This is a genomic window from Burkholderiales bacterium (assembly GCA_036262035.1).
GTDB lineage: Bacteria > Pseudomonadota > Gammaproteobacteria > Burkholderiales > SG8-41 > JAQGMV01.
Window position 1 is genome coordinate 1,081,404 of the sequence record DATAJS010000010.1, and the last position, 55,269, is coordinate 1,136,672.

General features: G+C 67.8%; 58 protein-coding genes, 1 pseudogene and 1 riboswitch (2 of these 60 running past the window's edge). Of the genes and pseudogenes, 36 read left to right on the forward strand and 23 right to left on the reverse strand.

Going from position 1 to position 55,269, the window contains the following annotated elements; genetic code table 11:
* A protein-coding gene (locus VHP37_13050) for a MacB family efflux pump subunit (GenBank protein HEX2827269.1) crosses the window boundary here: on the reverse strand, positions 1-599 show its beginning. 1,405 nt of this gene lie to the left of the window's left edge; only the first 599 of its 2,004 coding nucleotides appear in the window; it begins with the start codon at positions 597-599; the stop codon falls past the left edge of the window.
* A gap of 8 nt (positions 600-607) precedes the next feature.
* Positions 608-1,990 carry an efflux RND transporter periplasmic adaptor subunit gene (locus tag VHP37_13055; protein HEX2827270.1) on the reverse strand — a complete coding sequence of 461 codons (1,383 nt, stop codon included), beginning with the start codon at positions 1,988-1,990 and terminating at the stop codon, positions 608-610.
* A gap of 238 nt (positions 1,991-2,228) precedes the next feature.
* Between VHP37_13055 and VHP37_13060 the strand changes: the two genes are divergently transcribed.
* The 5 genes from VHP37_13060 to VHP37_13080 all read left to right on the forward strand — a co-directional run bounded on the left by VHP37_13060 (position 2,229) and on the right by VHP37_13080 (position 7,887).
* Positions 2,229-3,635 carry an ATP-binding protein gene (locus tag VHP37_13060; protein ID HEX2827271.1) on the forward strand — a complete coding sequence of 469 codons (1,407 nt, stop codon included), beginning with the start codon at positions 2,229-2,231 and terminating at the stop codon, positions 3,633-3,635.
* Between the two features lie 72 nt (positions 3,636-3,707).
* Positions 3,708-4,382: a response regulator gene (locus VHP37_13065; protein ID HEX2827272.1), complete on the forward strand. Its 675-nt coding sequence runs from the start codon at positions 3,708-3,710 to the stop codon at positions 4,380-4,382.
* 1 nt (position 4,383) lies between these two features.
* The gene (locus tag VHP37_13070; GenBank protein ID HEX2827273.1) at positions 4,384-5,046 is read left to right on the forward strand and encodes a response regulator transcription factor; all 663 of its coding nucleotides are present in this window, start codon (positions 4,384-4,386) and stop codon (positions 5,044-5,046) included.
* Positions 5,043-6,359, forward strand: a complete 1,317-nt coding sequence (locus VHP37_13075; protein HEX2827274.1) for an ATP-binding protein — start codon at positions 5,043-5,045, stop codon at positions 6,357-6,359. The genes VHP37_13070 and VHP37_13075 overlap by 4 nt, the downstream gene beginning before the upstream one ends.
* 67 nt (positions 6,360-6,426) lie before the next feature.
* A complete protein-coding gene (locus VHP37_13080) occupies positions 6,427-7,887 on the forward strand; it encodes a DegQ family serine endoprotease (GenBank protein HEX2827275.1) in 1,461 nt (486 codons plus the stop codon).
* Here the strand turns inward: VHP37_13080 and VHP37_13085 are convergent.
* The 4 genes from VHP37_13085 to VHP37_13100 form a co-directional block, all read right to left on the reverse strand.
* Positions 7,863-10,331: a protein kinase gene (locus tag VHP37_13085; protein HEX2827276.1), complete on the reverse strand. Its 2,469-nt coding sequence runs from the start codon at positions 10,329-10,331 to the stop codon at positions 7,863-7,865. The two genes, VHP37_13080 and VHP37_13085, sit on opposite strands and share 25 nt — an antisense overlap.
* Positions 10,319-10,978 (reverse strand): 4Fe-4S single cluster domain-containing protein, encoded by a 660-nt coding sequence (locus VHP37_13090; protein HEX2827277.1) that lies wholly within the window; start codon positions 10,976-10,978, stop codon positions 10,319-10,321. The genes VHP37_13085 and VHP37_13090 overlap by 13 nt, the downstream gene beginning before the upstream one ends.
* Before the next feature lie 97 nt (positions 10,979-11,075).
* Complete coding sequence (locus VHP37_13095) at positions 11,076-12,977, reverse strand: AAA family ATPase (protein HEX2827278.1); 1,902 nt, start codon at positions 12,975-12,977, stop codon at positions 11,076-11,078.
* Positions 12,978-14,279, reverse strand: coding sequence for a hypothetical protein (locus VHP37_13100; GenBank protein ID HEX2827279.1), 1,302 nt, complete (start codon positions 14,277-14,279; stop codon positions 12,978-12,980).
* Between the two features lie 52 nt (positions 14,280-14,331).
* Between VHP37_13100 and VHP37_13105 the strand changes: the two genes are divergently transcribed.
* From VHP37_13105 to VHP37_13120, 4 genes are all read left to right on the forward strand, one after another.
* Positions 14,332-15,129, forward strand: a complete 798-nt coding sequence (locus tag VHP37_13105; GenBank protein ID HEX2827280.1) for a hypothetical protein — start codon at positions 14,332-14,334, stop codon at positions 15,127-15,129.
* A 65-nt stretch (positions 15,130-15,194) separates the two neighbouring features.
* Positions 15,195-15,497 (forward strand): hypothetical protein, encoded by a 303-nt coding sequence (locus VHP37_13110; protein HEX2827281.1) that lies wholly within the window; start codon positions 15,195-15,197, stop codon positions 15,495-15,497.
* A gap of 30 nt (positions 15,498-15,527) precedes the next feature.
* Positions 15,528-15,974 carry an SRPBCC family protein gene (locus VHP37_13115; protein ID HEX2827282.1) on the forward strand — a complete coding sequence of 149 codons (447 nt, stop codon included), beginning with the start codon at positions 15,528-15,530 and terminating at the stop codon, positions 15,972-15,974.
* A 30-nt stretch (positions 15,975-16,004) separates the two neighbouring features.
* The gene (locus VHP37_13120) at positions 16,005-16,337 is read left to right on the forward strand and encodes a YnfA family protein (protein ID HEX2827283.1); all 333 of its coding nucleotides are present in this window, start codon (positions 16,005-16,007) and stop codon (positions 16,335-16,337) included.
* A gap of 19 nt (positions 16,338-16,356) precedes the next feature.
* Here the strand turns inward: VHP37_13120 and VHP37_13125 are convergent, their stop codons facing one another.
* Entirely contained in the window at positions 16,357-17,340 is a 984-nt protein-coding gene (locus VHP37_13125; protein ID HEX2827284.1) for a tripartite tricarboxylate transporter substrate binding protein, read from the reverse strand.
* Between the two features lie 152 nt (positions 17,341-17,492).
* Here VHP37_13125 and VHP37_13130 point away from each other — a divergent pair, with 152 nt between their 5' ends.
* The gene (locus VHP37_13130) at positions 17,493-18,515 is read left to right on the forward strand and encodes an LLM class flavin-dependent oxidoreductase (protein HEX2827285.1); all 1,023 of its coding nucleotides are present in this window, start codon (positions 17,493-17,495) and stop codon (positions 18,513-18,515) included.
* 48 nt (positions 18,516-18,563) lie between these two features.
* Here the strand turns inward: VHP37_13130 and VHP37_13135 are convergent, their stop codons facing one another.
* The 5 genes from VHP37_13135 to VHP37_13155 all read right to left on the reverse strand — a co-directional run bounded on the left by VHP37_13135 (position 18,564) and on the right by VHP37_13155 (position 24,069).
* The gene (locus tag VHP37_13135; GenBank protein HEX2827286.1) at positions 18,564-19,334 is read right to left on the reverse strand and encodes a MipA/OmpV family protein; all 771 of its coding nucleotides are present in this window, start codon (positions 19,332-19,334) and stop codon (positions 18,564-18,566) included.
* Between the two features lie 77 nt (positions 19,335-19,411).
* On the reverse strand, positions 19,412-20,548 hold the full coding sequence (locus tag VHP37_13140) for a class I SAM-dependent methyltransferase (GenBank protein HEX2827287.1): 1,137 nt from the start codon (positions 20,546-20,548) through the stop codon (positions 19,412-19,414).
* A complete protein-coding gene (locus VHP37_13145; protein HEX2827288.1) occupies positions 20,535-21,485 on the reverse strand; it encodes a DUF4157 domain-containing protein in 951 nt (316 codons plus the stop codon). The genes VHP37_13140 and VHP37_13145 overlap by 14 nt, the downstream gene beginning before the upstream one ends.
* The gene (locus VHP37_13150) at positions 21,482-22,858 is read right to left on the reverse strand and encodes a haloacid dehalogenase type II (protein ID HEX2827289.1); all 1,377 of its coding nucleotides are present in this window, start codon (positions 22,856-22,858) and stop codon (positions 21,482-21,484) included. The genes VHP37_13145 and VHP37_13150 overlap by 4 nt, the downstream gene beginning before the upstream one ends.
* Complete coding sequence (locus tag VHP37_13155) at positions 22,855-24,069, reverse strand: FAD binding domain-containing protein (protein HEX2827290.1); 1,215 nt, start codon at positions 24,067-24,069, stop codon at positions 22,855-22,857. Before VHP37_13155 ends, VHP37_13150 begins: the two co-directional genes overlap by 4 nt.
* 115 nt (positions 24,070-24,184) lie before the next feature.
* Here VHP37_13155 and VHP37_13160 point away from each other — a divergent pair, with 115 nt between their 5' ends.
* The gene (locus tag VHP37_13160) at positions 24,185-24,364 is read left to right on the forward strand and encodes a hypothetical protein (protein HEX2827291.1); all 180 of its coding nucleotides are present in this window, start codon (positions 24,185-24,187) and stop codon (positions 24,362-24,364) included.
* A 13-nt stretch (positions 24,365-24,377) separates the two neighbouring features.
* Positions 24,378-24,977: pseudogene (locus VHP37_13165) on the forward strand (FAD-dependent oxidoreductase).
* A 197-nt stretch (positions 24,978-25,174) separates the two neighbouring features.
* Here VHP37_13165 and VHP37_13170 read toward each other — a convergent pair.
* The gene (locus VHP37_13170; protein HEX2827292.1) at positions 25,175-25,741 is read right to left on the reverse strand and encodes a TMEM165/GDT1 family protein; all 567 of its coding nucleotides are present in this window, start codon (positions 25,739-25,741) and stop codon (positions 25,175-25,177) included.
* 4 nt (positions 25,742-25,745) lie between these two features.
* Positions 25,746-25,939: riboswitch (yybP-ykoY riboswitch) on the reverse strand.
* Between the two features lie 47 nt (positions 25,940-25,986).
* Here VHP37_13170 and VHP37_13175 point away from each other — a divergent pair.
* The 5 genes from VHP37_13175 (at position 25,987) to VHP37_13195 (ending at position 29,910) form a co-directional block, all read left to right on the forward strand.
* Positions 25,987-26,961: a tripartite tricarboxylate transporter substrate binding protein gene (locus VHP37_13175; protein HEX2827293.1), complete on the forward strand. Its 975-nt coding sequence runs from the start codon at positions 25,987-25,989 to the stop codon at positions 26,959-26,961.
* Between the two features lie 127 nt (positions 26,962-27,088).
* Positions 27,089-28,048: a tripartite tricarboxylate transporter substrate binding protein gene (locus VHP37_13180; protein HEX2827294.1), complete on the forward strand. Its 960-nt coding sequence runs from the start codon at positions 27,089-27,091 to the stop codon at positions 28,046-28,048.
* Between the two features lie 253 nt (positions 28,049-28,301).
* Complete coding sequence (locus VHP37_13185; GenBank protein HEX2827295.1) at positions 28,302-28,862, forward strand: hypothetical protein; 561 nt, start codon at positions 28,302-28,304, stop codon at positions 28,860-28,862.
* Positions 28,852-29,385, forward strand: a complete 534-nt coding sequence (locus VHP37_13190) for a cupin domain-containing protein (GenBank protein ID HEX2827296.1) — start codon at positions 28,852-28,854, stop codon at positions 29,383-29,385. Before VHP37_13185 ends, VHP37_13190 begins: the two co-directional genes overlap by 11 nt.
* 96 nt (positions 29,386-29,481) lie before the next feature.
* Positions 29,482-29,910: a CHRD domain-containing protein gene (locus VHP37_13195; protein ID HEX2827297.1), complete on the forward strand. Its 429-nt coding sequence runs from the start codon at positions 29,482-29,484 to the stop codon at positions 29,908-29,910.
* Between the two features lie 9 nt (positions 29,911-29,919).
* Here the strand turns inward: VHP37_13195 and VHP37_13200 are convergent, their stop codons facing one another.
* Together VHP37_13200 and VHP37_13205 are read right to left on the reverse strand one after the other, a co-directional pair.
* A complete protein-coding gene (locus VHP37_13200) occupies positions 29,920-30,879 on the reverse strand; it encodes a tripartite tricarboxylate transporter substrate binding protein (GenBank protein HEX2827298.1) in 960 nt (319 codons plus the stop codon).
* 4 nt (positions 30,880-30,883) lie between these two features.
* On the reverse strand, positions 30,884-32,302 hold the full coding sequence (locus tag VHP37_13205) for a hypothetical protein (protein HEX2827299.1): 1,419 nt from the start codon (positions 32,300-32,302) through the stop codon (positions 30,884-30,886).
* A gap of 98 nt (positions 32,303-32,400) precedes the next feature.
* On the opposite strand from VHP37_13205, the gene VHP37_13210 reads away from it, so the two are divergent.
* Entirely contained in the window at positions 32,401-33,891 is a 1,491-nt protein-coding gene (locus VHP37_13210; protein ID HEX2827300.1) for a hypothetical protein, read from the forward strand.
* A gap of 119 nt (positions 33,892-34,010) precedes the next feature.
* Here VHP37_13210 and VHP37_13215 read toward each other — a convergent pair whose 3' ends face one another.
* Positions 34,011-35,147, reverse strand: coding sequence for an MFS transporter (locus tag VHP37_13215; GenBank protein ID HEX2827301.1), 1,137 nt, complete (start codon positions 35,145-35,147; stop codon positions 34,011-34,013).
* Between the two features lie 239 nt (positions 35,148-35,386).
* On the opposite strand from VHP37_13215, the gene VHP37_13220 reads away from it, so the two are divergent.
* From VHP37_13220 to VHP37_13230, 3 genes are all read left to right on the forward strand, one after another.
* Positions 35,387-35,815: a hypothetical protein gene (locus tag VHP37_13220; protein HEX2827302.1), complete on the forward strand. Its 429-nt coding sequence runs from the start codon at positions 35,387-35,389 to the stop codon at positions 35,813-35,815.
* 434 nt (positions 35,816-36,249) lie between these two features.
* Complete coding sequence (locus VHP37_13225) at positions 36,250-36,696, forward strand: FecR family protein (protein ID HEX2827303.1); 447 nt, start codon at positions 36,250-36,252, stop codon at positions 36,694-36,696.
* Positions 36,686-37,318 (forward strand): OmpA family protein, encoded by a 633-nt coding sequence (locus tag VHP37_13230; GenBank protein HEX2827304.1) that lies wholly within the window; start codon positions 36,686-36,688, stop codon positions 37,316-37,318. The genes VHP37_13225 and VHP37_13230 overlap by 11 nt, the downstream gene beginning before the upstream one ends.
* Positions 37,319-37,461: 143 nt before the next feature.
* On the opposite strand, the gene VHP37_13235 is transcribed toward VHP37_13230, so the two are convergent.
* Positions 37,462-38,226 (reverse strand): CAP domain-containing protein, encoded by a 765-nt coding sequence (locus VHP37_13235; protein HEX2827305.1) that lies wholly within the window; start codon positions 38,224-38,226, stop codon positions 37,462-37,464.
* A 69-nt stretch (positions 38,227-38,295) separates the two neighbouring features.
* On the opposite strand from VHP37_13235, the gene VHP37_13240 reads away from it, so the two are divergent.
* From VHP37_13240 to VHP37_13255, 4 genes are all read left to right on the forward strand, one after another.
* Positions 38,296-39,201: a DUF1932 domain-containing protein gene (locus tag VHP37_13240; GenBank protein HEX2827306.1), complete on the forward strand. Its 906-nt coding sequence runs from the start codon at positions 38,296-38,298 to the stop codon at positions 39,199-39,201.
* A complete protein-coding gene (locus VHP37_13245) occupies positions 39,194-40,381 on the forward strand; it encodes an MFS transporter (protein HEX2827307.1) in 1,188 nt (395 codons plus the stop codon). Before VHP37_13240 ends, VHP37_13245 begins: the two co-directional genes overlap by 8 nt.
* Before the next feature lie 57 nt (positions 40,382-40,438).
* Positions 40,439-41,419: a tripartite tricarboxylate transporter substrate binding protein gene (locus VHP37_13250; GenBank protein ID HEX2827308.1), complete on the forward strand. Its 981-nt coding sequence runs from the start codon at positions 40,439-40,441 to the stop codon at positions 41,417-41,419.
* A gap of 248 nt (positions 41,420-41,667) precedes the next feature.
* Positions 41,668-42,114, forward strand: a complete 447-nt coding sequence (locus VHP37_13255) for a hypothetical protein (GenBank protein HEX2827309.1) — start codon at positions 41,668-41,670, stop codon at positions 42,112-42,114.
* A gap of 70 nt (positions 42,115-42,184) precedes the next feature.
* Here the strand turns inward: VHP37_13255 and VHP37_13260 are convergent, their stop codons facing one another.
* The 3 genes from VHP37_13260 to VHP37_13270 form a co-directional block, all read right to left on the reverse strand.
* On the reverse strand, positions 42,185-42,340 hold the full coding sequence (locus VHP37_13260; protein HEX2827310.1) for a hypothetical protein: 156 nt from the start codon (positions 42,338-42,340) through the stop codon (positions 42,185-42,187).
* Positions 42,337-42,528, reverse strand: coding sequence for a CsbD family protein (locus VHP37_13265; GenBank protein HEX2827311.1), 192 nt, complete (start codon positions 42,526-42,528; stop codon positions 42,337-42,339). The genes VHP37_13260 and VHP37_13265 overlap by 4 nt, the downstream gene beginning before the upstream one ends.
* Before the next feature lie 66 nt (positions 42,529-42,594).
* Positions 42,595-42,783, reverse strand: coding sequence for a hypothetical protein (locus VHP37_13270; protein HEX2827312.1), 189 nt, complete (start codon positions 42,781-42,783; stop codon positions 42,595-42,597).
* Between the two features lie 365 nt (positions 42,784-43,148).
* Between VHP37_13270 and VHP37_13275 the strand changes: the two genes are divergently transcribed.
* Both VHP37_13275 and VHP37_13280 read left to right on the forward strand, forming a co-directional pair.
* Positions 43,149-43,550: a response regulator gene (locus tag VHP37_13275; GenBank protein ID HEX2827313.1), complete on the forward strand. Its 402-nt coding sequence runs from the start codon at positions 43,149-43,151 to the stop codon at positions 43,548-43,550.
* Positions 43,551-43,825: 275 nt separating this feature from the next.
* Positions 43,826-44,581, forward strand: coding sequence for a hypothetical protein (locus tag VHP37_13280; protein ID HEX2827314.1), 756 nt, complete (start codon positions 43,826-43,828; stop codon positions 44,579-44,581).
* Positions 44,582-44,687: 106 nt separating this feature from the next.
* On the opposite strand, the gene VHP37_13285 is transcribed toward VHP37_13280, so the two are convergent.
* Positions 44,688-45,665 carry a tripartite tricarboxylate transporter substrate binding protein gene (locus VHP37_13285; GenBank protein HEX2827315.1) on the reverse strand — a complete coding sequence of 326 codons (978 nt, stop codon included), beginning with the start codon at positions 45,663-45,665 and terminating at the stop codon, positions 44,688-44,690.
* Positions 45,666-45,817: 152 nt separating this feature from the next.
* Here VHP37_13285 and VHP37_13290 point away from each other — a divergent pair, with 152 nt between their 5' ends.
* The gene (locus VHP37_13290) at positions 45,818-46,105 is read left to right on the forward strand and encodes a hypothetical protein (GenBank protein ID HEX2827316.1); all 288 of its coding nucleotides are present in this window, start codon (positions 45,818-45,820) and stop codon (positions 46,103-46,105) included.
* A 12-nt stretch (positions 46,106-46,117) separates the two neighbouring features.
* Positions 46,118-46,384 carry a hypothetical protein gene (locus VHP37_13295; GenBank protein ID HEX2827317.1) on the forward strand — a complete coding sequence of 89 codons (267 nt, stop codon included), beginning with the start codon at positions 46,118-46,120 and terminating at the stop codon, positions 46,382-46,384.
* A gap of 3 nt (positions 46,385-46,387) precedes the next feature.
* On the opposite strand, the gene VHP37_13300 is transcribed toward VHP37_13295, so the two are convergent.
* A complete protein-coding gene (locus tag VHP37_13300) occupies positions 46,388-47,179 on the reverse strand; it encodes an MOSC domain-containing protein (protein ID HEX2827318.1) in 792 nt (263 codons plus the stop codon).
* A 75-nt stretch (positions 47,180-47,254) separates the two neighbouring features.
* Between VHP37_13300 and VHP37_13305 the strand changes: the two genes are divergently transcribed.
* Positions 47,255-47,989, forward strand: coding sequence for a Crp/Fnr family transcriptional regulator (locus VHP37_13305; GenBank protein ID HEX2827319.1), 735 nt, complete (start codon positions 47,255-47,257; stop codon positions 47,987-47,989).
* Here VHP37_13305 and VHP37_13310 read toward each other — a convergent pair.
* Positions 47,986-48,405 (reverse strand): response regulator transcription factor, encoded by a 420-nt coding sequence (locus tag VHP37_13310; GenBank protein ID HEX2827320.1) that lies wholly within the window; start codon positions 48,403-48,405, stop codon positions 47,986-47,988. The genes VHP37_13305 and VHP37_13310 overlap by 4 nt on opposite strands.
* A gap of 247 nt (positions 48,406-48,652) precedes the next feature.
* Here VHP37_13310 and VHP37_13315 point away from each other — a divergent pair, with 247 nt between their 5' ends.
* From VHP37_13315 to VHP37_13340, 6 genes are all read left to right on the forward strand, one after another.
* Positions 48,653-48,862: a hypothetical protein gene (locus VHP37_13315; protein ID HEX2827321.1), complete on the forward strand. Its 210-nt coding sequence runs from the start codon at positions 48,653-48,655 to the stop codon at positions 48,860-48,862.
* Positions 48,863-49,109: 247 nt separating this feature from the next.
* Entirely contained in the window at positions 49,110-50,495 is a 1,386-nt protein-coding gene (locus tag VHP37_13320; GenBank protein HEX2827322.1) for an outer membrane protein transport protein, read from the forward strand.
* Positions 50,496-50,646: 151 nt separating this feature from the next.
* Positions 50,647-52,818: an FAD-dependent oxidoreductase gene (locus tag VHP37_13325; protein ID HEX2827323.1), complete on the forward strand. Its 2,172-nt coding sequence runs from the start codon at positions 50,647-50,649 to the stop codon at positions 52,816-52,818.
* Complete coding sequence (locus VHP37_13330; GenBank protein HEX2827324.1) at positions 52,815-53,618, forward strand: hypothetical protein; 804 nt, start codon at positions 52,815-52,817, stop codon at positions 53,616-53,618. The genes VHP37_13325 and VHP37_13330 overlap by 4 nt, the downstream gene beginning before the upstream one ends.
* A 3-nt stretch (positions 53,619-53,621) precedes the next feature.
* Complete coding sequence (locus VHP37_13335; protein HEX2827325.1) at positions 53,622-54,680, forward strand: polyprenyl synthetase family protein; 1,059 nt, start codon at positions 53,622-53,624, stop codon at positions 54,678-54,680.
* 19 nt (positions 54,681-54,699) lie between these two features.
* A protein-coding gene (locus tag VHP37_13340) for a saccharopine dehydrogenase NADP-binding domain-containing protein (protein HEX2827326.1) crosses the window boundary here: on the forward strand, positions 54,700-55,269 show its 5' portion. It continues 603 nt past the right edge of the window; only the first 570 of its 1,173 coding nucleotides appear in the window; the start codon lies at positions 54,700-54,702; its stop codon lies off the right edge, out of view.

The window sequence follows — 55,269 nt, forward strand, 5'->3', positions numbered from 1 at the left end:
ATCACCTCGACGCCGCTCTTGCTGTCGAGCGCGCCGGTCGGCTCGTCGGCGAGGATGATCTGCCCGCCGTTCATCAGCGCGCGCGCGATCGACACGCGCTGCTGCTGGCCGCCCGAGAGCTGGTTCGGCTTATGATCGAGGCGATCGGAGAGACCGAGCGCCGAGAGCAGCTCTTCGGCGCGCGCGTGGCGCTCGGCCGGCGACATGCCCGCGTAGGTCGCGGGAATCTCGACGTTCTGGGTCGCGGTCGCGCCGGCGATCAGGTTGTACTGCTGGAATACGAAACCGAACGCGACGCGGCGCAGCCGCGCGAGCTCGTCGCGGCCGAAGCCCGACACGTCCTCGCCCATGAAGCGATACGTGCCGCTGGTCGGACGGTCGAGACAGCCGAGGATGTTCATCAGCGTCGACTTGCCCGATCCCGACTGGCCGACGATCGCGACGAACTCGCCGGGATGGATGGCGAGGTCGATGCCGTGCAGCACCTCGACCGCAAGCTCGCCGGTGCGGTAGGTCTTGGTGACGCCGGATAGCTGAATAAGCGGAACATCGACCCGCGCCCCCTCAGGGGGAGGGTTGGGGTGGGGGTGGGTTTTCACGATCGTGCTCATATCCGCGGCTGCATCCTGCGTGCGTTGTTGTTACCCGTCTGGGCCGTGCCGTTCGCCGGCCGCGGCGTCGCCGAGCCGCTGACGACCTGCTCGCCGGGCTCGAGGCCTGCGACGATCTGCGCCGAGATGCGGCTCATCACGCCGACCTGCACTTCGCGCTCTTCGATCTGCCCGTCGGCTTTCACGACGCGCACCATCGCGCGGCCGTTCGCGAAGCGCGTGCGCGGATCGACGTCGCTGCCGCGCGAGTCGCCCGCGCCGCGGCCCTGGCCGCCGCCTTTCGTGGCCGCGCCCGAGACCGCCGACGCGCCTTCGGGCGCCTTGCGGTTTTCCCCCGAGGCCTGGGCCCTGCGGACCGGCCGCAGCGCCGACACCGGCACGAACACCGCGTCTTTCGCCTGGGCGGTGACGAAGAAGACCTGCGCGGTCATCTGCGTCATCAGCGCGCGGTCGGGGTTCTCGACGTCGAACAGCGCGTTGTAGAGCACCACGTTGTTGACGGTGACCGGCGTCGGCTCGATCTGGCGCAGCTTTCCGTACCAGCGCTTGGTCTGGCTGCCGAGCGTGGTGAAGTACACCTCCATGCCGACCTTGAGCTTGGAGACGTCGGCTTCGGACACCTGCGACTGCACCGTCATCGTCGAGAGGTCGGCGATGCGCAGCACGATCGGCGCCTGCTGGTTGGCGTTGAGGGTCTGGCCCTGCTTGGCGGCCTGCGAGACGACCGTGCCCGACATCGGCGCGTAGATCTTGGTGTAGTTCAGGTTCGCTTCGTCGCCGCGCAGCGTCGAGCGGGTCTGCTCGGCCTGCGCCTTCAGCACGTCGATCTGCGCTTTCGCCGAGCGCAGCGCCGCGGCGGCGGTGTCCACCGCATCCTGGGTGGTGGCGTTCTCCTTCTGGAGGTTCATCTGGCGCTGGTACTGCTGCTCGGCGAGCGCGAGCTGCGACTGCTTGTCGGCGAGCTGCGCTTCCTGCGTGCGAAGCTGCGCACGGTCGGCGTCGACGCGCGTGGTGTACACCGTGGGATCGATCTCGGCCAGGAGCTGACCTTCCTTGACCACGGCGCCGACCTCGACGTGCAGCTTCTTGATCTGGCCCGACACCTGCGTGCCGACGTCGACGTAGTCGCGCGGCTGGAGTATGCCGGTCGCGGTGACGCTGTCCTCGAGGTCGCCGCGCTGCACGACCGCCGTCGTGTACCGGGCGGCGCTTTCCGCCGACGCGGTCCACGCGGTGTAGCCGTAATAGGCCCCGCCGCCGAGCGCGAGCGCCACCGCGAGCGCGATGGCGCTGCGCGCGATGCGGCTGCGGCGCTTGAAGCGCGCCCTGATCGACGTCTTGCCCGCGGGTGCGAGGAGCTTTTCGTTCGTGCGGTCCATGGTCAGTGCATCCGGTTGGTTGCCATGGTTCGCAGTCTCGCGCTTCAGCGAGGATGAAATGTGGAGGGAATGTGGACATTGCGTAAAACAAGGTGACGGGTGAAGCGGTGACGGGTCACGGCGGCGCGAACGCTTTTCGTCACCGCTTTATCCGTCACCGCACTATCCGTCACCGTTCTACCCGTCACTTTTTCCACCTCCACATTTCCTCCCCAATCCCCCCGTATCCTGCGAACCCATGGACAAGGCGACGTTCGACAAGCTCCGCACCAAGCTCTTCCTCGCCATCGCCGGGGCGATCGCGGCGCTGACGCTGGCGGCGTGGTTCGTGTTCAGCACGACGTTCGAGCAGGGGTTCGTGCAGTACCTCAACCGTGCGGACGAGCTGCGGCTGGAGGCGCTGGCGGACGATCTCGGACAAGGCTATGCGCGCGAAGGCAGCTGGGCGTGGGTGGCGAACGACCGCGATCGCTGGATCGAGATGACGCGCGAAGCGCTCGGCCTGCCGCGGCCGGCGGCCGACGGCGCGCGGCCTCAGAGCCCGCGGCGCGACACGCCGCTGACCATCGATCCGCGCCTGCATCTGTTCGATGCGCAGAAAAATCTGCTGATCGGGCGGTCGGAAGCGCGCTCCGGGGCGTTGCTCAAACCGATCACGGTGCAGAACGCGACGGTCGGCTATCTCGGCTACGTCCCGCGCCCCGAGGTGATCGCCTCGATCGAGCGCGCCTATCTCACGCGCCAGCGCCTGGCGTTCGGCACGGTCGCGATCGGCATGCTCGTCGCCGCGCTGCTCCTCGGCGCGGGGCTCGCGTACTGGCTTACCCGCCGCATCACCGTGCTGGCTCGCGGCACGCACGCCCTCATCCAGGGCGATTACGAAGCGCGCGTCGCCGCCCGCGGCCACGACGAGCTCGCGCAGCTCGCACGCGACTTCAACACGCTCGCGGCGACGCTGCAGGCGACGCGCGAAGCGCGTCGGCAGTGGGTCGCCGACATCGCGCACGAGCTGCGCACGCCGCTCGCGCTGCTGCGCGCCGAGATCGAGTCGATGCAGGACGGCGTGCGCCCGCTCGACCAGGCGTCGCTCGCTTCGCTGGCAGCGGAAGCCGCGCGCCTCGGGCGGCTCGTCGAGGACCTGCACACCCTGTCGATGTCCGACGTCGGCGCGCTCACGTATCACAAGGAGCCGGTCGATCTCGCCGAAGTCGTCGAAGACGCGCTCGACCTCCAGCGCCATGCGCTGGGCGATAAAGGATTGAGCGTCGACACCCGGCTCGACGACGGCGTGCGCGTGCTCGCCGACGAGACGCGCCTCGCGCAGGTGCTCGCCAACCTCGCGCAGAACAACCTGCGCTATACGCAGGCGCCCGGGCGGGTCGCGGTCACCCTGCGGCGCGAGGGCGAGCGCGCGGTGCTGGCGTGGGAAGACAGCGGCCCGGGCGTCCCCGATGCCGACTTGCAGCGCCTGACCGACCGCCTCTATCGTGTCGAAGCGTCGCGCAATCGCGCGAGCGGCGGCGCAGGACTCGGGCTTGCTATCGCGAAGGCGATCGTCGAAGGCCACGGCGGCACGCTGAGCGCGCGCCGCAGCGACCTCGGCGGACTCGCGATCGTTATGGAGTTACCGGTGTTCCCATCGTAGGGTGCGCGCGAGCGCACCGATAAAGACGCGGTGCGTTAGCACGCACCCTACGCAAAACCGAGCGTTGAAAAGATGAACGAACGCATTCTCATCGTCGAAGACGAAGAAAAGCTCGCAGGCCTCCTGCGCGACTACCTCGCGCAGGAAGGCTTCGAGGTCTCGATGCTCCACCGCGGCGACCAGGTCGAGGACTGGGTGCGCGCGAACGGTACCGACCTCGTGCTGCTCGACCTCATGCTGCCGGGCAAGAACGGCCTCGATGTGTGCAAAGCGTTGCGCGCGTCGGCGTCGGATGTCTCGATCATCATGGTCACCGCGCGCGTCGACGAGATCGACCGCCTGCTCGGCCTCGAGCTCGGCGCCGACGATTACATCTGCAAACCGTTCAGCCCGCGCGAGGTCGTGGCGCGCGTCAAAGCGGTGCTGCGCCGTGCGAAGAAAGGCGAAGCGCCGGCCGACGGCGGCCTCGCGCTCGACGAAGCGGGCTACAGGGCGACGCTCGCCGGCAGGGACCTCGGCCTCACCGCGGTCGAGTTCGAGCTTCTCAAGGTGCTCGTGTCGCAGCCCGGCCGCATCTACACTCGCGAGCAGCTCATGGACCTCATGTATCGCGACCAGCGCGTCGTCTCCGACCGCACCGTCGACAGCCACGTGAAGAAGATCCGCAGGAAGATCGCTGCGGTCATGCCCGAGCGCGAGATCGTGCATTCGGTCTACGGCGTGGGCTACAAGTACGAGTGGTCCTGACATGCGCGTGCTGCTGGTCGAAGACGACGCGATGATCGGCGAGAGCGTGCGCACCGGGCTGCGCCAGGACGGCTTCACCGTCGACTGGGTGCGCGACGGCGCGGGCGCCGAATCGGCGCTCGCCACTCACGGCTACGACGCGGTCCTGCTCGACCTCGGCCTGCCGAAGAAGAGCGGCGTCGAGGTGCTCAAGTCGATACGCCGCGGCGGCGACGACGTGCCGGTGCTGATCACCACCGCGCGCGACGCGGTGAGCGATCGCGTCGCCGGGCTCGACAACGGCGCCGACGACTACATCGTCAAGCCGTTCGACCTCGACGAGCTCGCCGCGCGCATCCGCGCGGTGGCGCGGCGCAGGGCGGGGCGCACCGATCCCCTGATCCAAGTAGGCGACGTGACGCTCGATCCCGCGTCTCACCGCGTGACGCTCAAAGGCAAGGACGTGGCGCTGTCCGCGCGCGAGCTGGCGCTGCTCGAAGCGCTGCTCGACCGCCGCGGCGCGATCCTGTCGCGCGCCCAGCTCGAAGAGCGCATCTACGGCTGGGGCGAGGAAGTCGAGAGCAACGCGGTCGAAGTCCACGTGCACTCGCTGCGCCGCAAGCTCGGCGCCGAGCTCGTGAAGACCGTGCGCGGTGTCGGCTACACCGTTCCCGCCGATCGATGAGGTCGATCCGCCGGCAGCTCCTCGTCGCGCTGCTCGCGTCGGTGCTCGTCGCCGGCAGCATCGCGGCCGCTGCGGTGTACCAGCGCGCGCTGGAGGAATCGGGCGCGATCCTCGATTACCAGCTGCGCCAGATGGCGCTGTCGCTGCGCGACAGCGCCATCCGCGGCGGCGGAATTCAGGGGCCGAGCTACGACACCGATTTCGATTTCGCGATCGACATCCGCGCCGCAGACGGCTCGCGGCTGCATTACTCGCGCTCGCGCGTCGAGCTGCCGGAAGCGAGCCCCGCCGGCTATTCGAGCGTAGCGACCGAAGCGGGCCAGTGGCGTCTCTACACGCTGCTGCAGCCCGGCTTCGCGGTGCGCGTCGCGCAGCCGATGCACCTGCGCAACGCGATCGCCGCGAAGGCGGCGCTGCGCACCATGACGCCTTTCGTGCTGCTCGTCCCTTTGCTGCTCGTGCTGATCTGGATCTTCGTCGCGCGCGGGCTGAAACCGCTCGAAGCGATCGCCGCCGCGGTGAAGGCGCGCAGCGCTTCGTCGCTGCAGCCGCTCGAAGAGCAGCGCGTGCCGCAGGAGATCGCGCCGGTGGTGGTCTCGCTCAACGACCTGCTCGCGCGGCTGCGCCGCGCGCTCGAGCATCAGCGCGCGTTCGTCGCCGACGCCGCGCACGCGCTGCGCACGCCGCTCGCCGCGCTGAACCTCCAGATCCAGCTAGCCGAGCGCGCGCAAACGCCGGAAGCGCGCAGCGCGGCGTTCGCGACGGTGAAGGACGGCATCACGCGCACCACCCATCTCGTCGAGCAGTTGCTGACGCTGGCGCGCACCGATCCCGAAGCGGCCGATCGCGCCATGGCGCCGGTCGACCTCGGAGAGCTCGCGAGCGAAGTCGTCGCGGCATACTCGACGATCGCCGAAGCGCACGGCATCGATCTCGGGCTCAAGCGCCGCGACGCAGGCGTCGCCGTGACGGGCCAGCGCGACGCGCTCAAGACGCTGCTCTCGAACCTCGTCGACAACGCGCTGCGCTACACGCCGCGCGGCGGCCGGGTCGACGCCGCGGCGCTGCGCGAGAACGGCGACGCGGTGCTCGAAGTGACCGACACCGGCCCCGGCATCCCCGCCGACGAGCGCGAGCGCGTGTTCGACCGCTTCTATCGCGTCGGCGGGAACGACGTGCCGGGGAGCGGGCTGGGGCTGGCGATCGTCCGCAGCATCGCCGACCGGCACGGCGCCCGCGTCACGCTCTCGGACGCGCCGGACGGCGCCGGCCTGCGGGTGCGGGCGGCCTTCCGGGCCTTAAGCAGCCCTTAAGAATCCGCCTCCATCATGCGTTCCATCGCGCGCAAAGGCGCGCTCGAGCCTACAGGTGGAGAAACGCATGAAACAGAAGCTCCTCGTGAAAAGCCTCGCCGCGGCCGGTCTGGTGACCGTGCTCGGCATCGGAGGGATCCAGCATTACGGCCCTAACGCCGCGCATGCGGTGACGACGCAGCCGCAGCCGGTCGCGACCGCGGCGCCGTCGGCCGCGCTCCCCGATTTCGCGCAGCTCGTCCAGACCGCCGGACCGGCCGTGGTCAACATCAGCGTCACCGGCACCATGAAGACGAGCGCGAACGGCGCGGATCTCGGCATCAGCCCCGACGACCCCATGTACGAGTTCTTCAAGCGCTTCATGGGGCCGCAGGCGCGCATCCAGCCGCAACAGCAGCAGCCGCTGCACGGCATCGGCTCGGGCTTCATCGTGAGCCCTGACGGCATCGTGCTGACCAACGCCCACGTGGTGCAGGGCGCGTCCGAAGTGATGGTGAAGCTCACCGACCGCCGCGAGTTCAAGGCCAAGGTGGTCGGGGTCGACCCGCAGACCGACGTCGCGGTGCTCAAGATCGACGCGAAGGACCTGCCGACGGTGAAGCTCGGGCACGCCGAGGACGTGCGCGTCGGCGAGTGGGTGGTCGCGATCGGCTCGCCGTTCGGCTTCGAGAACACGGTGACCTCGGGCATCGTCAGCGCGAAGTCGCGCGCGCTGCCGGACGGCTCGTACGTGCCGTTCCTGCAGACCGACGTCGCGGTCAACCCCGGCAACTCGGGCGGGCCGCTCTTCAACATGAAAGGCGAGGTGATCGGCATCAACTCGCAGATCTACAGCCGCAGCGGCGGCTACCAGGGCCTGTCGTTCGCGATCCCGATCGATACCGCGGTGAACGTCGAGCAGCAGCTCGTGAAGAACGGCAAGGTCCAGCGCGGACGCCTGGGCGTCGCGATCCAGGAAGTGAACCAGTCGCTCGCCGGCTCGTTCGGCCTGCCCAGAGCGGCCGGCGCGCTGATCGCGAACGTCGAGAAAGGCAGCCCCGCCGAGCAGGCGGGACTGAAGACCGGCGATGTCGTGCTGAAGATCGACGGCAAGGACATCGTGAGCTCGCTCGATCTGTCGAGCCGCATCGGCGCGATGAAGCCGGGGTCGAGCACGACGCTCGAGGTGTGGCGCAACGGCAAGCCGCAGAACGTCGCGGTGAAGGTCGGCGAAGCGCCGACGGAAAAAGTCGCGGCGGCATCGAACGGCCCCGCCGATCTCTCGGGGTCGCGCCTCGGCGTGGCGGTGCGCGAGCTCACGCCGCAGGAGCGCCAGCAGGCCGACGTCGGCAGCGGCGTGCTCGTCGAGCAGGTCGCGGGGGCCGCCGCCCGCGCGGGCATCCAGCCCGGCGACCTGATCCTCGCGGTCAACGGCAAGCCGTTGAAGTCGGTCGGCGAGCTCAAGTCCGCGCTCGAGGGCGCGAAGACCGTCGCGCTGCTGGTGAAGCGCGAGGACGCGAGCATCTACGTGCCGGTCGAGCTCGGCTGAGCCGCACGCAGGAAAGCGTTGCCGTAGCTGCGCAGCGCGCGCCACGCGCTGCGCAGCTTCCTGCGCGCGCGCGAGGTCCTGCGCACGCGATACCACGCGAAGATCAGGAACGCGACGAAGAAGAGCGCGGCGAAGAGCCGCGTGCGCACCCACAGGATCAGGGTGAACACGCCGGGGATCGCGAGGCGGTCGGGCTTGAGGAAGATGGCGTTGACGTTCTCGGCGTGCTCGAGCCCGGCCAGCGCTTCGCGCACCGCGTCGGCCGCGGACGCGATGCGGTCGGCGCTCGCGCCGAGCTCGTCGGCGTCGGCATGCGGCAGGCCGAGCGCTGCGGCGCGCCCGCACGCGCGCAGCAGCGGTTCCATTGCGTCGTACAGCTCGGTGCGCGTGCGCCGGTCGAGATCGTCTTCGTCGTCATCGGCGGTCATCGCCGGCAGCGCGCGCAGCGCGTCGCAGATGTCCTGGCGCGCTTCGGCGATGATGCGTGCCCGCGCGCTCTCCGACGCGCCGAGGCGGTCTTTCTCCTTGTTCGCATCGTCGCGCGCGTGCCGCAGCAGGCGCTGCAACACGACGAGCCCCGCGGGATCGTCGGCGGCGTCGCGATACAGCGCTTCGTACCACGAGCAATAGCCCGTCACGTCCGCCAGCCCCGCGGCGGCTTCGGTGCGCGCGGCGTCGGCGAACGCCGCATCGGTCTCGGCGAGGATCAGCGCCGCGTTGACGTCGCGCCGCGCCGGCGGCGACAGCCGCTGCGCCGCGCCGTACATCACGTCGTCGTAGCTCACCACTTCGGCGCGTGCGGCGCCCGCCACCGCGCGCGGCTGCTTGCGCCAGGCGAGCTCGTGCGCGCGCGCGCGCTCCCACAGCGTTTCGAAGCGCGACCAGCTCGCGTTCCAGCGCTCGTGCAGGCGCGCGAGCTCTTGAACCGGCCCGAACTCGTTCAGCACGTCTTCGAGCGCGATGCTGGAAAGCCACGCTTCGGCTTGCCGGTCGCCGCTCTCCGCGCGGCGCGCGGCATCGACGATCTCGCGCTCGCCCAGCGGCACCCCGCGCCACACCGGCGGCAGGTCGGGCGCCGCCTCGCGCGCGAAGCGCAGCAGGCGCATGTCGTCGGACATCTCGCGGTGCTCGCGGATGTCGTGCAGCCTGCGCGCGAGGTTGTGGTCGTGCAGGTCGTGCTCGATCCAGTTCGTGAACTGACCCCGAGCGAGGTCCTTGCGGGCCGCTTCCCAGTTCTTCACCGCGGCGAGCGCGAGCTCCGCGGCAGTGGTGCACTCGGTCGCGCCCATGCGATAGGGCCTGACCGCGCTCGCGCCCGCGTCATCGGGGACTTCGAGCGTCGGATCGTCGGCGAGCCAGCGCGCGACCTCCTCCGCGCCCCAGCGCCGCCTGGGATCGCGCAGCAACAGTCCGCGGCAGAGAAGGCGCAGGCGATCGTCGTACACGCCGCGCACATCGATCGGGCGCGTCGCGAGATGGTGGTTCATGATGTGTTCGGTGAGCCCGTCGAACGGATGGCGGCCGGTCGCGGCTTCGAGCGCGATCATGCCGAGCGACCACCAGTCCGATTTCTCGTCGATGACGCCCGTCAGCGCTTCGGGTGCTGCGTACCGGGTGGTGCGTGCCGCGCTGGTGAAGCGCTGCGTCGCCTCCGAGAGCGAGGCGATGCCGAAATCGGTCAGCGCGAGCTCGAGCGGCGACTTCGAGCGCAGCAGCACGTTGTCGGGCTTCAGATCGCGATGCAGGATGCGGTGCGCGTGGATGCCGTTGAGCGCTTCAGCGATCTCGGCGACGATGCGCCGCACGTCCTCGGGCGGCAGCGCGCCGTTTTCGAGCAGATCTGCGAGCGTGCCGTGCGGCACGTATTCGAGGCGCTCGTAGGCGACGCCGTCGGAGACGCCGTGCTCGAGCACGCGCACCACCGAATCGCCGACGGTGCGCGAGAGGATGTCGAGCAAGCGGAAGTCGGGCTCCAGTCCGTGACGGTACAGCTTGACCACGCTGCGATCAAAGCTCGCGGCGTCGGCGACCAGCATGAGATCGGCTTCGCTGCCGCTCACCGGGAAGAGATCGACGACGCGATAGCGCTCGCGCAGCGCCGCGGGCAGCGGGCGGGCGCCGGCGACCGCGGCCGGCGGCGGCGCTGCGGCGATCGACAGCGGACGGTTGCAGTACACGCAGCGCGTCTGTCCCGGCGGGTTGGGCTGCGCGCAGTCGGCGTGGGGGCAGACGATCGCCGGCTCGGGCGGCGCGACAGGTTCTTCGATAGCCGGGACCGCGACCGGTGTTTCGACGGGCGGAGGTACGGCCTCCTCGACCGCTGCGCGCCTGATCGAGAAATCGATCGCCGCGAGCGACGTCCCGCACTTGCAGCGCGCGGCAGACGGCGGGTTTTCGGTGTCGCAGACGGGACAGACGCGGACGTATTCGGTCACCGCCGCCACGACACCTCTTTGAGGTCGAGCCCGCGGCTCGCGCACAACCGTTCCAGTCGAGCCATGTCGCCGCGCTCCGGGATGCCGATCATCCACACGCGGCCGCCTTCGACCGCGACCTGCATGTGCTTGCCCGCGGCATCGGCGGGCGCGTCGACGAGCTTCGAATAGCGCGCCCGGCCGCGCGCCGACAGCGGCACCAGCGGCTGGTTGCGCGAGCCGCGCCAGACGTTGCCCAGCGGCAGCGCGTCCACGTAAGGCTCGGGCACGATCGCGTCGAGCCGGTCGAGGATGGCCGCGTGATCGCGCTCCAGCGTCTTCAGCGGATAGCCGCTGTAGCAGAGGACGTCGAAATCGAGCGACGCGCGCCGGCGCCAGCGCCTGAGCGCGTCGAGCAGCGCCGCGAGACCTTCGGGCTGGTCGAAAGGCTCGCCGCCGCTGATGGTCACGCCGTCGAGCCTGCCGTCGCTCGCGCGCTTGCACCACGCGAGGAGCTCGGCGACTTCGATCGCTTTAGTCGGGTCCGCCGGCCATGTGTCCTGGGAGACGCAGCCCTTGCAGCGGATCGAGCAGCCTTGAAGCCACAGTCCGATGCGTTTGCCCGGGCCGAGGACGGTGACCGGCCAGTGGGCTTTGTTGAGCTGGAGGGTGGTCATATTCAAACCCACCCCCACCCTAACCCTCCCCCGAGGGGGAGGGGATGCTTTTCTCCTTCCCCCTCAGGGGCAAGGCCGGGATGGGGGTGGGTTCCATCTAAGCCAAACCCACCGTCACGACCCCGCAGGCTTCTTCGAGGCTCGTTACCCTCACGCTCGCACGCCCGCCGAGATCGAACGAGAACAGCGCCCGCGACAGCGGGTTCACGAACATCGATTCGAGCTGGTTGCCGATGCCGCGGCCGCCGTTGGAGAGGTCGCGCGTGCACGCGTCGCGGAGCTTTTCAGCAACGTCCGGTGCGATCTCGAGCGCGATCTTGTGCTCCTCGCGCACGCGGTTGATCACATTTCCGAGCATGCTTTCGAAGATCTGCACGCCGACCTCCGGCGTGATGAAGCCGAACACCACGATGTTGTCGCCGATGCGGTTGAGAATCTCGGGCCGCGAGAGCTGGAACTTGAAGTAATCCTGGATCGCGCCGCGCACGCGCTGCTCCACCAGGCCGTGATCGTCGCCGGGCTTCACGTTCTGCACGCGCCGGCCGTGCTCGTCGGACACGGTGATGCCGAGGTTGGAGGTGAAGACCAGGATCGCCTCGGAGAAATACGCGGTCTCGCCGCGGCCGTCGGTGAGGCGGCCGTCCTCGAGGATCTGCAGGAACTTGTCGAGGATGCGCGGGTGCGCTTTCTCGATCTCGTCGAACAGCACGACCGAGAACGGCTTGTCGCGCACCGCGTTGGTGAGCTCGCCGCCCGCGTCATAGCCGATGTAGCCCGGCGGCGCGCCGAGGAGCCTCGCCCCGGTGTGCTCTTCCGCGAACTCGCTCATGTCGAAGCGGATGTAGGCGCGCTCGTCGCCGAACACGAGCTGCGTCAGCGTCTTCGCGAGCTCGGTCTTGCCCACACCCGTCGGGCCCGCGAAGAAGAGCACCCCGCGCGGGCGGTTGCCGGTGGACCGCGCGTGCGCGCCGGTGAGCCCCATGACCGAGCGCATCAGGATGTCGATCGTCTTGGTCACCGCGGCGCGCTGGCCTTTGACGCGGTCCTCGATGAACGGCAGCGCGCCCGCGATGCGGCTCTTCACGTAAGCCTTCTTCCACGGGTTCTCGGTGACGCCGACCTTGTAGCACTGCACCGCGTCGTCGACGTCGCGAAAGCCGATGCCGAGCCGGTCCGCGAGCTGGGCCGCGTCGGCGAGCGCGATGAGCGGCAGCCCGTCGGTGAGACGCGCGAAGTCTGAAGCGAATCTCTTCTGCTCGGCCGCGTCGCCGCTGTCGTAGTCGTGAAAGAGTCCCGCGAGATGACGCGCGGCTTCCAGCCGCGTCTCGAAGTCGGGCAGGCCGATCGACAGCACCGACACGCGCGTCGAATCGAGCGTGAGCCACGACGGCAGGTCCTGCGGCCGGTTGACGAGCCACAACACCGGGTTGAAGCGCGGCTTGCCCGCGCCGGTCCCGACGCTGTCGGTGCCGGCGCTCCCAGGCCCGGCGGTGCTGACGTCCGAGCCCTTGGGCACGATCGGATGCGCGGCGAGCGAAAGCCGTTCCGCCGCGACGAAGAAGCGATGCTCGCCCGGATCGAGGTGATCGGGCTGGCGCGCGATGCGCGACGCGAAATCGACGACCAGCGCGCAACGCGCTTCGCGCTGCCCCGCGACCTTCTTCATGATCTCGACCAGCTTCTCGAGGCTCACCGCCATCGCCCCGTCGGCGAGCTTCAGGTCGAAGAGCCTGGTCGCGAGCTCGACGGTCTGCGGCTCGTTGGGATACGGCCGCAGGCCTTCGACCGGGTCGTAGACCAGCACGAAACGGTAGCCGAGCTGCGAGAGATAGACCCACAGGCAGCGCAGCAGCGGCGCGAGCGTCGTGGCGCCTTCGAGCGGCGTGAGAAAGCTGTCGCGGATGTTGCCGGCGACGACGAAGTGCGAGCGGATGCTCGTGAGCCGCGTGAGATCGCGGATCCAGCGCGGCGTCAGGTCCGCGTTGAAGGTCAGATCCATTTAAGGGGCGCGGCGCGCGAACGGCGAGCGCCGCGGGCGCGACTCGTCCGTTTCGGCGTGCAGCGGCGGCAGCGTCGCGCCGTCGACGATCTGCACCGGCACCTGGCCGGCTTCGAGCCTGCGCGTGACGTCGAGGGTGAGCCCCCGCGCATGCAGGGTCTCCATGAGCCGCGGGAACTCGGCACACCATCGATCTTCGGCGAGCGCATCGAGCCGCCGCCGTTCCGCCGTGTCTTCGGCGCCGCGCGCGCGCACGACGTTGAAGTTGACGGTGCGCTCGCGCGTATCGACGCGCAGGCGCACGTAATAGTCGTCCCAGCCGGGACGGCGGAAATGCGCGATGCCGCCGCCGACGAAGAGCGTGGCGTCGATGTCCTCGACCTCGTAACCGAGGTCGCGCAGCGACTCTTCGAGCACGTACGCGGCGGCGCGCTGCTCGGCGTCGGCGCGGTCGGCTGCGGCGGTGTCGAGCACGTCGTGCGCGCTCCTGCGCAAGCTTGCGTCCAGGCGCTCCACGCCCGCGGCGACGCGCTCGATCGCGCGCAGCAGCGGGACGGGGGCGTCTTCGGGCATCTCGGCGAGCAACCTTTGCGCTTCCTCGCGCTCCGCACGCTGTGCGACGCGCGCATCGCGGTGCCGCTGGACCGCGAGCCGCAATTCGGAAGCGAGCGCTTCGGCACGCTCGACCGTCGGCGCGAGCACGATCTCGCGCGCGAGCGCTTCGAGCGCGACCGGCACCGCCGCGCCTTCTTCCAGATCGAGGCGGCCGAGCACGCGCGCGGCGGTGTCGCGAAAGCGCACCGAGTCTTCCTCGCCGAGCTTCGCGTTCGCCCGACGTTGCAGCGCGTAGGCGGCGAGCACCCGATCGATGTCGCGCGCGCCGCTGTCGGCGGACAGCGCCGCACGCAGCCGTTCGGCGGCATCGCCGCTGATTTGCGCGAGGCCCTTCTGCAGCGCGTCAGCCTCGCGCTCCAGCGACCGGAGGTAGTTGCTCCATGCGGCATCGTCGTCTTCCGCCGGCGCGGCGGCGATCGCCGGTGCGGCGCCGTCTCCGGCGAGCGCGCGCAGGCGCTCGATGCGCGCGTGCTGCCGATCGGCTTCGCGGCGCAGGAGATGCAGGCGCTCGACGCGTGCCGCCTGTTGCGCGGCGCGGTTCTGCGCGATCTCTTCCTCACGCGCGCGCAGCTGCGCGACCACGTCGCCGTACTCGCGCTTCATGGCATGCGCCTCGCGGATCGCGTGCTGGGCGAGGATGACGCTGCCGTAGACGATGGCGTAGCCGGCGGTGATGGGTCCGCTCATTGCTGTTTTGTCGAATGGACTTGTGCCGAGTCTACGCTTTCGCTCCTACACCGTGAAATCGTTCCCCGTCCTGCTCGCGCTGATTTGCGGGCTCGCCTCGGCGGCCGAGCCGCAGGAGGGACCCGTGCTCGCGCCGGTGCAGGTCACCGCGCAGCGCGATCCGGTCGAGAAGTCGTATCGCAAGATCGTGCGCGGCATGGACCTCTTCGAGCAGCGCCGCGCGAGTCTCGCGCCCAATGCCGCGCTGCGCTTCAAGCTGCTCCCGCGCAATCGCGAGACCCGCCTGCAGGGTGTGGCGCTGTCGATCGTCGGCGACACGGTCGACATCCCGGTGCCGCTCGCGCCGGACAACACCTTCACGCTCGAACGATCGCAGAAAGCGCTGCAGGAAGACGCGGTGGTCACGCCGAACCGCAAGCAGCACAGCATGAGCTGGCGCACCGACGTGCGCACGCCCGGGCTCGCGCCGAACACGCGCAGGCTCGGCGACCTGCGGCTCGAATGCCTCGTCGGCATGGAAGCCGAGCTGGTCTCGGGCTCGGGCTCCATCGTCGAGTCGATCGCGCGCGCGATCTCCGACGCCGGCTACTGCAACCAGCGCGTGCCCGAATACTTCTTCTTCGCCGAGCGAGCGCTGTGGAGCGTGACGCTCGTCTCCGGAGGGCGCCGGGAACTTCTTTCGATCGATTACATGTACGCCGGCATGAGCCGCGAGTACATGACCGCGGGCGACCTGCGTTACTGCGATTGCGCGACGCTGCTCGATCGCACGTATTACGCGCCTCTGGGCGATCGAAGCTGGCCCGACGATACGCTGCTGGTGTTCGAGTACATGGACGAGCGCCGATGACACCGACTACACACACTCCCTCCCCCTCAGGGGGAGGGTCGGGGTGGGGGTGGCGTTCTCGCATCTTGCTCGCGGTCGCGTGCGCCGCGTGCCTGACCGCCTGCGAAGCGCCGTCGCCGACGATGCCGAGCGCGATCGTCACGCCGATGCGGCCTGCGCAGGTATCGCCCGGCCGCGCGCAAAACGCCGTCGTCCCCGGCAAGAGCACCCGCGCCGAGGTCGCCGCCGCGCTGGGCGACACGCTCGCCATCACGTTCGACAACGGCTACGAGGTCTGGGTGTACCGGCTGGGCAGCGCGCGGGCAGGGGAATTCGTCGTGTTGTTCGAGCCGTCGGGCATCGTCGCGAAGACGCGCCAGCGGCCGTAAACTCGGGCTTCCATCAAAAGGCCTGGGATCATCATGTCCGGCACCGTCCGCCTGCACCGCGTGCTCCGTGCTCCGCCGGAGCGCATCTATCGCGCATTCCTCGACGCCGACGCGCTGTCGAAATGGCTGCCTCCGCACGGCTTTACCGGCAAGGTCCACCATCTCGACGCGAAGGTCGGCGGCACGTACAGGATGTCGTTCACCAACTTCTCGGGCGGCAACAGCCATTCGTTCGGCGGCGAGTATCTGGAGCTCAGGCCCTTTGATCGCATCGTCCACACCGACAAATTCGACGATCCCAACCTGCCCGGGGAGATGAAGACGACGATCGAGCTGAAGAAGGTCTCGGTCGGGACCGAAGTGTGCATCGTCCAGGACGGCATCCCCGCCGTCATTCCGACCGAGGCCTGCTACCTCGGCTGGCAGGAGTCGCTCACGCTGCTCGCGCGGCTCGTCGAGCCCGAAATCCCCGCCTGACCAAAATCCGGGTCAGAGTCACATTATTCGATGTTCGTCTTGAAGACGTTCGGCCTCTTCGCCGTCACGGCGATCGCGGAGATCGTCGGCTGCTATCTGCCTTATCTGTGGCTGAACCAACGCGCGCCGGCGTGGGTGCTGCTGCCGGCCGCGGCGTCGCTCGCGCTCTTCGCGTGGCTGCTGACGCTGCATCCCACCGCGGCCGGTCGCGTGTACGCCGCGTACGGCGGCGTCTACGTGGCGACCGCGATCGTGTGGCTGTGGATCGTCGACGGCACGCGCCCGACGCCGTGGGACCTCGCCGGCGCGCTCGTCGCGATCGCCGGCATGGCGATCATCATGTTCCAGCCGCGGGGCGGGTGACCGTCGGCCGACGATCCGGCTAGATCGGATCGATTCCGGCCGCGCGCGCGAGGTCGCCCCAGCGCGTCAAATCGTCGCGGAAATTCTTTTTGAACACCGCAGGCGGATCCGCGGTGGGTTCGTAACCGCCGGCCTGCAGGAACTCGCGCACCGAAGCCACCTGCAGCGACTTCTGAATCGCATCGTGCAGCCGGTCGACGATGTGCTCGGGCATCTTTGCCGGGCCGAACACCGCGTGCCAGCCGCTGTCCTGGGCGAAGCCCGTGAGGCCCGCCTCCGCGAGGGTCGGCACGTCCGGGATCACCGGCAGCCGCTTTGCGCCGCTGTAGCCGAGCGGCCGAAGCCTGCCGCTCTTGATGTGCGGCACGGCGACGACGGGCGGCACCACCATCGCCTGCACTTCACCCGCCATGAGCGCTGTCATCGCCGGCCCCGCGCCTTTGTACGGCACGTGCAGCATCTCGATGCCTGCTCGCTGCATGAATCCGGACATGATGAGGTGCAGCACGTTTCCGACCCCGGGCGAGCCGAAGCTCAATTTGCGCTTCTTCGCGAGCGCGATCAGCTCGGGGACCGACTTCGCCGGCACCGATGGATTGAGCGCCAGTAGCGAGCCCTGGCCGACGATCGGATTGGTGATCGGCGTGAAGTCGCGCACCGTATCGAAAGGCAGCTTCTTGTGCGTGCTGGGATTGATTGCGAACGCGACCGAGATGTACATGATCGTGTAGCCGTCCGCCGCGGCCTTCGCGACGATGTCGCAGCCGATGATGGAGTTCGCGCCGGCGCGGTTATCGAAGACGAGCGGCTGGCCGAGCACCGGTTCCATCTCTTTCGCGATCACGCGCGCGTTGGTGTCCGTCGCGCCGCCTGGAGGGAAAGGCAGCACGAGGCGAATCGGCCGCGTCGGCCAGACTTGCGTTTGACCGTGCGCATCGCGCGCGGATGACACGGCAGCGCTCGTGATCGCGGAAATCGCAGCGCAGAGCAGATAAGCTTTCATGGCCTCTCCTCCCCGGCCCGTAGAATGTGGTAAGTGGGCCGCTCGACGCAACAGCGGCGTTCGTGAATGGGCGCCGCGCTACCGATTGACCATTCCACGCGCGGGCGATACGTTCGCCATTCGCGCGGAAGGCAACGATAAGAGGGGGAGTCATGCAGTTCGGATTGTTCGGCAGCGCTTCGGCTAAACGGGGCAGCGGTGAGTTCGACAGCACCGAGGGTTACCACGACTGGATCGAATACAACGTCGAGGCCGAGGCGCTGGGCTTTCGCAGCACGTTCTCGGTGGAGCACCACTTCACCGGCTATGGCCAGGTCTCCTCGACGATGAACCTGCTGACATGGCTGGGGGCGCGCACCAGGACGCTGCGGCTCGGCACCGCGGTGATGGTGCTGCCGTGGCACAACCCGGTGCTCCTGGCCGAACAGGCGGCGACGCTCGACCTTCTTTCCGGCGGGCGGCTCGATTTCGGCATCGGCACCGGCTACCGCTACAACGAGTTCGTCGGCTTCAACCTGCCCATGGAAGAAGCGCGCGGGAAGTTCGAGGAATCGATCGACGTCATCCTCAAGGCGTGGACGTCGAACGAGCCGTTCACTCACAAGGGCAAGTACTGGACGTTCAACAACATCGTCGTCGAGCCGCAGTCGTTCCGCAGGCCGCATCCGGCCGTGTGGATGGGCGCGGGCAACGAACGCTCGATCCGGGACGTCGCGCGCCGGGGGTTCAATCTGCTGTTGGGTCAATACGCCTCGCCGGCCGACGTCGGCAAGAACATCGCGATCTTCCGCGCCGCCGTGGAAGAGAAGGGCGAGCAATGGGATCCGATGCGCGTCGGGGTGACGCGCGCCTTCTTCGTGACCGACAGCGCACGCGAAGTCGAGGAAGCGCTCGAGCGGCGGCTGGCGAACCGCATGCGCCAGCTCAAGCTCGCGACGACGCCCGACGGCCGGGTGCTCGGCGGTCCCGATCGCGCGGACGGCGATCCGGTGCAGGTCAACATCGACAGCGCGATCTACGGCTCGCCGGACGAGATCGCGAAGCAGATCGAGGCGCTGCGTGACGTCGGCGCCGAGTATCTGCTGATCAACGGCGGCGGTTCCGGCGGCGGCGAGCGCGGCCGGCAGAGCCTGCGCCGCTTCGCGAAGGAAGTGATGCCGGCGTTCGCGGCCTGAGCGGTGCGTTACGCCGCTTCGCGGCTAACGCACCCTTGGATCGTTAGCTCAGAAGCGGTACGCGATGCCCGCCGCGAGGTAGTGATTGGTCGAGCGCTGCGCGAGCGGGCTGTCTTTGGCCTCGCTGCCGAGATGCCGCAGCTCGAAGTTGCCGACCGCGACCCATTTCGGCGTGATGTCGTACGACCACAGCAGCCCGGCGCTCGCGAAAAGGAGGCCGCTGTCGGGCGAATACGCGCGCAGGCCGGTCGTCGCAGATTCCGCGGCGCTGATGCCGTAGAGCGATCGGATCGCGCTGCCGCTGCCCCACGTGGTCTGCGCGAACAATCCCACGCCGAGTGCGCCGGTCTTCAGGACGCCGACGCTGAACCGCAGGTCGGCCTGCGTCCCGCGATCCGACTCGACGTGGCGGCGCACACGAGCGAGCAGCGTGATCGGCGCGGGGCCGATGGTCGAATCCCATTCGAGCTGCGCGCCGACCGACGCGCCGCGGTCGACGTCGGGTACGCCGCGGCTTTCGAGAAAGCCCGATTCGTCCGCACGGCGCCCCGGCTCGTAAGCGACCTGAGCGCCCGCGTGCAGGCCCGGCGCGACCTGCATGCGCAGCCCGCCTTCGAGCACGCCCTGGGTCGAGCGCAGGAACAGCGGCTGGCCGAGGTAACGGATCACCGGCACGACTTCGCCGCGCTGCGTGTCCGAGCCGTCGTAGGCCGGACGCGAGCGCAGGCCGGGACCGACCATCGAATAGTTCGAGAGCTCGGCGTGAGCGGGTAAGGCGGTGACGGCGGCGAGGACGGCTGCGGGGACGAACTTGTTCACGTGCATGGCTCCGGGAATCGCGATCATCAGCGCGAGAGCAATTCCCGAGCCTTGTGCTGCAGGCGAGGGCGCCTGCGCTACGCGGCGGACAAGCGCCAGAGCGAGGTGACTTCGCTGGAGCGCGCCGCGTGCAGCGGATCGCTCGCGTCGGCGCTCCTGGGATGGACGGGCTTCGCATCGTTGCGGCCGATCACCGTGAGACCGGCATCGGCGATCCATCCCATGAGCTCGTCGCGCGAGCGCAATCCCAGGCGCTCGGCGAAATCGGACAGCACGAGCCACGCTTCACCGCCGGGCTCGAGGTGGTCGCGCAGCCCGGCGAGAAAGCCGCGCAGCATCCGGCTCTCCGGGTCGTAGACCGCGCTCTCGAGACGCGAGCTCGGCCGCGCCGGCACCCACGGCGGATTGCAGAGGACGAGCGGCGCACGTCCGTCGGGAAAGAGGTCGGCTTCGACGACGCTCACGCGATCGGCGAGACCGAGCCGCTCGACGTTCTCGCGCGCGCACGCCGCGGCGCGCGGGTCGAGCTCGGTCGCGATGACGCGCGCCACGCCGCGCTTCGCCAGCACCGCCGCGAGCACGCCGGTGCCGGTGCCGATGTCGAAAGCCAGTTGCGCCGGCGGCAGCGGCGCCTCGGCCACGAGCTTCACGTACTCGCTGCGGATCGGCGAGAACACCCCGTAATGCGGATGGATGCGCCCGCCGGCCGCGGGCACCGCCATGCCTTTGCGGCGCCACTCGTGCGCGCCGATGGCGCCGAGGAGCTCGCGCAGCGAGATCACGTAACGCTCGGGCACAGGACCGTAGACTTCGCTCAGCGCTTCCTGCGCCTGCGGCGCGCGCTTCAGATGCAGCGTGTGATCTTCGTGGAACTGGAGCAGCAGCATCGACAGCGTCCGCGCGCGCTGCGCCTGCGCCTGCCGGTGCAGATGGAACGCTTCTTTCGGCGCAGCGGGCGGGCGCGGCTTGCGCGGCGGCTTGTCGATGCGCCGCGCGATCGCGTTGAGGAGCTGTTTCGCGTTCTCGTAGTCGCCGCGCCACAGTAGCGCCGTGCCTTCGCACGCGAGGCGATAGGCGACGTCGGCTTTCATGCGGTCGTCGGCGACGACGACGCGCCTGGGCGGCGGCAGGCCGGATTCGGAGCGCCAGCGCGCGGAGCGCTCGGCGCCGTTCTCCTGCCAGGTGACGATGGGTTGGTCGTTACTTGCCGCCACGGTATTCCGCGAGCACCCGCTCCACGCCTTTCAGGATTTCCGGGGAAGGCGCTTTCTGCGCGCCCATCGCGAGCAGCGCGAAGTTGTCGGCGACGATCTCCTCGGGATGGATGATGTAACGGGTGTTGCGGCCCACCTGCTCGAAGAACCCGGACACCTCGTCGATGCCCGCGACGAGCGGACCGTCCGCGCCTTGCAGCGGCACCGCGGGTCCGGATGCCTTGCGATCGACGAGGAGCAATACCGTCGTCACGTTGTGCAGGAAAGGCCCCGAGGTCGCCAGCGCCTCCTTCGCCACGACCGAGACGAGCAGCGGCAGCGCCCAGGCCTTGCGCTCGCCCGCGGTGACCTCGATGCAATGCTCGTCCTTCGGCGCGTCGGGATTGGTGATGCGGCGCGCGGCGAGGACGGCCGGCAGCACGACCGCGCAGCGATGGAAGCCGATCACCGCGTAGAGCGGGTCGGCGAGCTTGGGATTCGCGCGCGTCGCGACGTGGAAAAGCTCGTGGGCGACCAGGCGCTCGAGCGCCGCGCCGCGCATGCCGAGCATGCCCTGCGGGAAGAAGATCGCGTTCTGGCGCGTGTAGGCCGCGCCCGCGTCCTCCTCACCGCTCGTCTTCGCCACCCACACGCGCTCGGGCAGCGGCAGGCCCAGCTTGACGACCGTCGGCACCATCGCCTTGAACGCCGCCTCGAACGCCGACTTTTCCTCGTCGCTCCAGTCGCGCGCCGCTTTCGCCGCGAACGCGAGGTACTCGCTCTCGCTCACCTGCCGCGTGGTCGCGAGCCGCGCCGAGCGGTCGAAGTCGCTCATGCTCTTCGAGTAGGTGTCGGGCGCCGACAGCATCACGCGCGCCTGCGACGCGGTCGCGAACACGATGTCCTGCGCAGCCGCGGAAACGGCCGCCCACAGGACGCACCACAGCAGCGCTCTCATGCGCCGAGGCTGTCCGCGAGATCGAGGAAGCTCTCGGCGTTGACGGTGAACTCGGCTTCGGACTGGAGATCGGGATTGTTGTTGCGCCCGAGCTCGTGCGGCCGCTTGATGAAAGCGGTCTTCAATCCGTATTGCGCCGCCGCCCGCAGGTCGTGCTTGTGGGAAGCGACCATCATCACCTCTTCGGGTTTGAGGTCGAGCGCGTCCGCCGCGCCGAGATACATCTCGGGATCGGGCTTGAAGTGCTTGAACGTCTCCGACGAGAAGACGCAGTCCCACGGCAGGTTGCCCTGCTTGGCCATGTTGACGAGGAGCCCGGTGTTGCCGTTGGAGAGCGTCGCGATGATGAATTTGCTCTTCAGGCGCTTCAGCCCCCGCGGCGAATCGGGCCACGGTTTCAGGCGATGCCACACCTTGTTCAGATGCACCTTCTCCTCTTCGGTCAGCGCGTCGGCGATCTTGAACTGCCGCAGCAGGTCGTCGAGGATCATCCGGTGCAGCACGTCGATCTTGGTATACGGCAGCTCGCCCGATCGCACGCGATCCATCGCCGGCCGATAGCCCGCGCGCCATGCCTTGGTGAACTTGACCGCGTTCACCTTGAGCCCTTTGCGCCTGGCGAGCTCGCGCACTTCGCGCGCGACGCTGCCGTGCCAGTCCACCACCGTGCCGAACACGTCGAAGGTGAGCGCCTTGACGCCCGAGATGTCGCCGTTCACTTCTGCCATGATTGTCCTTTCGTGCCGTTGCGCGCTCGACCTCAGCGTATCGATCGAGCGTTGAAGATTCTCCCGCGCGCGCGCTTCGAGCGCGTCGCGAAAGTGCGTCGTCTCGTAGAGGTGCGGCCGCGCGAGAAAACGTTCGAGGATAGCGCACCGCGCCCGCGCGAACGCCGCTTCGGGCACCCACGCATACTCCTCGCGCACCTGATGCTCGTATTCTTCGAAGCGCCCGCGCCGCGCGCCCAGGATCGAGAGATCGACGTCCACGAGGATACGCGCGTCGGGGCTGTCGGGTATCCGCGCATCGTGCCGCGTCGCCAGCACCATGGCGTGGACGCGCTCGCCGACTTCGCCCGGCAGGCCCGCGTTCGCGATGCCGGACCGCGCCCACTGCGCGCTGCGGCGCTCGTTATCGTCGCGCTTCACGTCGTAGATCGCATCGTGGAACCACAGCGCGAGCTCGATCTCCGCGGGGTGCTGCGCCTCGCCGCGGGCCGTTTCGAACGCCGCGAAGCATTCTTCGAGGTGCTGCACCGTGTGATAGCGACGATGCGGTTCGGCATAGCGCGCGACGAGCTCGTGGAAGAGCGCGTCGTCGGCGCCGGCGCCGAGCTCGCGCCATGCAGCGCGCCAGCGGTCGAGCAGGCTCACGAGGAGCTGCGCGTGACTGCGATCTCGCGCATCACCGCGTCCGGCGTGTGACGGCGTGTCGCTTCGACGCTGCGGTCGCCGCCGAGGTACGCGCCGAGCTCGCGCGCGTGCTGCACGACGGCCGTGCCTATGGGCGTGCGTGCGGCTTCGTAGGCGGCGAGCGCCGATTCGACGTCATCGTCGGTGCGCAGCGCATCGGCGAGCGTCATCGCGTCGCCCGCCGCCTTGGTCACGCCCATGCCCACGTGCGGCCGCGCGACGAAAGCGGCGTCGCCGAGCAGCGCGATGCGGCCGAACGTCACGCGCGGACAGACGAGATCAAAGATCGCCTGGAAGAACGGCTGCGGCGCGCGCTCGACGACTTCCGCATACTGGGGGGCGAGACTGCGCCGCGCGGATTCGCGCACTTCGCGTATGAGCTCGGGGCGCAGCAGCGGCGGCGGCACCGACATGTCGTGCGTGCGGCCGTTGACGTCGGTGCACAGGTCGGCGAGGCCGTTCGTCTCGTCGAGCGGCCGGTACCACACGAAGTTGTAGCAGCGCTCGCCGGGACGCGTCGAGCGCGTGAAGCCGGCGACGGGATAGCCGACCATGTGCTCGCGCTCGTTGAGGCTGAAGGCCATCCGCGGGAAGAGCGCGTCGTGCGTCGTCTTGCCGAGCGTGGTTTCGCCGGCGAGCCCGCGCCACGCGACGTATCCGGCGTAGCGCGCGCGAACTTCGGGGAGGAGCGTGCGCCGCACCGCCGAGCGGATGCCGTCGGCGCCGACCAGAAGCTCCGCCTGCGCCTCCGCGCCGCTCCCGAAGCGCACGCGCACCGAGTGCGCATCCTGATCGGCTTCGGTCAGCGTGTGGCCGAAGTGATAGCGGTCGGCGGGGAAAGCGGCCTTCAGAAGCTCGTAGAGCCGTCCCCACGTCGTGAGGCACTGCCGGATCGGCACGGTGCCGAGGACGCGGCCGCTCACGTCGAAAGCGATGCGCTCGGGCACGTCGACGCCGAAGCTCTCGTCGATCGCGATGCCGATGCGGCTCAGGCAGGTGAAAAGCTCGGGATGCGTGATGATGCCCGCGCCGCGCCCGACGAGGTCGTCGCGCGAGTGCTGGTAGACGTGCACGTCCCAGCCCTGCCGCAGCAGCAGGTTGGCGATGAAGAGTCCGCCGAGCGATCCGCCGGCGACGATCGCGCGGAGCGCTCGCAGCCTGCCGATCGGCATAACGCGCCACCTCCGGTCTTTCCGCCGATTCTACATCGCGGGTGCTGCCGATTTTTCGGCATACGGTTTGCTGCGTCAGCCTCCGTTCGGAAGATCGATCGGCGGGAGGATTTCGATGGAACAGTGGTTGTTTCTCCGCGTGACGGCGGAGGACGGCACCGGCTTTCGGTGGGAGCGCCACGACGAGGACGGCCGGGTGCTCGAAGCCGCCGGCCGCACGTTCGCCGATTACGCGCAGGCCCTCGCCGACGCGATGAACCACGGATACCTGAGCGACGTGAAGACGCTGCCGTAGCGGCGGCCCGGGAATGAAGGCAGGCGTGCTGGGCGCTGGCGTGGTGGGCACGACTGCCGCCTGGTATCTCATGCGCTCGGGACACGAAGTGACCGTCGTCGAGCGCGAGCCGGGTGCGGGGCTGGAGACGAGCTTCGCCAACGGCGGACAGATCCCGGTGAGCCGCGGCTGGGGCTCTACAGCCGCGAGAGCCTGAAAGCGCTGCGCGCCGAGACCGGCATCGAGTACGACCATCTCGAGCGCGGCATCCTCCACTTCTATACGAACCGCCAGTCCTACGACGAGCTACAGCCCGATCGCGGCGAGGCCGCTGGGCTTGAACCTCGCCGTGTATCCGGTCAAAGGCTATTCGGTGACGATGCCGGTGCTCGATCCTGCGAAGACGCCCGCCGTCAGGCTGACCGGCGACGAATACAAGCTCGTGATGTCGCGCCTCGACGATCGCATGCGCATCGCGGGGACGGCGGAGCTCAACGGCTACGACACCGCTCTGAACCCGACGCGCTGCCGCGCGATCCTGACGCGCTTCGAAGCGTGCTTTCCCGGCGCGTGCGACGCATCGCGCGCGCAGTTCTGGACCGGTCTGCGGCCCGCGACCCCCGGCAACGTGCCGCTGGCCGATATCGTCAGCGGGCGCAAGCCCCGAGGTCGATTTCCGATTTACGGGTTTCTAGAAAGCAAAAGCTATTGACCGCCAAGGACGCCAAGGACGCAAAGGTGTACTAACGTCGCGTCGTCATGAGCTCGCGATGTTCAGCTTTCCTTGGCGTCCTTTGCGTCCTTTGCGGTTCATTTGCTTTTTAGCGCGCGTCAGCCGACCTCGATGCCGGCGAGCACCGCTATTCCAAGCGCGGCGAAGATGAGCGCCGCGATGACGTGGATCGCGCGGATCGGCAGCACTCGGGTCGCGCGCTCGCCGAGCAGCACCGCGGGGACGTTCGCGATCATCATGCCCAGCGTCGTGCCGGCGACGACCATCGCGAAGGCGCCGTATTGCGCCGCGAGCGCGACGGTCGCGATCTGAGTCTTGTCGCCCATCTCGACGAGGAAGAACGCGATCAGCGTGGTGCCGAAGACGCCGAAGCGCGCGGGCTTCGTCTGCTCGTCCGGCGGGCTGTCGGGCACGAGCATCCATCCCGCCATCGCGATGAACGAGAAACCGAGTATCCAGCGCATCGCGTATTCGCCGATCGCATGCGTGACCCACGTGCCGACCGCCCCGGCGAGCGCGTGGTTGGCGACGGTTGCGACGAAGATGCCGAGGATGATGGGCACCGGCCGCCGGAACTTCGCGGCGAGCAGGAGCGAGAGGAGCTGGGTTTTGTCGCCGATCTCGGCGAGCGCGACGATGCCGGTGGAGACGAGGAGAGCTTCCATTACAGTTACCGTGAGCCGGGCGGGTGCGAAAACCATTGGCACGGTCCGTCCCGCCCGGCTCTCGAGCGGCAGACCGATGCCAAAGGTCTCGCCACACCGCGGTCGCGGTATCGAACGCGCCATGCGCGGATGCGCAAGCATGTTGACGCGTTCCTCCTGTCGATCAGACAGGAGCGGCTACTCCCCAATGACGAGGCGAATTATAGTTGAGCCCGCAGCACCCAACAACCAGAAGAGGAGGAAGGATGAAAGCTCGAAGTCTCGTTGCCGCCGTCGCTCTCGCAGCCGGTGCAGTCGCCGCGCACGTCGCCCACGCGGCGCAGTGGTCTCCGTCGCGTCCCATCGAGTTCGTCGTGCACACGTCTCCGGGCGGAGGCACCGACACGTTCGCTCGCGCGGTCGCCGACATGCTCGGCCGCGAGAAGATCTACTCGCAGCCGACGACGGTCTCCAACCGCACCGGCGGCGCGGGCGGCGTCGCGTTCAACTACGTCAAGAGCAAGAAAGGCGATCCGCACGTGGTGCTCGGCATCGCCACCGGCACGCTGCTCACCGCGGCGAGCCGGCCCGAGCTCGGGCTCGGGCTCGACAACTACACGCCGGTCGCGTTCTTCGCGATGGACCCGCAGGCGATCGCGGTGCCGGCCGATTCGAAGTTCAAGACGATGAAAGACCTCGTCGAAGCGGGCAAGCGCGAGCCGATGAGCATTCCCGCGGCGATCACGTCCGCGACCGGCAGCGCGCGGCTCTTCCTCTATCTCCTCGAGCGTGAGACCGGCGCGAAGTACAAGTTCGTGTCGTTCAAGGGCGGCTCCGAAGCGACGACCGCGGTGCTCGGCGGCCACGTGCCGTTCACGCCCGAGAACCTGTCGGAGATGATGTCGATGGTCGAGTCGAAGAAGATGCGCGTGCTCGCGGTGACCGGCGAGAAGCGCCTGGCGGCGGTGCCCGATACGCCGACGCTGAAAGAGCTCGGCTACAACATCGTCGTCGGTACCGGCCGCGGGTTCGCGATGCCGGCGGGCGTGTCCAAGGAAGCGGCCGCGTCGATGGAAGCGTCGTTGAAGCGCGTGCACGACAGCGCGGCGTGGAAGGAATTCGCGAAGCGCTTCATGTACGAGGACACGTACCTCAACGCCGCGCAGACCGCGGAGTATCTCGCCAAGCGGCGCGAGGAGATGGCGGGGTTCCTGACATATATCAGCGCCCCCGCGAAGTAAGCGAAAACCCTCACCCCCCGCTCCTCTCCCCGATTCGGGGAGAGGAGCGAGGGTGCGGCAAAGTCAGCCGCTTTCGGTTTGTTACCATCGCGCGCAAATAAAGCCGTTCAACGTGAAATCCGAGTAGATGAAGAAGACAGTCGCAGTATTACTCGCGCTCGCATGCGCTCCGGCGCTCGCAGCCGAAACCTATCCCTCCAAACCCATCCGTCTCATCATTCCGTTCCCGCCGGGCGGCGCGACCGACGCGCTCGGCCGCAACGTCGTGCAGCGGCTTACGGAAACGCTGAAGCAGCCGATCATCGCGGACAACCGCGCCGGCGCGAGCGGCATCCTCGGGCTCGACCTTGCGTCCAAGGCGCCGCCGGACGGCTACGCGCTCGTCATCGGACAGGCGGGCAATCTCGCGATCAACCTCGCGCTGATGGGCAAGCTGCCCTACGACCCGGTGAATGCGTTCACGCCGATCACGCTGCTCGCGACGACGCCGAACGTGCTCGTGGTGCATCCGTCGATGCCGGTGAAATCGGTCAGGGACCTCGTCGCGCTGGCGCGCTCGAAGCCCGGGCAGATCAACTACGCGTCGTCGGGCATCGGCAGCCCGGGACACATCACCGCGGCGCGGTTCGCCATCGCGGCGAAGATCAGCATGGTGCACATCCCGTTCAAAGGCGCGGGACCGGCGCTGATCGACGTGCTGGCGGGCAACTCGCATCTCTATTTCACCTCGCCGATCTCGGCGCAGCCGTTCGTGAACTCGGGCCGGCTGCGCTACGTCGCGGTCGCGAGCGCGAAACGCTCGCCGCAGATGCCCAACGTGCCGACGATGGCCGAATCGGGCTTTCCCGAAGTCGAGTCGACGTCGTGGTGGGGCCTCATGGGACCGGCTAACCTGCCGAAGGACATCGTCGAGCGCCTCCACGCCGAGACGGTGAAGCTCCTCAACAGCGCCGAAGTGAAGAAGCGCCTCGCTGCCGAAGGCGCCGACGCCGCCCCGACCACGCCGGCGGAGTTCTCGGCGTTGATCAAGTCGGAGATCGTGAAGTGGGCGAACCTGGTGAAGGTCACCGGGGTGAAGTTGGAATAGCAGCGCGATTATTAACCGCCAAGGACACAAAGGACATAAAGGAAGATTCGTCATTCCCGACCCGCGGGAGCGGGATCGGGAATCCATCTTGATTCTTGACAGCACTGAAAATGGATTCCCGCCTTCGCGGGAATGACGTTGCTCCGCTCTTCCTCCGCGTCCTCCGCGTCCTCTGCGGTTGGTTTTGCTTTTGCCTTTCCTTTGCGTCCCTGGCGTCCTTTGCGGTCAATGCTTTTAAAGGTCGGAGGAGTCCATGAGCAACGAGATCAAGCCCATTCGCAGAGTAGTGACCGGCAACGACGCCCAGGGCCGCTCGTGCGTGCTGTACGACAGCGCCGCGCCCAACGTGAACCCCGGCGCGATACGGCCGGGGACGTGCATGACCGACGTCTGGGTGTACGGCCGCTGTCCCGTGCCGCTCCTGCGCGATCGCGACGACGGGCGTCTGCCGTTCAGCTTCGAGCCGCCGCACGACGGCGGGCACCTGCGCATCGTGCAGTCGCCGCCGAAGCCCGCGGGTTACGACCCCGCGCAGGACGCCACCGCAGTCCCGCTCGGCGAGCCGAGGCAGAGGGCAGGCGGCACGTGGGACAAGGGCGGCGCGAACGCGTTCTCCTCGCCGGTACACAAGTCGGAGACGGTCGACTACGGCATCCTGCTCGAAGGCGAGCGCGTGCTCCTGCTCGATCGCGGCGAGAAAGTGATGAAGCCCGGCGACGTCGTGGTGCAGCTCGGCAACTGGCACGGCTGGACCAATCCGCGAGAAGGCAGCCTGATGGCGTTCGTCATGATGGGAGCGCGCTATGACGACTAAGCCCGTTCGACGCATCGTCACGGTCGACGACGAGCAAGGCCAATCGGTCGCGATCAGCGACGGACCGTCACCCGACGTGCGGACCGATCCCGCGCGTCCCGGCTATTCGTCGACGCGCATCTGGGTCACCGATCGCACGCCGGCGCGCGTGCGGGTGCGCGAAACGCTCGAGACGCCGCACACGCTCGAGCCGCCGGCCGGCGGGTCGGTGTGCCGCGTCGTGACCTTTCCTCCCGAGGACAGCTACAGGGTCGAGCCACGCGACGTCCAGGCGTTCTTCGCGGCCATGGGCTCTCCGCGCGCATCCGTCGAGGGTCCGCACCCGTATATGCAGCAGACGCGCACGCTCGATTTCTGCCTCGTGCTGGGAGGGGAGATCACGCTCGTGCTGGACACGGGGGAAGTCGCGCTGAAAGCCGGCGATACGGTCGTGCAGCGGGGCACGCGGCACGCGTGGAGCAACCGCTCGGGTAAACCTTGCACGATCGCGTTCTCGTCGCACGACGGCGCGTTCCAGGAATAAATGCGGGCATGCCGCTGTTCTCGGACATTGGCATATGATGGGCGTCCGGCGTTCGGCGCCGGCATCACGGCCATCGACCACTCACGGAGGGCAGACATGAAGATCACACAAACGCTCAAAACGTCCGCGGCGGCGCTCGCCACCGCGCTGCTGATCGCAGGATGCGCTGGAATGGGCGGCGGTGCGGCGAGCGTTGCGCTCAGCGGCTCGCAGGAAGTGCCGCCGGTGAACAGCGCGGGCTCGGGCACCGGCACGGTCAGCGTGGCCGAAGACCGCACCGTCACCGCGAAGATCACGACGCAGGGCGTCAACGGCGTCGCGGCGCACATCCACGAAGGCGCCGCCGGCGCGAACGGCCCGGTGATCGTGCCGATGGAGAAGACCGCCGACAACACCTGGACGTCGAAGCCGGGTCAGAAGCTGACCGAAGCCCAGTACGAGGCCTACAAAGCCGGCCGCACCTACTTCAACGTGCACACCCCGCAGCACAAGGGCGGCGAGATCCGCGGCCAGATCCGTCCCTGATCGACGCTTCTAGTCCAGTTTTACGCCCGACGTCCTGATCACCTTGTCCCACTTGCCGAGCTCGTTGCGGATGAGCGCGGCGAACTGCTCGGGCGAGGTGTGATGCGGCTCCACGGCCTGCGTCGAGAGCTTCTCGACGACGTCGGGTGACTTCAACGCAGTACCGAGCTCCGCGTTCATGCGCCTGACGATCGCCTCGGGCGTGCGCGCGGGCGCGAGGATGCCGTACCACAGCGTGCAGTCGTAGCCCGGCACGCCCGACTCGGCGATCGTCGGTACGTCCGGCAGCGCTTTCGCGCGGTGCGCCGTCGTGAGCGCGATGATCTTCAGCCTTCCGTTCCTCACCTGCGGCAGCGTCGAGATCATCGACGACACCATCAGCGGTATGTGCCCGCCCATGAGGTCGTTCACCGCAGGCGCCGTCCCCTTGTAAGGCACGTGGGTGAGCGTAACACCGGTCATGCTCGTCAGCAGCAGTCCCGCGAGATGGCCGATCGAGCCGGTGCCCGACGTGCCGTAGGTCAGCGCGCCGGGCTTCGTCCGCGCCATCGCGAGCAGCTCCTTCACGGTCTTCGCCGGAAAGCTCGGGTGCGCGACGATCATCTGCGGCGACAGCGCGACCTGCGCGACCGGCGTCACGTCCTTGACGGTGTCGTACGGCAGCTTCGGATAGAACGCCGGATTGGTCGCGAAGGTGTTCGGTATCAGGAGGAACGTGTAGCCGTCGGGCGGCGATTTCACCATGAGCTCGGTGCCGACGATGGTGTTCGCGCCCGGCCGGTTGTCGACGATGATCCGCTGACCCATCTGCTCGCCGACCTTGTCGGCGAGGATGCGCAGCAGCGTGTCGTTGCCGCCGCCCGCCGGATAAGGCGAGATATAGCGGATGGGCTTGGTGGGATATTGCTGAGCGAGTGCCGGCATCGCCGCGAGCGCGGCGATCGCCATCAGAGCCTGGTAACGTTTCATCGCGTCATTCTAAACGCACCGGCTCGAACCTCACCATCGGCTCGGCGATGATCGCGAGGCTCGTCGCGGTGTAGACGAGCATGACGACGGTGAGCGGCACGCACGCCAGGGCGGCGAGCCGCGCGGCTCCGAATTCTCGCAGCGCGACGCGATGCGCGAGCCAGATCGAGATCGCGTGGCCGATCACGATCGCCGACACCGCGACGTACCACGTCGACTTCGGTCCCATGACCGCGGCGGCGCGATAGCCCGCGGTGCCGAAGAGGTTCCACTGGCGGCCGAGCGGATCGGACACCAGCGCGATCGCATGCTGGCCCTGCGCGACGAGGTGCGACGCGTTGTGCGCAACGGCGTAACCGATGGCGATCGGCACGAGCGTGAGCGCGAACGTTTTCATGTGGACGAGCGTCGATGCGCCGCGCACGAGCTTCGCCGCGAGCGCGCAGGCGATCGCGTACGCCGCGAACAGCAGCAGCCACAGCGCCGCGAGGCCGGTCGCGCCCGCGATGGCGCCGCGCGGGTTGGCGAGCGCGGGCACGTCCCGCATGACCTGAGCCTGCAACACGTACCACGTCTCGCCGCTCAGCAGCCCGTCGAACAGAACGATCGCGAGCATCGCGACGACGAATCCGACGCGGCCGAGCGTCATGCCTTCGGCGGCGAGCAGGCCGCGTCCCGGTACGCGCAGCCTGAGCGTTTTCGCGGTGCCGCGCGCGAACGGGGCGAAGCGCCCGAGCGTGCAGAAATAGATCGAGAAGACATCGCCGTTGCGGCGCCACGCCGCCGGGCCGAAGAGCACGTGCCCTGCCAGCGTGATCGCGGTCCATGCCAGCATCGCGCTCGCGATGCGCCGCGGCTCGGCGCCTTCCGGGTACACCACTTCGAACCAGCCGATGAACAGCAGCAGCGCCGCGGCGGGCCACGCGTCGAGGCCGTGCGGATACGGCAAGCCGAGCGTCGCGCCACGACGCACGCCCGCGCGCCGAACCGCGAAGTCGATCAGGTCGTACAGCGTGCGCCACGGATCGATCGCCGGCCAGACGTTGCCGATGCAGCCCACGAACACCGTCAGCCCGACCCACCACACGATCCACACCAGCGTGGGCGCGAGGTTCATCACCGGATCGCGCGTGCCGTAGAGCCCCGCCGCGAGCGTCGTGACGAAGAGCAGCAGGCCGAGCGCGCGCGCACCCGCTCGCAGCACCGGCAGGGCGCCGATGCGCATCTCGCGAATCCGGCTCACCCGCGGCGCGGCGCGCGCGAAGAGCAGAGCGATCACGAACGACACCGCCACCGCCGCCGTCGCACCGGCGATGAAGTACGCGAGCGGCGCCGGCAGGTTGTGACGTTCGTCGATCCCGTGCGCATAGGCGCAATGCGGCACGAGCCACAGCGCGGTTGCGGCGACGTTGCGCTTGATCATCGGGCGAGTGTACCGCTACGCTCCGGTTCGTCTCGCCGCAGACGACAACAAATACGAGGAGCGCGGCCGGGCATTCACACGTGCAAGGGAGGAGCTCCATGCAAGTCACCAGGCACGCGCTCGCTGCGCTCGCAGCCGCGCTCTCGCTCGGCTATGTGGCGACGTCCGCTGCAGCCGCCACCGAAGCCGAAATCCATCCGGCCTCGCGCAAACCCGAATCGAAGAACATGCGCCTCGTCGGCTACAACGACCTGCAGGCGCGCAGCGCCTACCAGCCGGTGATCCATCGCCAGGGCAATCGCTACATCGCCTACATCGGCCACCACGGCGGCACGCAGGAAGTGCCGGCGCCGATGAATCCGCTGACCCAGCGCAACGAGAGCAACGGCACTTCGATCGTCGACGTCACCGATCCGGCGAAGCCGCGCTACATCGCGCACATCCCGGGCGAGCCCGGGTTCGGCGAGCAGGGTGGGGCGCAGATGGTGCGCGTGTGCGACGGCGCCAAGCTTCCGAAAGCCGACAAGAGCAAGGTCTACCTGCTGCGCACCGGCGGCACGTCGGCGCAGGAGATCTGGGACGTGACCACGCCCGAGAAGCCGGCGCTGCTCACCACCGTGGTCAGCGGGCTCAAGGATACGCACAAGAACTGGTGGGAGTGCGACACCGGCATCGCGTACCTCGTCTCGGACGGCAGGCCCGAGCGCTGGCGCACCAAGCGCATGACCAAGATCTACGATCTGTCCGATCCGGCGCACCCGCGATTCATCCGCAATTTCGCGCTGATCGGGCAGGAGCCGGGCTCGACGATGAACCCGATGCCGCAGGACACGCACGGTCCGATCGTCGTCGGCAACCGGGTGTACTTCGGGTACGGCACGCTGCTCGCGGGCACGGTGCAGATCGTCGATCGCGACAAGCTGCTCAAGGGCAACCCGGCGTCGAAAGAGCCGTTCGCGCCGACCGCCGAGAACCTGCTCTATCCGCAGGTGTCTCGACTCGATCTCTCGCCGTTCATCGGTGCCCATACGACTTTCCCGGTGCTGGGCATGGACGTGTCCGACTTCGGCGGCTTCGGCAAGTACGCGAAGCGCGACATCATCGTGGTGGTGAACGAGTCGACGCGCAACGAGTGCCAGGAAGACAATCACATGGTGTTCTTCGTCGACGCGACGACCGAGACCAGGCCGTTCAGCATTTCGAACTACCACGTGCCCGAGAAGCCCGGCAACTTCTGCGCGCGCGGCGGCCGCTTCGGGGCGCACGCGTCGCAGGAAGACATGGGGCCGATCTACTACAAGCGCGTGATGTTCTTCTCGTGGTTCAACGCGGGCGTGCGCGCGGTCGACATGCGCAACCCGTTCGCGCCGGTGGAGATCGGCTATTACATCCCCGAGATCAACAAGAACACGGCGCGCCGCTGCGTGAAGACCGAAGGGGGCGAGCGCTGCAAGATCGCGATCCAGACCAACAACGTCGAAGTCGACGACCGCGGCTACATCTACATCGTCGACCGCGCGAACACGGGGATGCACATCCTCGAGCTCACGGGAGACGCCCGGAAGTCCGCGAACTTCCCGGTTAAGTAAAAGCAAATGAACCGCAAAGGACGCAAAGGACGCAAAGGTTAACTAACGCCGCGTCGTCATGAGTTCGCGATGTTTAGCTTTCCTTTGCGTCCTTTGCGTCCTTGGCGGTTAGACAGCTTTTAGCTTTTCGAAGCACTGCTCCGCTTCGTCCAGTACCCCTGCGCCGCCATCAGGGCGCCGTTGATCCAGAACACCGGAGGGATGCCGAACGCGGTGCCGATCGCGCCGAAGATCATCGGGCCGAAGGCGCGCACCGCGTTGGTCGTCGTCAGGCGTATGCCCAGCGTGCGGCCCGAGCGGCCGGCGGAAGAGGTCTCGAACATCAGCATCACCGTGAGCGGCGTGCCGCAGCCCATCCCCAGCCCGAACGAGAACGAGCACAGCATCAGCGGAAGCACGCTGTGGAAGAACGGCACCGCGAGAAAGCCGAGCGCGCCGGCGTAGAACGAGTACATCAACACCTTGTCCGGCCGCGCCTGCTTCACGAGCCGCGGCAGGAAGATGCGCACGACGAACGCGGCCGCCGCGAAGCTCGCGAGCACCAGGCCGATCGCCGAGGCCGAGAGCCCGATCTCGTGGCCGTAGATCGGGATGTAGAACTGGAAGAGGTCGGTCCCGAGCTGAACCATCGCGCTCGCGGTGAGCATGCGCCAGATGCCCGGGTCGGCGGGCATGTCCGCGGGCGCCGCGGCTTTCGGCGCCGGCGGCCTGGGCTTGGGCAGGTGCCGCCAGCCGATCGCCAGCGCGACGAACGCGCACAGCGACAGGCCGACGATCGCCAGCGCCGCGTTCGCGTGTCCGATGTGGTCGATCGACACCCCCGCCATCAGCGGCCCCACGAAGCTCGTCAGCGCGCCCACGAGGCTGAAGTTGCTGAAGTTGCGCGCGCGCTGCTGCGGCGTGCTCAGCGTGCCCACGAGGTTTTGCAGCGTGACGTGATAGAACGCGATCGACAGCCCGCTCAGCGCCGCCGCCGCGTAGAACGCTCCGACCTGCCGCACGAAATACGGCAGCAGCAGCGCGCCGGTGCCGGCGACCGCGCCGACGATCAGCAAACGCCGCGGTCCTATCCGGTCGGACAGCGCGCCGATCGGCCACGACAGGAGCAGCGGAAACACATAGAACATGCCGCCGAGCACGCCCACCGAGGAAGCGGGCGCGCCGAGCGTGAGCGCATACAGAGACAGCAGAACGCGCGCGGCGTTGAGCGCGGTGAATGCGATGAAGGTGAGCGCGAGTGCGACTGCGATAGGCACGTGTGCTGATTGCGCGACTCGCGCGCAAAAAAGACGCGAGTTTACGCCGCGAAAACAGGCGCGCGAAATGCTCGTAAACCACACCCGTGCATCGGACTGCGGCCCATCGGGTGTGTCGCTTGGCGACGACGGGAAATTGTGCCCATTCCATTGTTTCAGCAGGGTTTTCAGGAACGGCACGGACGTTGCATCAGGATGGGCGTTGCCGCGCAGTCGGCGCACTTATCACGGAGATCATGATGAACCGCAAAACGCTCGCTGCTCTCGCAGTTGCAGGCCTCGTCACCTCGTTCGGCGCGTACGCCGACACCTACGGCCAGGCGGACGCCTGGGGCATGACCACCACGGGCAGCATGCTTCCCCCGAACATCAGCGAAGCACCGCCCTCGCTGTCGACGATCAACTCGCTCGACAACCGCACCGGCGGCTACAAGGGCTGGGGCCCGATGGCCAACCTCGCGACGCCGGGCCAGGTCAGCGAAAGCAACCCGTCGATCGCGTACTTCCAGCAGAAGCAGACCGAAGCGCAGCAGCTCGCCGAAGTGAAACAGGTGCGTGATCAGGTCTGGGTCGCCAACGCGCCGCTGCGTTCGGAGTACGACAACATCGGTGCCACCCGCAGCCACGGCGGCGGCTTCGGCTCGTTCTTCTCGCACGACAAGAAGTAACGTCGGGCGGACACAGGACTCGCGCGCGTCGCGCCGGCAGCACGGTCGCGGCGCCCGAGCCGGCGCGAGGCACGCGCGGCAGCTTTTCCGGCCGTGCGCGTCCGCGTCGTTTGCAGCACCGCAGTCAGCAGCATGCAACACGCAGTTGAAGCAAGCAGTTGCCGTAGTGCAGTTGAAGTTGAAGTTGAAATGGCAGCAAGCAGTAGCGCCAATGCAGCATGCAGCAGCAACGTAGTCGCATGACGTAGCACCATGCAGCACCACGACGCGGCTGCCCCTACGCGGGCGGCCGCGTCTTTATGTGGTGCCGCCATACACCGGACGGTCGTGCTGTGGCATGGTTCACATGTGAGCAAAAAATCGCGCAGTCCCGCGCGGGACGCACGGGTGCAAGCGCTACACTACGCGCCGCTTTTGACTCGGGAGTTCGAAGTATGAAGACGTTGATCGCAGCGGGTCTCGCAGTGGCCATCGCCGTCGCCGCGCTCCCGGCGGCCGCGCAGGACTACGCGGGCGTGGTCAAGACGGCGCGCGGGACTACGAGCATCGAGCGCGCGGGCAAACCGATTGCCGTAGCGCCGGGGGTGCACCTCTACCAGGGCGATCGCCTCGTGACGGGCAGCACCGGCTATCTCGGCGTCACCATGCGCGACGATACGTTGCTCACCCTCGGCCCCGGCACCACGGTGAGCCTCGACCAGTACGCATTCGATCCCAAGACGCACGACGGCAATTTCCTCGCGTCCATGACGAAAGGCATGCTCTCGGTCGTCACCGGGCTGATCGCCAAGCGCGAGCCCGATAATTTCGCGGTCAAGACGCGCGTCTCGACCATGGGCGTGCGCGGCACCGAGTTCATCATCGAAGCGAATGAGCAGTAAGGGCGACGCAATCCGTACCGTCATTGCCGCCGCGGCTGCGGTGGCGGTCCTGGGCTGCGCCGAGCCGCCGAAGCCCAAGCCGGCGCCCGTCTACTCCGAGCGTATCGTGCTCCTTCCCAACAAGGACGGGCGCGATTCGGCGGTGATCGTCAAACGCGCCACCGGCGACCAGCGGATCTCGACGCCGTACGAGGCGGTCGATCTCGTCGGCAGCAAGGAAAGCCGCAACGAGCTCGCGCAGGAAGAGGTCGAGAAGCGCTACGGCGGCGTGCTCGAAGCGCAACCCGCCAGGCCTTTCACGTACACGCTGTATTTCACGACCGGGACCACCGAGCTGACCGCGGCCTCGCGCCAGTCGCTGAACGAGGTGCGCTCGAAGATCAAGGGCTTCCCCGCGGCGCAGGTGACCGTGACCGGTCACACCGACCGCGTCGGCGGCTCGGAGGCCAACGACGCCCTGTCGCTGAAGCGCGCCGCGGCCATCCGCGATCTGCTCGTGCGGATCGGCATCCCGCGCGACGCGATCGAAGTCGTGGGCCGCGGCGAGCGCGAGCCGGTTGTGCAGACGGCGGACGGCGTCGCGGAAGAGCGCAATCGCCGGGTCGAGATCAAGCTCCGGTAGACCACGTCATTCCCGACCCGCGTCAGCGGGATCGGGAATCCATTTTCCAAGACACGTCAAAAATGGATTCCCGCCTTCGCGGGAATGACAGTGTTGGTCACGTCAAGAAGAGATGCCCGCCTCCGCGGGAGTGACGGTCGTGATTACTCGTCGGTGATGCGGTACACCCCGCGCCCGACCTCGGTGATCGCGTAGCGGCCGCCGTCGCGCGGCTGAAGCAGGATTTCCTGCCCGGAGCTGTCGAGCTTCACCGTTCCCGCAACGCAGCTTTCGTGGTTGCGGCCCTGTTTGGGGCCCAGGGTCACCGAGCTGTTGCGGTACTGATAGCGCACCGTCGCGTTCGCGCGGTTCAGCACGCGAAAGCGTGTCATCTGCGCGAGCGGCCGGCCGAAGACCTGCACCGCGTAGTACTCGCCGCTGCGGTTGCGCGCGACTCCGACGCCGATCTGCGTGAGCTCGGGCTGGAGCATGTTGCCGCGATGCGTGGGGGATTCGGCCCAGTGCTCGAAGAAGTTGCGTGACAGCCGATCGGGCGTGAATCCCGCCGAGCTGTACTCGAAGGCGAGGTTTTCCGCGACCATGCAGTAGGTATAGCCGCGCTTCTTCACGCGGTCGGCGGGCGTCGTGCCGTCCGCGTCGTGATCGAGCCTGCCGGTGCTCGCGATGTAATGCGCGAAAGAGCGCGCGGTGTCGGTCAGGCGCGATTCGCTCGCCAGCGGCGCGATGCCGCTCTTGACCCGCAGGTCGTTGGTCAGCGCGAGCACGCGCTCTTCCACGTCGCCGGTGAAGTCGGGCACCTGCGCGCCCGCGCCCTGCGCGACGAGCATCCACAATGCGGCCGCGATCGCCGCGAGCGCCTGTCTATAATCGGCACCTTCGCAAAAACGGGACTGCGGGATTTCGCTCATGAAGTGGATTTGCGTGTTACAGATCGATTCGCCAGCAATTATGACGCCTCGCCGGCGCAGGACGTTCCGATGAGCGACGTCCGTCTCGGTTTCATCGGTTACGGCGAAGCCGCGTCGCGCTTCGCGAAGGACCTCTCGCAGGCCGGGCTCTCGAGCATCGTCGCTTACAGCCCCTCGGCGGCGGCCGCGGCCGCGGACGATCCGGTGCGCGCCAGCGCCGCCGAATCGGGTGTGCGGCTCGTCGGCAGCGTGAAAGACGTGTGCAGGGGCGCGAATCTCGTGGTGACCCTGACGCCCGGCAAGCTCGCGCTGCCGGTCGCGCGACAGGCGAAGCGCCATCTCACGCCCGACCACATCTACGTCGACGCGACCACCGCCGCGGTGCGCGACATGGAAAAAGCCGCCGAGCTGATGAAAGGCGGTGCGGCATTCGTCGACGCGGCGGTCATGGATCCCGTGCCCATGCACGGCACCCGGACGCTGACAGTGGCGAGCGGCTCGCACGCCGGGCACTTTCGCGCGCTCCTCGAGCCGTACGGGATGAACATCCAGGTAGTCGGCGAGAAGCCCGGCGCGGCGAGCGCCATGAAGCTCCTGCGCAGCGTGTGCATGAAAGGGCTCGCGGCGCTGCTGCTCGAATCGCTCGAAGCGGCGGAACGCTACGGCATCACCGATGCGCTCGTCGCCGACATGGCGCGCTTCATCGACGGCCGTCCCTACGAGGACCTCATCAAGCGCTGGGTGTGCGGCACGGCCGTCCACGCCGAACGACGCGTCCACGAGATGACCGAAGCGGCGACGCTGCTCAAGTCCCTCGGCGCCTCGAGCCGGATGACGAAGAGCACGCGCGAGATGCTCCAGTCGATCGCCGACATGGGGCTGCGCGAGCGCTTCAACGGCCGCGAGCCCGACGCGATCGCGCCGGTGCTTCAGGCGATCATCGAGATCAAGGCGGCAGAGAAGCCGCGTGGATAAGCAGGGCCGCAACGTCCTCGTCCTGTCGGGTTGCCAGGCGACGCTCCAGACCACCGGCGCGACGATGATCGCGGTGACCGGGCTCGCCGGTTATGCGCTCGCCGCCGACAAGAGCCTCGCGACCGCGCCGCTCACGTGCTACGTCATCGGCTCGGCGATCACCACGGTGCCCGCGTCCCTGCTCATGAACGCGATCGGCCGCCGCGGCGGTTTCCAGACCGGCACGACGATCGGCATCCTCGGCGGGGCCGTGTGCAGCCTCGCGATGTACTTCGCGCACTTCTGGCTGCTCTGCGCGGGCATGTTCGTGATGGGCATCTATACCGCGTTCGGCAAGTACTATCGCTTCGCCGCGGCGGACGTCGCCGAGCCTTCGTTCAAGGCGAAAGCGATCTCGCTGACGCTCGCCGGCGGCATCATCGGCGGGATCTTCGGGCCCGAAATGGCCAAGCGCACCGCGTTCGCGTTCGACGCGACCCCTTACCTCGGCGCGTATCTCTCGCTCGCGGCGACGTGCTTCGTCGCGACGCTGTTGTTGACGGGGCTCGACATCCCGAAGCTTTCGGCGCACGAGCGCAGGGACTCGGGACGTCCGCTGTCGCAGATCATGTCGCAGCCGGTGTTCATCGTCGCTGCGCTCGCGTCGGCGCTGTCGTACGGGATCATGAATCTGATGATGACGTCGACGCCGCTCGCGATGCACGCGCACGAGCATCACTTCAACGACGCCGCTTTCGTGCTCCAGTGGCACATGATCGGCATGTACGGGCCGTCGTTCTTCACCGGCTCGCTCATCCAGCGCTTCGGCGTCCTCAACGTGATCCTCGCCGGCATCGCGATCCTGCTCGGGTGCATCGGCGCGGCGCTCGCGGGAACCGCGCTGCCGAACTTCTGGGCGGCGCTGTTCCTGCTGGGGATCGGCTGGAACTTCATGTACGTCGGCGGCTCGGCGCTGCTCACCGAAGCGCACAGTCCCGCCGAGCGCGCGAAGACGCAGGCCGCGAACGACTTCATGGTGTTCTGCACGATGGCGGTGTCGTCGCTCTCGTCGGGCATCCTCCTCCAGAAGAGCGGCTGGCACGCGGTCAACTACGGCTCGATCCCCTTCCTCGTCATCGCCGCGGGCGCGGCGCTGTGGCTGGTGTGGCAGCGGCGTGCTGCGGTCGCGGACGCGAAGTGATAAAAAGAAGCGAAGAAGCAGGCTCGGTTCCGGTCCGTTTCCCGGGAGGAGAGGGTCATGAAGCGGTCGTGCGTCTTCGCTCTGTGTGCGTGCGGCACCGTCGCAGCGGCCCACGCGGCATCGTCCCCCGCCGATAGCTATCCCGCGCGGCCCATCCGCGCGATCGCCGCGCAGTCCGCCGGCTCTTCGCTCGATACGATCACGCGCATCGTCACGCCGAAGCTCTCCGAGATCCTCGGCCAGCAGGTCGTCATCGACAATCGCGGCGGCGCCGGCGGCACGATCGGCGTCGAGCTCGCGGCGCGCGCGGCGCCCGACGGTTATACCGCCCTCGTCGGCGCGTCGAGCTCGATGATCGTCTCGCGCTACAGCTACAAGCGCCTGCCTTTCGATGTGCTGAAGGACTTCGATGCGGTCTCCAACCTCGTGAATGCGGATGCGGTGCTCGTCATCCATCCGTCGGTCGCGGCCAGGAGCGTGAAAGAGCTGGTGGCGCTCGCCCGAGCGCAGCCGGGCAAGCTCAATATGTCCTCGGCGGGCGTGGGCTCGTCGAGCCATCTCGCCGGCACGATGTTCAATACGCTCGCCGGCATCGACACCGTGCACGTGCCCTACAAGGGCGGCGGCCCGATGGCCGCGGCGGTGGTCGCGGGCGAAGCCCAGTGGTGCATCGCGCCCGCCGCCGCGCTCGTCGGCCACATCAAGGCGGGCCGCGTGCGAGCGCTCGCGATCTCGTCGAAGCAGCGCTCCAAGCTCCTGCCCGATCTGCCGACCGTCGACGAAGCGGGCGTCGCCGGTTACGAATACGGGAGCTGGAACGGCGTGTTCGTGCCGCGAGGCGTGCCGCGCGCCGTCATCGACAAGCTGCACGCGAACATCCAGAGGGCGCTCGCCGATGCGGACGTGGTGAAGGCTTACGCCGCGCAGGGCCTCGCACCGTCCGGGAGCGACAGTCCCGAGGCTTTCGCGCGCTACTTCCGCGGCGATTTCGACCGCATCACCAAGCTCGTGCAGGTCGCAGGCATCAAGCCGGAATAACGACAAGGACGCCACGGAGTGTTGTTGGGCAGGCGCGACAACATTTCTTGCGACAAAACACAGGTTTGCAAGTGCTCCCTCACGCGCCGAGTCGTGCTCCGGCGACGCTTCGAGGCGCCCCTGGATGCCCGTTTTCGCAGTAACCACCTGATTCAACTGTAAAAACAGTCCAGCGGCACAGGCGTTGCGACTTATCCGGTAAGCCCGGCAACTTCGGGGCACACCCACCAACCGGAAAGGAGCGACGAATGAAATCGAAAACTCTCATTGCAGCGGCGCTGGCGAGTACGTTCGGCCTGGCCACGGCGGCGTTTGCGGGCTCGGGCCATGAAGTGATGACGCCTTCTTCGGTGAACGAGAGCTTGCCGAGCGCCATGCTCGACCAGCAGCACGGCTTCCATTCGAATGCGATGAGCATCGGGACGGCGCCTTCGCAAGCGGCGATCGAGACGACGGGCCACGACCTCGCGCTGTCGGATGCGAGCGACTGGTCGGCCAGCTATGACCAGATGGCCGAAGCCGATATCGGCGATGTCTACCTGATCGGGTTCGCGCCGATGGACAGCTGGGATTACTACGTTCTCGACGACGAGACGGGAGACACCCTGGCGCTGATCGATGACGGCGACACGTACTATCTGGTCCCGCTCGAGACGGTCGCGTTCGTGACCGACCTGTCGGACGCGGGCGGATAGGCGTAGCGAGTGCACCAAAGCAAAACGGCAGGCGATGAGCCTGCCGTTTTTGTTTACGCCCGCGGCACGATCACGTGCACCCGCGCAGCAGGAACAGCACGAGCAGCACGGGAATCGGCACGCCGATCAGCCACAGGAAGATCCATCCCAGCTTGCCCGCCTGTCGCTCGAGTGACTTCGCGGGTCCGTGCCGGCGGAATCCATCGGTGCGCAAACGGTAGTTCATGGCGTCTTGCCTTTGTCGGCGTCCTCGATCGCTTCCTTCACGTTGCCGACGCCTTTCTCGATCTTGCCTTCGGCCTGGTTAGCGACGCCTTTGATCTGCTGCTTTTCGCTGCCCGTGAGCTTGCCGATCTCCTGCTGAGCTTTACCCGCGACGTCCTTGACGGCGCCTTTGACCTGTTCCTTGTTCATGATGCCTCCGAAAGAGTGGTGTATCGCGCTCTGGTGAGAGCACCCCGCGTGCCTGGACGGGCGCGTCTACTCGATCGGACCGCAGCCGGCTTCGTCGAAGCCGTGCTGACGCGCGTCTTCGATGCACTCTTCGAGCTCCACGAAGTCCGCGGACTGCTCGAGCACCGCGCCGTTGTCGTCGGCGACGCGGCGCCACGTCCACTTCCAGCATCCCACGGGCTCTTCGACCCATGTCGCTGCGAATTCCCAACCCATCGGGCCGTTCCCTCACCCTCGCTGCACGAGCGCGCGCCGCGCGGGCGCAATGGTGCGCCGCGCGGGCGTGCTCGATCTATCGATCTTCGGGCTTTACTGCCTCGTACCCGAAACCGTGTTTGTTTGCGTCTGCGACAGCGTCGCGAAGCGTCTTCAAGTCGTCGACGGACCTGGCGACTACCGCCCCATCCCCGGTCCGGCATTGCCAGCTCCAGGGACTCCCGTGCGCCTGTGCGCCGTGGCAGCGAAATTCCCACTGCACGGCGATCGCGTTGAGGGGAAACGGTTCCATGCGCAGGGCTGGCAGCTAGCGTGCCTGTAAGCGCCCGCGCGGCGCGCCCGCGGCTTGCTGGTATCCTGCCCAAATGCCCGCTATCCCATCATCACCGGGGCCGCTCAAAGTCCTGATCGTCGAAGACAACCGCGATGCGCGCACCACGCTGCGCATGCTGCTCACGCTCGCGCACGGTCACGAGGTCATCGAAGCCGACGACGGCGCCGCCGCCCTCCAGATCGCGCTCGACGAGCGCCCCGATGTCGCGCTGATCGACCTCGGCCTGCCGGGCCTGGACGGTCTCGAGGTCGCACGGCGCATCCGCGCGGTGCGCGGCCGGGACGAGATCTATCTCGTCGCGCTCACGGGTTACGGCGAACAGGAAGACCGCAGGCGCGCCGAAGCCGCGGGTTTCGACGTGCACTTCGTAAAGCCGGTCGACATCAGCGCGCTGGCGAAGCTGCTCGCCGAAGTCGCGGCGGCGCGCATATAAGCGCCCGCGCTGGCGGGCCGCTTACGCCTGATTTCGTAAGGACAATTTCCTCCGCTCTCAGGCTGTTGGGTGCGGGCTACACCGCAAAAACACACGCTCGCAGGGACTTGGCAAACCCGCCGTGCTCGGCGTCGCCGACCGGGGACACACATACGCTCACGCGATGCCGGGGTATTTCCCTAAGTCGTTGGCGGTGCTGAATTAAGCCGCTGTGGCACAACCGTTGCGATGTCTCGTATGAAGCCGAAGTTCGGCAATTGCTCAAGGAGACATCGATGAAATCCCAAACTCTCATGGCGCTTGCGGTTGCGGGTACCTTTGCGTGCGGCGGCGCGTTCGCCGGCGGGCTGCACCACGGCGCGGCGCAGCACGGCATGCAATCGAGCAGCGCGGAAGCGATCACGCCTTCGTCGGTGAACGAATCGTCGCCGTGGCTGGCGAACCTGCCGCACAGCGCGGGCTGGACGGGCAACGCTTCGACCAGCACGGTCGTCGGCATGGACGACAGCCTGCAGAGCGACAGCTACGTCGGGGCGAGCTCGAGCATCGGCGGCGGCGGCTCGGCCGGCTATGACTCGATGAGCTCGAGCAGCCTCGGCTACGATTCGTCGATCTACGGGCTCGACACTTCGCTGGGCGACACCGCGTACGTCGAATACTGGCTGCTGGGCAGCGAGCCGTACGGAACCGGCGTGAGCTCCAGCATCGGCGGCTCGGGCTATGGCGGCTTCGACTCGACGAGCTACAACGATCAGAGCTTCGACACCACTCTCGCCGCGGGTGACACCCTGAGCAGCGAGCAGTATCTGGTCTGGGGTCCGCTCTCGCAGGCGGATTCGGATGATCTGATCCTGGTCGAAACCGACCCGGCGTTCGCGGCGGACCTGACACAGGCGGCGCTCGACGAGGGCTTCACGGTCCTCACGCCGATCTACGACGAGGTGGCCGACGCGAGCCTCTGGAGCGGCGACTCGAGCTACGACGTCTCGCAGTACAGCCCGCTTTCGGGTGACGAGGACCTCTCGACGTAAGTAACGCGTTCCCGATCCTGTACGAAGCCGCCCATCCGGGGCGGCGCTTCGCGGGGTCCGATCCCGGTTTCACGGGGTCGGACCCCGGCGTGTTGTGGTGAGGCGATCAGTCGGTCCTGATGTTCGCCGCCCGTATCACCTTCCCCCATTTTTCGATCTCGGCTTTGAGGAAGCGTCCGAATTCGTCGGGGGAGCCGCCCACCGCATCTGCGCCGGAGGTCGACAGGATCTCTTTCACTTTCGGTGTGCGCAGGCTCTCCGCGGCCGTCGCGTTGACCTTCGAGACGATCTCGCGCGGCGTCGCGCGCGGCGCGAGCAGCGCATTCCAGCCGGCCGCCTGGTAACCCTTCACCCCCGATTCGTCGATCGTCGGCACCTCCGGAAGCTCGGGCGAGCGCTTCGTCGCGGTGACGCCGAGCGCGCGCAATTTCGCGCCGCGCAGCGGCGGCAGCGCGGCGGCGATCGGCACGAAGGTCATCGCGACGTGGCCGCCCATCACGTCGGCGACCGCGGGCGCCGCGCCCTTGTACGGCACGTGGCCGATGTTCGCGCCCGACATCATGTTGAAGAGCACGAGCGCGAGATGGTTGGAGCTGCCCACGCCTGCCGAAGCGGAGGCGAGCGCGCCGGGTTTCGCTTTGGCGAGCGCGAGCAGCGACTTCACCGACGTCGCCGGTAGCGACGGATGCACGACCAGCACGTTCATCATCGTCACCACGAGCGAGACCGGCGCCAGATCGCGCACCACGTCGTAACCGAGCTTCGGATAGAGCGTGGGGCTGCCCGCGAGCGCGGTCGTGCCCATGAGCAGCGTATAGCCGTCGGGCGCGGCGCGGGCGACCGCTTCGGCGCCGATGTTGCCGCTCGCGCCGGGTCGGTTGGACACGATCACCGGCTGCTTCCAGGCGTCGCTCATGTGCTGCGCGATCGCACGTGCGACGAGATCGACCGATCCGCCGGCGGGGAAAGGCGCCACCATGACGACGGTCTTCTCCGGATAGGCGTGTCCTGTGGAAGCGGTCTGGGCCGCTGCGAGGCCGCTGACCGCGAACGCAGCCACGGTGGCGGCGAGACGAACTTGCATGTTTCCTCCTCCTCGTTTTTCGGTCATCGTGCCGCAACGGCGCGGCCGCGACAATCCCGCGATAAAGCGCTGCCATACTCGATGTGCGCCGGAATAACCCGGCGCGCTGCCATGTTTGAAGAGCGTTCGGCCTCGCTCCCGGAGGTGCCGCCATGACTCCAATCCGCTGCTTCCTGCCGGCCGCGTGTCTCGCGGTTGCTCTTGCCACTCTGTCCGGCTGCGTGAGCTACAGCCCGTCCCAGCTTTCGGCCATGAATACGGTCGATCTGTGCGAGCTGCGCGACGTGCAGGGCCCCAATCTATCGCCCGAGACGAAGAGCGCGATGCAGGCCGAGCTCTCGCGGCGCGCAGAAAGCTGCGCGCAGCACAGCGCCGAGCTCGCGGAGCGCCGCGCCGAGTTCCTCTACCGCGAGATGTACGGCAAGCAGGACAACCCGTAACGCGAGGTACCGATGATCAAGTCGATGTGCGCCTCGGGCGCGGCGCTGCTGCTCGCCGGCTGCGTGACCTACAGCCCTGCTCAGCTCTCTGCGATGTCGCCGGTCGATCTGTGCGAGACGCTCGAGGTGCAGAGCTACAACCTGTCGCCCGAGACCCGCGCCGCGATCGACGCCGAGCTTCAGCGCCGCAACGAAAGCTGCTCGAAGTACGCGACGATGGTCGCCCAGCGCCGTCGCGATTTTCTCGATCGAGAGATGTACGGCAAAGAGAGCCCGTAAGCCCTAGTCGAGCACGGTCACGGGATCGCCCAGGCGTATCGTGCCGCCCGCGCCTCGCGTGAGCAGGCCGATGGCGAGCGTGGGCTGGGCCTGCGCGAAGGCGCGCGTGAGAGTCTGCATCACCGGCAGATCGCGCTCGCCGGTCTTCGGATTCGCGTGGGTCGCGAGGCAACGCACCTTGTCCTTGACCGCCTCGAGCTCGACCTCGCCGATACGCAGGCGCCGGCCTATCCATTCGTTCTCGGTCCACGCCGGCACGCCTTCGATCGCGATGTTCGAGCGAAAGCGCGTCTCGTCGAGCGCGGCGTCGCCCAGCGCGTGGCCGAGCGCGGCGACGCTCGAGCGGCTGTGCAGCGTCACCTGTCCGCTCTCGCTGTCCTGGTAGCGCGGCGTGACGCCGTCGCCGATGAGCTGCAACGGCAGGCGCTCGTGATGGCCCGACAGCGGATTGTCCGCCAGCGAAAGGACGTAGCGCTCGACCGCCGCGGCGAGCTTCTCCCGACCTTCGCCGTCGATCGCTTCGTCGGCGAGCACGACATCGCCGTGCGCGATCCGCAGGCGTCGCGATTGCGGATCGAAGCGCGCGGCGAGCTTCGCGAGCCCGGGCGTGTTGACGAGCACCGCGTAGCCGTACTTTCTGCTCCACGCATGCGGCGGCAAACCTGAATCGGCGAACCTGAACGCGAGCGCGCGGTCGCCGGCGATGCGGCCTTCGGGCAGCACCTCGAGCGACTCGCACGACTCCGGCGTAAGGCCCTTGACAGGATAGCGGTAGAGCGCGGCGACGCGTGACATGGCGACTCCGACGGGGTTCGTTGAGGCAGCCGATTATAGGAGAAGGGGGCGATTGACTTGTAATACACTCACCGCATGAAATCCGAGGCCTCCGGCCATCTCGCCAGGGCGGCCGAGCCTTCGAGCCTGGGGCTCAGGACCGTCGAGCTCCTCGAAGGCATCGACCCGTCCGGGCTCGAGGAGATCGCCCGCCAGTGCCGCTGGCGGCGCTACACGGCCGACGAGCAGATCATCTCGCGCGAGGCCGCGGACAACGATGTCTACATCATCGTCGCCGGACGCGTGCGCGTCACGACGTTCTCGGCCTCGGGCCGCGAAGTCGTCTTCGGGGAAATGCGGGCGGGACAATGGTTCGGCGATTTCGCCGCCATCGACGGTCAGGCGCGATCGGCCGACGTCGTCGCGATGGAAGACTCGCTCATCGCCGCGATGAGCCCGGCGCTGTTCCAGCGCGTCCTGCACGAGAACGTCGAAGTCTGCGATCGGGTGCTCAAGCGGCTCGTGCGCTGCGTGCGAGACCTCACCGAACGCGTCTACGACTTCAGCACTCTCGGCGTGCAGAACCGGGTGCACGCGGAGCTCCTGAGGCTCGCGCGTCAGGGCGGTGTCGCCGGCAACAGCGCCCGCATCGATCCGGCCCCCCGTCACGCCGACATCGCGGGCCAGATCAGCACCAACCGCGAACAGGTCTCGCGCGAGCTATCGGCGATGGCTCGTCAGGGCCTGGTGCGCCGCGAGGGCCACGCGCTCGTCGTCCCCGACGTGGCGCGCCTCGAGCGCATCGTCAGCGAGGTGCGGCGCAGCACCTAGCCGCGCGAGCGGACGCTGCGCAGATCGTAGGCTTGCCCGAGCGGCGCGGGCGCGATCGGCAGCATCTCTTCCTGCGCGGACTCCTCGTTCTCGCGACTGCCTACGAGCCCGCGGCGATGCGCTTCGATCACGGCCTGCAGACGGCTCGCGACATTGAGCTTCGACAGGATGTTCGCGACGTGGCACTTGACCGTGCCGGCGCCGATGCCGAGACGGCGCTCGATCAGCTTGTTGGGCAGCCCTTCGCAGAGCAGCGCCAGGACCTCGAGCTCGCGCGGCGTGAGCATCTGGCGCTGACGCTGGTGTTCCTCGACCATTGCGGCGAAGCGAAGGTCGCCGGGGCTCACCTGGAACGGCCGGGCGGTGGCGCGTTGCGAGGGGCTGACGAGGCGGGGCTTGAGTGCGCTTGCGGTCATGATGGTCTCCTTTCGTTGTCGCTGTTGTCCGGCATCTACCTGCACAAAATGGCCTAATGCGGGGTCCACTTTAGGCCGTGACTTATTGCGCGTATGTGCGCAAACGCACTCCAAAACGCAGGTCGGCCGGCCGCCGCAACCGGCAAAAGGGGGAGAGCCACCGCACCTACGCCCTAGCGCGGATTCGGTGGCGTAAGGCCCCGTCCACAATCGACTCCAGCCCTTCTGACGTGGGCCGGAGCAGACGATGGGACTCGGGAAGCGGTGCGGCGACCGGCGGGAAGCGCCATCCACGGACGGCGCGTCCGGCCGCAGCCTGCTCGTTCTCGCCGCCATCGACACTGCCGCCTTCGTCGCCGCGGCGTGGCTGTGCATCAGCGTGCCGGAGTCGCTGGAGCCGTCGGCGGGGGTCGGTGCGCCGGCGGCGGTTGCACAGGAGCCGCGCGCATGCCAGTGACGTACGGGCTCGGCGGCGCTTTCAGATCGTGGACGCGGGCCGGGGAAGCGCGACCTACTCAAGCCGCCATGAAGGTGTCACAATCGGCCACGGGAGAGGAATTAATGCGCAGCGAGTGCGCTTGGCGCAGCTCGCATAAAGCGCAGTTCCGGGCCCAGTGCCCGTTCCAATCGCCGAGCTGCACCGAACGCTGCAAACTCGCGGGACGTCGCGCGTGTCGTTCCGCCTGGAGAGCCGGGGGAGGAAAATGCAGACGCGCACCTCTTTCGCATGCACGCCGTATCGCACCCGCTTCGCCGTTCTCGCGTTGACGCTGCTCCTGCCGGGCATTGCTTCGGCGACCGGTTTCTTCATCAACCAGCAAAGCGTCAAGGGACTCGGTCGCGTCGACGCGGGTAATACCGCGGCCGCCGACGATCTGGGTACGCTCTTCTTCAATCCCGCCGGCATGACCGAGCTGTGGAAGCGGGAGCGTTTCGCGCGCGGCGACGGCACCGAGCCGCGGACGATGTGGTCGTTCGGCGCCCATCTCGTGATCGGCCGCACGCGCATCAACGACGCCGGATCGACACTGGCGACGCCGGGCACTCTCGGCGCCGACGTCGCGAGCGGCGGCGGACCTTCGCGCAACCCCGTGCATCCCACGCCGATCACGAACTTCTACATCGCGCACCGGCTGAACGAACAGTTCTCGGTCGGTTTCGCCGGCAACGTTCCGTTCGGGCTCGCCACCGAGTTCAACCCCGCGTGGTTCGGGCGCTACGATGCGATCGAAGCGTCGCTGCGGACGATCAACCTCAGCGGTGTCGTCGCGATGAAGATCACGGAGTCTCTGTCGATAGGCGGGGGCATCGACGCGCAGTACGCGCGCACGACGCTGTCCACGGCGATTCCCAACCCGCTCGCCCCGCCCGCCCCGGCGACCGATGCGCGCGTAACCAGCAAGGCAGACACGTGGTCCCCGGGATTCAACGTGGGCGTGCTGTACAAATTCGACCACGACCGCACTCGCGTGGGTGCTCATTTCCGCTCGGGCATGCGGCATGACCTCAAGGGCTCTTCGACGTTCAGCGGTTTCGGCGGCGTGTTAGCGGCGCAGAACGGCACGGTCGGCTCCAACGCGGTGCTGCATCTTCCTGCGATCGTCACGCTGGGCGTGCGCCACGCCGTCACGGACAACTTGACGTTGCTCGGCGAGCTGGAGTGGTACAACTGGAGCAAATTCAAGGAGATCAGGCAGAACTTCGACGACCCTACGAAGCCGCCCGGCTTGCGGGTCGTGAACTTCCGTGACACATGGGCGATCGCGGCGGGCGCCGAATACAAGCTGCCGCGCCCGGGCTGGACGGTGCGCGGCGGCGTTCAGTTCGATCGCACGCCCACGCAGGACGGGTTTCGGGACACGACCGTACCCGACGACAACCGGCTGTGGCTGGGACTGGGTGCAACCTGGCGCAAGTCGGATCGGGTGAGCTTCGACTTCGCGTTCAATCACGTTTTCTTCAAAGACACGAATGTGAACGTGACGCGGCAGTTCTTCGAGGGCACAGCGTTGTCGAGCACCGCCCGCATCAACGGTACGGCGACTAACGTTGTGAACACGATAACGGTCGACCTGCGCGTAGCGTACTAGCGACGGCCGGCACCGCTGGCGACAGACGGGGGACAAGTTGGCAAGCAGGCAACCGGCTGTGAATACTTCTGAACGAGGCGGGGCGGCGCGCGCAGGCGCTTCAGTCCAAGCTTCGCAGACGTCTGCGCGCACCGGATCGCAGCCCGATCGCGTGAGGGTCGCCATTGTCGGGGGCGGCTGTGCAGGTGTCGCTGCGGCATGGCAGCTCGCAGCGCGTCCCGAGTACGAAGTTCACGTGTACGAGAAGAGCTGGCGCCTCGGCGGCAAGGGCGCTTCGGGCCGGGACGGTGCCGGACGTATCGTCGAGCACGGACTGCACGTCTGGCTCGGCTTCTACGAGAACGCGTTCCGGATGATTCGCGACTGCTACGCCGAAGTCGAAAGGAAGCGCTGGGGGCCCTACGCGAAAGGCGCAAAGCTGCCGCATGGGAGCTTCGACGATGCGTTTTTCCCCGAGCCGCACATCGGCGTCGCGGCGCCCGACGCGATCGACGATTACATCCGCGATCCCCGCAAGGCCGCGATGATCTGGAGCGGGCTGCTCCCGCCTGCGAAGGGAATTCCGGGCGATGCCCTGGACGAGGAAAGCAATCCGTTCACGCTGACGAACTATCTCGCGCGCTGCTTCGAGCTGCTCAAGACGCTGCTGCTCAGCACGATCGATGCGTCAGACACGCCGCGGCCCGGCGAGCCGCGTCCCGAGGAGCGCTCGAGGCTCGACGAGGCGGTCGAGCTGGATTTTGCGTTCGACGCCACCCGGTCGCCCGCCGTGTTCGTGGAGGCGATCGCGCGCTACCTGCGCACGGGCGTCCTCACCACCGCCGCGGGCGTGCTCCAGGCAGTGACGATCCTCGAGACGTGGCTGCGCAAGATGAACTACTCGCCGCAGGTCGCCGACTCTGCGCTGGAGTTCATGGAGGCCGTCGCAGCGCAGGTTCGCAAGCAGTTGCGCGACCTCGTCGGCGTCGATCAGAAATTGCGCTGGAAGACCGAAGTCATCGACATCGTCATGACGATCGCGTTCGGGCTCTACCGCGATCGCGTGATCTTCGACGAACGAGGCCTCGACGCGCTCAACCATATCGACTATCGCGATTGGTTGCTCCAGCACGGGGCGACCCGGAGCTCCGTCGAATCGCCGTTCATCACGGGCTTTTACGAATTGACGTTCGCGTACGACAAAGGCGACCGCAAGAAGCCGGGGCTCGCAGCGGGAGTCGCTTTGCGTGGCGCGCTGCGCATGTTCTTCACCTATCGCGGCTCGATGTTCTGGCGCATGCGCTCGGGCATGGGCGACGCGGTATTCGCACCGCTGTACAAGGTGCTCCTGAGCAGGAACGTCACGTTCCATTTCCTCCACGAGCTCGAGACCGTCGCCTTCGCGTTCGACAAGAGCGGAAACTTCGTGAAGGGCCTGACCTTCAGAGTAGATGGCGAGCCGGCCGGGGTCGACGCGATCAGCGCCGCTGCGCTCGATCATTTCGGGTGCTGGCCCGACAGCAAGCGGCAGTTTGCCCCGGCGCAGAGCGGAGCGGCGCATTCCATGGTCGCGCTCGAAGCAGGCGACGCGTCGCAGAAGGGCTTCGACGCGGTGATATTCGCGATGGGCGTCGCCGATTTCGTGGCGATCGCGGAGCGCTCGGGATTTTTCCAGCACGCGCCGCAGCATTGGAGCGACATGATGGTCAACGTGCAGACGGTCGCGACACAGGCCGCTCAGGTATGGCTGGCCAGGGATCTGGAGGCGCTCGGCTGGTATCGCGGCTCCGGCATCCTGACCGCGCTCGAGCCGCCGTTCGAGACGTGGGCGGACATGACGCACACGCTTGCGAGCGAGCGCGCGTGGCGAGACAACCTGCCGGCGTCGGCGTCGGCGCAGGCGGCCCCGGCGCCGCAGGCGAAGTCGGTGGCCTACTTCTGCGGGGTGCTGTCGAATGCGGCCACGGCCAAGGCGAAGGGCGGCCTGACAGGGATCGTCCGCAATAACCTGAAGGACTTGCTGTCGCGCGGCGTCAAGCCGCTTTGGCCGGCAGCGTTTCGCGGCAAGCGAACCGCGGCAGCCGATCTCATCGGACCGGCGCACGTGCAGGCGAACGTCACCGGCTCGGACCGCTATACGCTTTCGCTGCCGGGAACCACCGACTACCGGATTTCGCCGCTCGATTCGACTTTCCGCAACATGACGATCGCGGGCGACTGGACCGCCTGCGGGCTGGACGCCGGATGCGTCGAGGCGGCCGTCATGTCCGGCATGCTGGCGGCGGTCGCCATCACCGGCGACGAGGACGCGATCGACGACATCATCGGATACGACCACCCATGACCGACGCTCAGAAGCTGTGGTCGCGCAGCGCGCCGACGCGCGCTCGGCCCGTACGCAATGCCGGCGGGTTCTACCGCTCCGCGGAGACGCAGGACCGTAGATTCGGCGGCATTCCGTTGACGACCGCCAACGACGCGGTCGTGGCCGCGATCCGTCTCGCGTACAAGGTCGCCGAAGCACAGGTCGACCGCAGCACGCGGTTCGCGACCGGGCTGCGCACCGCGGGCGATCGCGCGATCGGACCGCGCAGCGACCGCAAGGCGGTCGACGCGGTCGAGAAGCTCCTGACGAACGCGCTGATGTCGGGCCTGGCATGGTGGGAAGGTTCGGTCGCGGAAGGACGCTGCCCGGTCAGGCGCCTCGCGGCGGCTGAGTATCAGATGCTGGGGCAGATACTCGGGCTCGGCGGGAGGCGCGGTAAACCGGACGCGAAAGACACCGCGGGCGGTGGCCGGGAGGACCGTGAGGAGCCGGCCCCGGTATTCGCCGCGCGCGCCGGTGCCGGGACGCGCCTTCCGCCGCTGCGCATCGTTCACACCGGCGATCCGAAAGAGCGGCGCCCGGTGCGCGTGAGGGAATGGGAGCTGTCGCTGGACGGCCCGCTGCAGACTCGCCTGTACTTCTTCAGCGCCGAGCACCTCGACACCGACGCTCTCGAGGCCGAACTGATCGTCGAAGGACGCAGGGCCGCGGCGAGCCTGAACCTCGACACGCCGCGCCGGGCGCCGCCTGGCGCATGGCGCGCAGCCATCTGCGACGACGGGGGCGTGCAGCTCGGCTACGTCGAAATACTCCTGTAAAAGATGGCACGGCCGCATGCAGCGCCTTTTTCCGGCACCGACGACCGAGTCGTCGCCGAGGTGCTCAGCGAGTACGGCAAGCTCACGCGCGACAGCATGCAGGATTACCTGCCGCAGGCGGAACCGAATTCGTATCTGTACGAGCTGCTCGGCGACTACCCGCGGCGCGGCGGCAAGATGCTGCGGTCGAGCCTGTGCATTGCCATGGCACGAGCGACCGGTGCCGAGGTCGAGGAGGTGATCGATACCGCGGTGTCCATCGAGCTTCTGCACAACGCCCTGCTCGTCCACGACGACATCGAGGACGGCAGCGACGAGCGCCGCGGAACGCCGACACTTCACGCCCTGCACGGCATTCCGCTCGCGTTGAATGCCGGCGACGCCATGGGGCTGCTCAGCCTGCGGCCGCTGAAGCAGAACTTCCACCGGCTCGGCATCGGTACCGCGCTTCGCATCTTCGAGGAAACCGAACGCATGGCCTGGGAGAGCACCGAAGGCCAGGCGCTCGAGCTCGGCTGGCAGCGCGACAACCGCACCGACGTGACAGCGGAGGATTACCTCCAGATGGTGCTGCAGAAGACCTGCTGGCTTGCCGCCATCTATCCGCTGCGCGTCGGCTGTCTCATCGGCGCGCGGGGCCGCCTGTCGCTCGAGCCCTTGCTGCGGATCGGCTTTTTCTACGGTGCAGCGTTTCAGATCCAGGACGACCTTCTCAACCTCGAAGGCGGGGCCGCTTACGGCAAGGAGATCAACGGAGATCTGTTCGAGGGCAAGCGGACGCTGATGATCATCCATGCGCTGCGCGCCGCCGACGCAGCGGATCGAACGCGCCTGACCGATTTCCTGGGGCTGTGCCGCGAAGAGCGCACCGCCGGCGACGTAGCATGGGTGCGTGACCTTCTCGATCGGACGGGCGCTTACGATTATGCGCGCACGCTCGCACGCGCGCTCGCCGGCGCCGCGCTTTTCGAATTCGACCGGTATTTCGCGAAGACCCGCGACAGCCGGGACCTGCGCTTCATGCGAGCGCTGCTGACGTGGGTGATGGAGCGTTCGCACTAGGCGATCTCACGGAGCGTACATGTCCTGGAACATCCTGCTGTACGGCGCCACGGGCTATTCGGGCAACCTCATCGCCGAGGAGATGCGCTATTGGGCGGAGCGCGACCCCGGCGTTTTCAATCTCATTCTCGGCGGCCGCGAAGGCGAGCGTCTGAAGGCGATGGCGAACCGCTACGGGGCCGATTACAGGGTCTTCGGCCTCGATGAGCGGCGGGACGCACGTCGAGCCCTGACGGACGTCGACGTCGTGCTCAACGCAGCCGGTCCTTTCGCGTGGACCGCCCAGCGGCTCGCAAAGGTCGCGATGGAGCTCGGCTGCCATTACGTCGACATCAACGGCGAGGCGGACGTCTACAACAAGCTGGACGATCTGCATCTTGAGGCGATGCAACACGGCGTCGCGCTGGTTTCCGGCGCGGGCTTCTGGTCCGCTGCGTCCGACTGGCTTCTCGAAGACGGCTTGAAGCACTTTCCGGCCGACGAGCCTCTCGAAACCGTGCGGATCGCAATGTCCCGCATACAGACGTTCTCGCGCGGAAGCGCGGAGACCGTTTGGCGCTCGCTGCGCCAGCAGGTCGTGGTACTACGC

Excerpts from the sequence above, each read along its gene's own strand:
- VHP37_13055 (HEX2827270.1), bottom strand. The coding sequence starts at position 1,990 with ATGGACCGCACGAACGAAAAGCTCCTCGCACCCGCGGGCAAGACGTCG.
- VHP37_13060 (HEX2827271.1), top strand. The coding sequence starts at position 2,229 with ATGGACAAGGCGACGTTCGACAAGCTCCGCACCAAGCTCTTCCTCGCC.
- VHP37_13065 (HEX2827272.1), top strand. The coding sequence starts at position 3,708 with ATGAACGAACGCATTCTCATCGTCGAAGACGAAGAAAAGCTCGCAGGC.
- VHP37_13070 (HEX2827273.1), top strand. The coding sequence starts at position 4,384 with ATGCGCGTGCTGCTGGTCGAAGACGACGCGATGATCGGCGAGAGCGTG.
- VHP37_13075 (HEX2827274.1), top strand. The coding sequence starts at position 5,043 with ATGAGGTCGATCCGCCGGCAGCTCCTCGTCGCGCTGCTCGCGTCGGTG.
- VHP37_13080 (HEX2827275.1), top strand. The coding sequence starts at position 6,427 with ATGAAACAGAAGCTCCTCGTGAAAAGCCTCGCCGCGGCCGGTCTGGTG.
- VHP37_13090 (HEX2827277.1), bottom strand. The coding sequence starts at position 10,978 with ATGACCACCCTCCAGCTCAACAAAGCCCACTGGCCGGTCACCGTCCTC.
- VHP37_13095 (HEX2827278.1), bottom strand. The coding sequence starts at position 12,977 with ATGGATCTGACCTTCAACGCGGACCTGACGCCGCGCTGGATCCGCGAT.
- VHP37_13100 (HEX2827279.1), bottom strand. The coding sequence starts at position 14,279 with ATGAGCGGACCCATCACCGCCGGCTACGCCATCGTCTACGGCAGCGTC.
- VHP37_13120 (HEX2827283.1), top strand. The coding sequence starts at position 16,005 with ATGTTCGTCTTGAAGACGTTCGGCCTCTTCGCCGTCACGGCGATCGCG.
- VHP37_13125 (HEX2827284.1), bottom strand. The coding sequence starts at position 17,340 with ATGAAAGCTTATCTGCTCTGCGCTGCGATTTCCGCGATCACGAGCGCT.
- VHP37_13130 (HEX2827285.1), top strand. The coding sequence starts at position 17,493 with ATGCAGTTCGGATTGTTCGGCAGCGCTTCGGCTAAACGGGGCAGCGGT.
- VHP37_13145 (HEX2827288.1), bottom strand. The coding sequence starts at position 21,485 with ATGAGAGCGCTGCTGTGGTGCGTCCTGTGGGCGGCCGTTTCCGCGGCT.
- VHP37_13155 (HEX2827290.1), bottom strand. The coding sequence starts at position 24,069 with ATGCCGATCGGCAGGCTGCGAGCGCTCCGCGCGATCGTCGCCGGCGGA.
- VHP37_13160 (HEX2827291.1), top strand. The coding sequence starts at position 24,185 with ATGGAACAGTGGTTGTTTCTCCGCGTGACGGCGGAGGACGGCACCGGC.
- VHP37_13170 (HEX2827292.1), bottom strand. The coding sequence starts at position 25,741 with ATGGAAGCTCTCCTCGTCTCCACCGGCATCGTCGCGCTCGCCGAGATC.
- VHP37_13175 (HEX2827293.1), top strand. The coding sequence starts at position 25,987 with ATGAAAGCTCGAAGTCTCGTTGCCGCCGTCGCTCTCGCAGCCGGTGCA.
- VHP37_13180 (HEX2827294.1), top strand. The coding sequence starts at position 27,089 with ATGAAGAAGACAGTCGCAGTATTACTCGCGCTCGCATGCGCTCCGGCG.
- VHP37_13185 (HEX2827295.1), top strand. The coding sequence starts at position 28,302 with ATGAGCAACGAGATCAAGCCCATTCGCAGAGTAGTGACCGGCAACGAC.
- VHP37_13190 (HEX2827296.1), top strand. The coding sequence starts at position 28,852 with ATGACGACTAAGCCCGTTCGACGCATCGTCACGGTCGACGACGAGCAA.
- VHP37_13195 (HEX2827297.1), top strand. The coding sequence starts at position 29,482 with ATGAAGATCACACAAACGCTCAAAACGTCCGCGGCGGCGCTCGCCACC.
- VHP37_13200 (HEX2827298.1), bottom strand. The coding sequence starts at position 30,879 with ATGAAACGTTACCAGGCTCTGATGGCGATCGCCGCGCTCGCGGCGATG.
- VHP37_13205 (HEX2827299.1), bottom strand. The coding sequence starts at position 32,302 with ATGATCAAGCGCAACGTCGCCGCAACCGCGCTGTGGCTCGTGCCGCAT.
- VHP37_13210 (HEX2827300.1), top strand. The coding sequence starts at position 32,401 with ATGCAAGTCACCAGGCACGCGCTCGCTGCGCTCGCAGCCGCGCTCTCG.
- VHP37_13220 (HEX2827302.1), top strand. The coding sequence starts at position 35,387 with ATGAACCGCAAAACGCTCGCTGCTCTCGCAGTTGCAGGCCTCGTCACC.
- VHP37_13225 (HEX2827303.1), top strand. The coding sequence starts at position 36,250 with ATGAAGACGTTGATCGCAGCGGGTCTCGCAGTGGCCATCGCCGTCGCC.
- VHP37_13230 (HEX2827304.1), top strand. The coding sequence starts at position 36,686 with ATGAGCAGTAAGGGCGACGCAATCCGTACCGTCATTGCCGCCGCGGCT.
- VHP37_13235 (HEX2827305.1), bottom strand. The coding sequence starts at position 38,226 with ATGAGCGAAATCCCGCAGTCCCGTTTTTGCGAAGGTGCCGATTATAGA.
- VHP37_13240 (HEX2827306.1), top strand. The coding sequence starts at position 38,296 with ATGAGCGACGTCCGTCTCGGTTTCATCGGTTACGGCGAAGCCGCGTCG.
- VHP37_13250 (HEX2827308.1), top strand. The coding sequence starts at position 40,439 with ATGAAGCGGTCGTGCGTCTTCGCTCTGTGTGCGTGCGGCACCGTCGCA.
- VHP37_13255 (HEX2827309.1), top strand. The coding sequence starts at position 41,668 with ATGAAATCGAAAACTCTCATTGCAGCGGCGCTGGCGAGTACGTTCGGC.
- VHP37_13260 (HEX2827310.1), bottom strand. The coding sequence starts at position 42,340 with ATGAACTACCGTTTGCGCACCGATGGATTCCGCCGGCACGGACCCGCG.
- VHP37_13265 (HEX2827311.1), bottom strand. The coding sequence starts at position 42,528 with ATGAACAAGGAACAGGTCAAAGGCGCCGTCAAGGACGTCGCGGGTAAA.
- VHP37_13270 (HEX2827312.1), bottom strand. The coding sequence starts at position 42,783 with ATGGGTTGGGAATTCGCAGCGACATGGGTCGAAGAGCCCGTGGGATGC.
- VHP37_13275 (HEX2827313.1), top strand. The coding sequence starts at position 43,149 with ATGCCCGCTATCCCATCATCACCGGGGCCGCTCAAAGTCCTGATCGTC.
- VHP37_13280 (HEX2827314.1), top strand. The coding sequence starts at position 43,826 with ATGAAATCCCAAACTCTCATGGCGCTTGCGGTTGCGGGTACCTTTGCG.
- VHP37_13285 (HEX2827315.1), bottom strand. The coding sequence starts at position 45,665 with ATGCAAGTTCGTCTCGCCGCCACCGTGGCTGCGTTCGCGGTCAGCGGC.
- VHP37_13290 (HEX2827316.1), top strand. The coding sequence starts at position 45,818 with ATGACTCCAATCCGCTGCTTCCTGCCGGCCGCGTGTCTCGCGGTTGCT.
- VHP37_13295 (HEX2827317.1), top strand. The coding sequence starts at position 46,118 with ATGATCAAGTCGATGTGCGCCTCGGGCGCGGCGCTGCTGCTCGCCGGC.
- VHP37_13300 (HEX2827318.1), bottom strand. The coding sequence starts at position 47,179 with ATGTCACGCGTCGCCGCGCTCTACCGCTATCCTGTCAAGGGCCTTACG.
- VHP37_13305 (HEX2827319.1), top strand. The coding sequence starts at position 47,255 with ATGAAATCCGAGGCCTCCGGCCATCTCGCCAGGGCGGCCGAGCCTTCG.
- VHP37_13310 (HEX2827320.1), bottom strand. The coding sequence starts at position 48,405 with ATGACCGCAAGCGCACTCAAGCCCCGCCTCGTCAGCCCCTCGCAACGC.
- VHP37_13315 (HEX2827321.1), top strand. The coding sequence starts at position 48,653 with ATGGGACTCGGGAAGCGGTGCGGCGACCGGCGGGAAGCGCCATCCACG.
- VHP37_13320 (HEX2827322.1), top strand. The coding sequence starts at position 49,110 with ATGCAGACGCGCACCTCTTTCGCATGCACGCCGTATCGCACCCGCTTC.
- VHP37_13330 (HEX2827324.1), top strand. The coding sequence starts at position 52,815 with ATGACCGACGCTCAGAAGCTGTGGTCGCGCAGCGCGCCGACGCGCGCT.
- VHP37_13335 (HEX2827325.1), top strand. The coding sequence starts at position 53,622 with ATGGCACGGCCGCATGCAGCGCCTTTTTCCGGCACCGACGACCGAGTC.